The organism is Cryptosporangium aurantiacum, from assembly GCF_900143005.1.
GTDB lineage: Bacteria > Actinomycetota > Actinomycetes > Mycobacteriales > Cryptosporangiaceae > Cryptosporangium > Cryptosporangium aurantiacum.
Window position 1 is genome coordinate 288358 of record NZ_FRCS01000001.1, and the last position, 57220, is coordinate 345577.

54 protein-coding genes and 2 tRNA genes (2 of these 56 running past the window's edge) are annotated in these 57220 nt (G+C 72.0%); 39 read left to right on the top strand and 17 right to left on the bottom strand.

Annotated elements, in window-relative coordinates; translation table 11 throughout:
* The 8 genes from BUB75_RS01180 to BUB75_RS01215 all read left to right on the top strand — a co-directional run.
* Positions 1 to 43, top strand: partial view of a carbohydrate ABC transporter permease gene (locus tag BUB75_RS01180; RefSeq protein ID WP_073250578.1) — the 3' portion only. It extends 833 nt beyond the left edge of the window; only the last 43 of its 876 coding nucleotides appear in the window; its start codon lies off the left edge, out of view; it ends in the stop codon at positions 41 to 43.
* Positions 40 to 924 (top strand): carbohydrate ABC transporter permease, encoded by an 885-nt coding sequence (locus BUB75_RS01185; protein ID WP_084740112.1) that lies wholly within the window; start codon positions 40 to 42, stop codon positions 922 to 924. The genes BUB75_RS01180 and BUB75_RS01185 overlap by 4 nt, the downstream gene beginning before the upstream one ends.
* 17 nt (positions 925 to 941) lie before the next feature.
* Entirely contained in the window at positions 942 to 2561 is a 1620-nt protein-coding gene (locus tag BUB75_RS01190; protein ID WP_084740113.1) for a glycoside hydrolase family 43 protein, read from the top strand.
* A gap of 97 nt (positions 2562 to 2658) precedes the next feature.
* Complete coding sequence (locus BUB75_RS01195; RefSeq protein WP_073250581.1) at positions 2659 to 3450, top strand: fumarylacetoacetate hydrolase family protein; 792 nt, start codon at positions 2659 to 2661, stop codon at positions 3448 to 3450.
* Positions 3451 to 3461: 11 nt separating this feature from the next.
* Complete coding sequence (gene gltX / locus BUB75_RS01200; protein WP_073250583.1) at positions 3462 to 4949, top strand: glutamate--tRNA ligase; 1488 nt, start codon at positions 3462 to 3464, stop codon at positions 4947 to 4949.
* A 133-nt stretch (positions 4950 to 5082) separates the two neighbouring features.
* A tRNA-Gln gene (locus BUB75_RS01205) sits at positions 5083 to 5154 on the top strand.
* 39 nt (positions 5155 to 5193) lie between these two features.
* Positions 5194 to 5266 (top strand) — tRNA-Glu (locus tag BUB75_RS01210).
* A 274-nt stretch (positions 5267 to 5540) separates the two neighbouring features.
* Positions 5541 to 6173 carry an LPXTG cell wall anchor domain-containing protein gene (locus tag BUB75_RS01215; RefSeq protein WP_073250585.1) on the top strand — a complete coding sequence of 211 codons (633 nt, stop codon included), beginning with the start codon at positions 5541 to 5543 and terminating at the stop codon, positions 6171 to 6173.
* A 112-nt stretch (positions 6174 to 6285) separates the two neighbouring features.
* Here the strand turns inward: BUB75_RS01215 and BUB75_RS01220 are convergent, their stop codons facing one another.
* A complete protein-coding gene (locus BUB75_RS01220; RefSeq protein WP_073252559.1) occupies positions 6286 to 6972 on the bottom strand; it encodes an IclR family transcriptional regulator domain-containing protein in 687 nt (228 codons plus the stop codon).
* A 65-nt stretch (positions 6973 to 7037) separates the two neighbouring features.
* Between BUB75_RS01220 and leuC the strand changes: the two genes are divergently transcribed.
* From leuC to BUB75_RS01235, 3 genes are all read left to right on the top strand, one after another.
* On the top strand, positions 7038 to 8450 hold the full coding sequence (gene leuC, locus BUB75_RS01225) for a 3-isopropylmalate dehydratase large subunit (protein ID WP_073250587.1): 1413 nt from the start codon (positions 7038 to 7040) through the stop codon (positions 8448 to 8450).
* 5 nt (positions 8451 to 8455) lie between these two features.
* Positions 8456 to 9055 carry a 3-isopropylmalate dehydratase small subunit gene (gene leuD / locus BUB75_RS01230; RefSeq protein ID WP_073250589.1) on the top strand — a complete coding sequence of 200 codons (600 nt, stop codon included), beginning with the start codon at positions 8456 to 8458 and terminating at the stop codon, positions 9053 to 9055.
* 244 nt (positions 9056 to 9299) lie between these two features.
* Entirely contained in the window at positions 9300 to 10364 is a 1065-nt protein-coding gene (locus tag BUB75_RS01235) for an HU family DNA-binding protein (protein ID WP_084740114.1), read from the top strand.
* A 91-nt stretch (positions 10365 to 10455) separates the two neighbouring features.
* Here BUB75_RS01235 and BUB75_RS01240 read toward each other — a convergent pair whose 3' ends face one another.
* The 5 genes from BUB75_RS01240 to cofC form a co-directional block, all read right to left on the bottom strand.
* On the bottom strand, positions 10456 to 11424 hold the full coding sequence (locus BUB75_RS01240; protein ID WP_073250592.1) for an NUDIX hydrolase: 969 nt from the start codon (positions 11422 to 11424) through the stop codon (positions 10456 to 10458).
* Positions 11421 to 12962, bottom strand: coding sequence for a CYTH and CHAD domain-containing protein (locus BUB75_RS01245; RefSeq protein WP_073250594.1), 1542 nt, complete (start codon positions 12960 to 12962; stop codon positions 11421 to 11423). The genes BUB75_RS01240 and BUB75_RS01245 overlap by 4 nt, the downstream gene beginning before the upstream one ends.
* A gap of 56 nt (positions 12963 to 13018) precedes the next feature.
* Positions 13019 to 15364 carry an RNA degradosome polyphosphate kinase gene (locus BUB75_RS01250; RefSeq protein WP_073252561.1) on the bottom strand — a complete coding sequence of 782 codons (2346 nt, stop codon included), beginning with the start codon at positions 15362 to 15364 and terminating at the stop codon, positions 13019 to 13021.
* A 231-nt stretch (positions 15365 to 15595) separates the two neighbouring features.
* On the bottom strand, positions 15596 to 15808 hold the full coding sequence (locus tag BUB75_RS46940; RefSeq protein WP_073252563.1) for a hypothetical protein: 213 nt from the start codon (positions 15806 to 15808) through the stop codon (positions 15596 to 15598).
* A 74-nt stretch (positions 15809 to 15882) separates the two neighbouring features.
* Positions 15883 to 16638: a 2-phospho-L-lactate guanylyltransferase gene (gene cofC / locus BUB75_RS01260; RefSeq protein WP_073250596.1), complete on the bottom strand. Its 756-nt coding sequence runs from the start codon at positions 16636 to 16638 to the stop codon at positions 15883 to 15885.
* A gap of 152 nt (positions 16639 to 16790) precedes the next feature.
* On the opposite strand from cofC, the gene BUB75_RS01265 reads away from it, so the two are divergent.
* The 4 genes from BUB75_RS01265 (at position 16791) to BUB75_RS01280 (ending at position 20834) form a co-directional block, all read left to right on the top strand.
* Positions 16791 to 17507 (top strand): lysophospholipid acyltransferase family protein, encoded by a 717-nt coding sequence (locus BUB75_RS01265; protein ID WP_073250598.1) that lies wholly within the window; start codon positions 16791 to 16793, stop codon positions 17505 to 17507.
* Entirely contained in the window at positions 17504 to 18523 is a 1020-nt protein-coding gene (locus tag BUB75_RS01270) for an NAD(P)H-dependent glycerol-3-phosphate dehydrogenase (protein ID WP_073250600.1), read from the top strand. The genes BUB75_RS01265 and BUB75_RS01270 overlap by 4 nt, the downstream gene beginning before the upstream one ends.
* Positions 18520 to 19659, top strand: coding sequence for a cystathionine gamma-lyase (locus tag BUB75_RS01275; protein WP_073250602.1), 1140 nt, complete (start codon positions 18520 to 18522; stop codon positions 19657 to 19659). The genes BUB75_RS01270 and BUB75_RS01275 overlap by 4 nt, the downstream gene beginning before the upstream one ends.
* 62 nt (positions 19660 to 19721) lie before the next feature.
* Entirely contained in the window at positions 19722 to 20834 is a 1113-nt protein-coding gene (locus tag BUB75_RS01280) for a D-alanine--D-alanine ligase family protein (RefSeq protein WP_073250604.1), read from the top strand.
* A 49-nt stretch (positions 20835 to 20883) separates the two neighbouring features.
* Here BUB75_RS01280 and BUB75_RS01285 read toward each other — a convergent pair whose 3' ends face one another.
* Entirely contained in the window at positions 20884 to 21435 is a 552-nt protein-coding gene (locus BUB75_RS01285) for a DUF3515 family protein (RefSeq protein WP_073250606.1), read from the bottom strand.
* A 2-nt stretch (positions 21436 to 21437) separates the two neighbouring features.
* On the bottom strand, positions 21438 to 21671 hold the full coding sequence (locus BUB75_RS01290; protein WP_035868703.1) for an Lrp/AsnC family transcriptional regulator: 234 nt from the start codon (positions 21669 to 21671) through the stop codon (positions 21438 to 21440).
* 165 nt (positions 21672 to 21836) lie between these two features.
* Here BUB75_RS01290 and BUB75_RS01295 point away from each other — a divergent pair, with 165 nt between their 5' ends.
* The 3 genes from BUB75_RS01295 to BUB75_RS01305 all read left to right on the top strand — a co-directional run bounded on the left by BUB75_RS01295 (position 21837) and on the right by BUB75_RS01305 (position 24687).
* The gene (locus tag BUB75_RS01295) at positions 21837 to 22775 is read left to right on the top strand and encodes a thiamine-phosphate kinase (protein WP_218617220.1); all 939 of its coding nucleotides are present in this window, start codon (positions 21837 to 21839) and stop codon (positions 22773 to 22775) included.
* A gap of 210 nt (positions 22776 to 22985) precedes the next feature.
* Positions 22986 to 24182 carry a serine/threonine-protein kinase gene (locus tag BUB75_RS01300; protein WP_073250609.1) on the top strand — a complete coding sequence of 399 codons (1197 nt, stop codon included), beginning with the start codon at positions 22986 to 22988 and terminating at the stop codon, positions 24180 to 24182.
* A 19-nt stretch (positions 24183 to 24201) separates the two neighbouring features.
* Positions 24202 to 24687 carry a GNAT family N-acetyltransferase gene (locus BUB75_RS01305; protein WP_218617221.1) on the top strand — a complete coding sequence of 162 codons (486 nt, stop codon included), beginning with the start codon at positions 24202 to 24204 and terminating at the stop codon, positions 24685 to 24687.
* A 55-nt stretch (positions 24688 to 24742) separates the two neighbouring features.
* Here BUB75_RS01305 and rpmB read toward each other — a convergent pair whose 3' ends face one another.
* Positions 24743 to 24934, bottom strand: coding sequence for a 50S ribosomal protein L28 (gene rpmB / locus BUB75_RS01310; RefSeq protein ID WP_035857150.1), 192 nt, complete (start codon positions 24932 to 24934; stop codon positions 24743 to 24745).
* 236 nt (positions 24935 to 25170) lie between these two features.
* On the opposite strand from rpmB, the gene BUB75_RS01315 reads away from it, so the two are divergent.
* The 11 genes from BUB75_RS01315 to BUB75_RS01365 all read left to right on the top strand — a co-directional run bounded on the left by BUB75_RS01315 (position 25171) and on the right by BUB75_RS01365 (position 35137).
* A complete protein-coding gene (locus BUB75_RS01315; protein WP_073250610.1) occupies positions 25171 to 26799 on the top strand; it encodes a DAK2 domain-containing protein in 1629 nt (542 codons plus the stop codon).
* Positions 26800 to 26883: 84 nt separating this feature from the next.
* Positions 26884 to 29130: an ATP-dependent DNA helicase RecG gene (recG, locus tag BUB75_RS01320; RefSeq protein WP_073250611.1), complete on the top strand. Its 2247-nt coding sequence runs from the start codon at positions 26884 to 26886 to the stop codon at positions 29128 to 29130.
* 49 nt (positions 29131 to 29179) lie between these two features.
* Positions 29180 to 29737 (top strand): 16S rRNA (guanine(966)-N(2))-methyltransferase RsmD, encoded by a 558-nt coding sequence (gene rsmD, locus BUB75_RS01325; RefSeq protein WP_073250612.1) that lies wholly within the window; start codon positions 29180 to 29182, stop codon positions 29735 to 29737.
* A complete protein-coding gene (coaD, locus tag BUB75_RS01330; RefSeq protein WP_073250613.1) occupies positions 29734 to 30216 on the top strand; it encodes a pantetheine-phosphate adenylyltransferase in 483 nt (160 codons plus the stop codon). Before rsmD ends, coaD begins: the two co-directional genes overlap by 4 nt.
* Positions 30217 to 30360: 144 nt before the next feature.
* A complete protein-coding gene (locus BUB75_RS01335; RefSeq protein WP_073250614.1) occupies positions 30361 to 30855 on the top strand; it encodes a hypothetical protein in 495 nt (164 codons plus the stop codon).
* 126 nt (positions 30856 to 30981) lie between these two features.
* Positions 30982 to 31596 (top strand): YceD family protein, encoded by a 615-nt coding sequence (locus BUB75_RS01340; RefSeq protein WP_084740117.1) that lies wholly within the window; start codon positions 30982 to 30984, stop codon positions 31594 to 31596.
* A 55-nt stretch (positions 31597 to 31651) separates the two neighbouring features.
* Positions 31652 to 31825: a 50S ribosomal protein L32 gene (rpmF, locus tag BUB75_RS01345; RefSeq protein ID WP_073250615.1), complete on the top strand. Its 174-nt coding sequence runs from the start codon at positions 31652 to 31654 to the stop codon at positions 31823 to 31825.
* 68 nt (positions 31826 to 31893) lie between these two features.
* Entirely contained in the window at positions 31894 to 32979 is a 1086-nt protein-coding gene (locus tag BUB75_RS01350; protein WP_073250616.1) for a hypothetical protein, read from the top strand.
* Positions 32980 to 32993: 14 nt separating this feature from the next.
* The gene (gene rnc / locus BUB75_RS01355; protein WP_073250617.1) at positions 32994 to 33818 is read left to right on the top strand and encodes a ribonuclease III; all 825 of its coding nucleotides are present in this window, start codon (positions 32994 to 32996) and stop codon (positions 33816 to 33818) included.
* A gap of 4 nt (positions 33819 to 33822) precedes the next feature.
* Positions 33823 to 34695 (top strand): bifunctional DNA-formamidopyrimidine glycosylase/DNA-(apurinic or apyrimidinic site) lyase, encoded by an 873-nt coding sequence (gene mutM / locus BUB75_RS01360; RefSeq protein WP_073250618.1) that lies wholly within the window; start codon positions 33823 to 33825, stop codon positions 34693 to 34695.
* Between the two features lie 67 nt (positions 34696 to 34762).
* A complete protein-coding gene (locus BUB75_RS01365) occupies positions 34763 to 35137 on the top strand; it encodes a response regulator transcription factor (protein WP_073250619.1) in 375 nt (124 codons plus the stop codon).
* A 26-nt stretch (positions 35138 to 35163) separates the two neighbouring features.
* On the opposite strand, the gene BUB75_RS01370 is transcribed toward BUB75_RS01365, so the two are convergent.
* Entirely contained in the window at positions 35164 to 36006 is an 843-nt protein-coding gene (locus BUB75_RS01370; protein WP_143174979.1) for a CAP domain-containing protein, read from the bottom strand.
* Between the two features lie 190 nt (positions 36007 to 36196).
* Between BUB75_RS01370 and BUB75_RS48380 the strand changes: the two genes are divergently transcribed.
* The 3 genes from BUB75_RS48380 to smc all read left to right on the top strand — a co-directional run bounded on the left by BUB75_RS48380 (position 36197) and on the right by smc (position 40710).
* Positions 36197 to 36457: an acylphosphatase gene (locus BUB75_RS48380; RefSeq protein WP_073252569.1), complete on the top strand. Its 261-nt coding sequence runs from the start codon at positions 36197 to 36199 to the stop codon at positions 36455 to 36457.
* 221 nt (positions 36458 to 36678) lie between these two features.
* Positions 36679 to 36882 carry a hypothetical protein gene (locus tag BUB75_RS01380; protein WP_073250621.1) on the top strand — a complete coding sequence of 68 codons (204 nt, stop codon included), beginning with the start codon at positions 36679 to 36681 and terminating at the stop codon, positions 36880 to 36882.
* 258 nt (positions 36883 to 37140) lie between these two features.
* On the top strand, positions 37141 to 40710 hold the full coding sequence (gene smc / locus BUB75_RS01385) for a chromosome segregation protein SMC (RefSeq protein ID WP_073250622.1): 3570 nt from the start codon (positions 37141 to 37143) through the stop codon (positions 40708 to 40710).
* A 213-nt stretch (positions 40711 to 40923) separates the two neighbouring features.
* Here smc and BUB75_RS01390 read toward each other — a convergent pair whose 3' ends face one another.
* On the bottom strand, positions 40924 to 42624 hold the full coding sequence (locus tag BUB75_RS01390; protein ID WP_073250623.1) for an alkaline phosphatase D family protein: 1701 nt from the start codon (positions 42622 to 42624) through the stop codon (positions 40924 to 40926).
* 176 nt (positions 42625 to 42800) lie between these two features.
* Here BUB75_RS01390 and ftsY point away from each other — a divergent pair, with 176 nt between their 5' ends.
* From ftsY to BUB75_RS01405, 3 genes are read left to right on the top strand one after another with little or no spacing between them, the layout of a single operon-like run.
* Complete coding sequence (gene ftsY, locus BUB75_RS01395) at positions 42801 to 43982, top strand: signal recognition particle-docking protein FtsY (RefSeq protein ID WP_073250624.1); 1182 nt, start codon at positions 42801 to 42803, stop codon at positions 43980 to 43982.
* On the top strand, positions 43979 to 44767 hold the full coding sequence (locus BUB75_RS01400; RefSeq protein ID WP_035857132.1) for a phosphotransferase: 789 nt from the start codon (positions 43979 to 43981) through the stop codon (positions 44765 to 44767). Before ftsY ends, BUB75_RS01400 begins: the two co-directional genes overlap by 4 nt.
* Positions 44768 to 44822: 55 nt before the next feature.
* Positions 44823 to 45839 (top strand): hypothetical protein, encoded by a 1017-nt coding sequence (locus tag BUB75_RS01405; protein WP_143174980.1) that lies wholly within the window; start codon positions 44823 to 44825, stop codon positions 45837 to 45839.
* Positions 45840 to 45846: 7 nt separating this feature from the next.
* Here BUB75_RS01405 and BUB75_RS01410 read toward each other — a convergent pair whose 3' ends face one another.
* From BUB75_RS01410 to BUB75_RS01430, 5 genes are all read right to left on the bottom strand, one after another.
* Entirely contained in the window at positions 45847 to 46389 is a 543-nt protein-coding gene (locus tag BUB75_RS01410) for an SCO6045 C-terminal-like domain-containing protein (RefSeq protein WP_073250626.1), read from the bottom strand.
* Complete coding sequence (locus tag BUB75_RS01415; RefSeq protein WP_073252571.1) at positions 46386 to 47222, bottom strand: MbnB/TglH/ChrH family RiPP precursor modification enzyme; 837 nt, start codon at positions 47220 to 47222, stop codon at positions 46386 to 46388. The genes BUB75_RS01410 and BUB75_RS01415 overlap by 4 nt, the downstream gene beginning before the upstream one ends.
* Entirely contained in the window at positions 47219 to 48163 is a 945-nt protein-coding gene (locus tag BUB75_RS01420) for a TIGR04222 domain-containing membrane protein (RefSeq protein WP_073250627.1), read from the bottom strand. The genes BUB75_RS01415 and BUB75_RS01420 overlap by 4 nt, the downstream gene beginning before the upstream one ends.
* A gap of 121 nt (positions 48164 to 48284) precedes the next feature.
* Positions 48285 to 49259 carry a TIGR04222 domain-containing membrane protein gene (locus BUB75_RS01425; RefSeq protein ID WP_073250628.1) on the bottom strand — a complete coding sequence of 325 codons (975 nt, stop codon included), beginning with the start codon at positions 49257 to 49259 and terminating at the stop codon, positions 48285 to 48287.
* Complete coding sequence (locus tag BUB75_RS01430; protein ID WP_084740119.1) at positions 49234 to 51279, bottom strand: NAD-binding protein; 2046 nt, start codon at positions 51277 to 51279, stop codon at positions 49234 to 49236. The genes BUB75_RS01425 and BUB75_RS01430 overlap by 26 nt, the downstream gene beginning before the upstream one ends.
* A 255-nt stretch (positions 51280 to 51534) precedes the next feature.
* Here BUB75_RS01430 and BUB75_RS01435 point away from each other — a divergent pair, with 255 nt between their 5' ends.
* The 3 genes from BUB75_RS01435 to BUB75_RS01445 are packed head-to-tail and all read left to right on the top strand — an operon-like array spanning position 51535 to position 55528.
* Entirely contained in the window at positions 51535 to 52872 is a 1338-nt protein-coding gene (locus tag BUB75_RS01435) for an ammonium transporter (protein WP_178379731.1), read from the top strand.
* A 6-nt stretch (positions 52873 to 52878) separates the two neighbouring features.
* On the top strand, positions 52879 to 53220 hold the full coding sequence (locus BUB75_RS01440) for a P-II family nitrogen regulator (RefSeq protein WP_073250630.1): 342 nt from the start codon (positions 52879 to 52881) through the stop codon (positions 53218 to 53220).
* Complete coding sequence (locus tag BUB75_RS01445; RefSeq protein WP_073250631.1) at positions 53210 to 55528, top strand: [protein-PII] uridylyltransferase; 2319 nt, start codon at positions 53210 to 53212, stop codon at positions 55526 to 55528. Before BUB75_RS01440 ends, BUB75_RS01445 begins: the two co-directional genes overlap by 11 nt.
* Before the next feature lie 4 nt (positions 55529 to 55532).
* On the opposite strand, the gene BUB75_RS01450 is transcribed toward BUB75_RS01445, so the two are convergent.
* Positions 55533 to 56513 (bottom strand): GlxA family transcriptional regulator, encoded by a 981-nt coding sequence (locus BUB75_RS01450; RefSeq protein WP_073250632.1) that lies wholly within the window; start codon positions 56511 to 56513, stop codon positions 55533 to 55535.
* A gap of 92 nt (positions 56514 to 56605) precedes the next feature.
* On the opposite strand from BUB75_RS01450, the gene BUB75_RS01455 reads away from it, so the two are divergent.
* A protein-coding gene (locus BUB75_RS01455) for an MFS transporter (protein WP_073252576.1) crosses the window boundary here: on the top strand, positions 56606 to 57220 show its 5' end (the start). Its footprint extends 681 nt past the window's final position; 615 of the gene's 1296 nt are visible here — the first part of the coding sequence; the start codon lies at positions 56606 to 56608; its stop codon lies beyond the right edge, outside the window.

Here is a 57220-nt window from a genome sequence, read left to right on the forward strand (position 1 = left end):
GACCGGCTACCACCGGATGGCCAGCGATCGGGAGGGCCTATGAGCACCCAGGTCATGACCCGGCCGGAGACCAGGGCCGACCGGCATCCGGTGAAGCCCCGGCGCCGCCGCCGGCGCAGCAACATTCCGGCCGGCCTCGCGGCCGGCGTCTGGTTCCTGATCGTCGCGATCCCGATCTACTTCATCGTGGTGACGAGCATCCGCACCCAGGACGCGTACGTTGCCGACGGCCCGCTGGATCCGCCCACTTCGGTGACGTTCGACAACTACACGAACGTCCTCGAGCTGGGCTTCGCCACGTTCCTGCGCAACAGCGTGATCGCCGCGCTCGCGACCGTCGTGCTCGTGCTGGCGCTCGCGCTCCCGGCCGCGTACGCGATCGTGCGGGGACGCAGCCGGGCGGTGCGGATGGGCTTCACGCTGTTCCTGATCGGGCTGGCGATCCCCGCGCAGGCGGTGATCATCCCGATCTACCTGATCATCACGCGCCTGCACCTCTACGACAGCCTCACCGCGATCGTGCTGCCGACGGCCGCGTTCTCGCTGCCGATGGCCGTCGTCGTCCTCACCAGCGCGCTGCGGGACGTACCGAACGAGCTGTACGAGGCGATGACCGTCGACGGCGCCGGTCCCGGGACGCTGTTCCGACGTCTCGTCGTGCCGCTGTCCCGTCCCGCGCTGGCCAGCGTCGGGATCTTCGCCGGCCTCAACGCCTGGAACGGCTTCCTGTTCCCGCTGGTCCTGACGCAGAGCTCGGATCAGCGGGTGCTTCCGCTCGGGCTCTGGAACTTCCAGAGCCAGTACGGCACCGACGTACCGGGGCTGCTCGCCGCGGTGGTGCTCTCCGCGCTCCCGGTTCTCGCCCTTTATCTCTTCGGACGACGTCATCTGCTCAGCGGCCTCGCCGCGGGATTCAGCAAATAGAGGGAGAGAAGAATTCAATGGCTATCGAGGTCGAAGCACCACCCATCGTGATCCGGAACCCGGTGCTCACCGGGTTCCGCCCCGACCCGTCGATCCTCCGGGTGGGATCGGACTACTACGTCGCCACCTCCACGTTCGAGTGGTTCCCGGGCGTCGGGCTGCACCACTCCCGGGACCTCGTGCACTGGCGGCCGCTCGGCGGGGCGCTGACCAGCGAGGAGGCGCTCCCGTTGCGCGGCGTCCGGGACTCGGGCGGGGTCTGGGCGCCCTGCCTCTCCTATGCCGACGGGCTGTTCCACCTCGTGTACTCGAACGTCGGCACCTACGGCGGCGGGTTCTGGGACACCCCGAACTTCCTGGTCACCGCCCCGGACATCACCGGACCGTGGTCGGAACCGGTGCGGCTGCACTCGCTCGGTTTCGACGCCTCGATGTTCCACGACGACGACGGTCGCAGCTGGATGCTCAGCATGGCCGCCGACTACCGGCCGGGACGCGAGACGTTCGCCGGGATCACGCTGCAGGAGTACGACCGGACGGCGCGGCGCCTGGTCGGCGAGGTGTCGACGATCTTCACCGGTACGCAGGCCGGGCTGGTCGAGGGCCCGCACCTGTACCGGCGGGACGGGTGGTACTACCTGGTGACCGCCGAGGGCGGCACGCAGTGGGAGCACCAGGTGACGGTGGCGCGATCGCGGACGATCACCGGGCCCTACGAGGTCGATCCGGCGGGGCCGACGCTGACGTCCTGGCCCGACCCGGCGCTGACCCTGCAGAAGGCCGGGCACGGCTCGCTGGTCGCCACCCCGGACGGCGAGTGGTACCTGGCGCACCTCACCGGGCGGCCGCTCACCGAGCGTGGGCGCTGCGTGCTGGGCCGGGAGACCGCGCTGCAGCGGGTGGAGTGGAGCGCGGACGGCTGGCCACGGGTGCCGGGCGCGCGCCCGCACGACGAGGTGATCGCTCCGCGTCTGGAGCCGCACCCGTGGCCGGAGGAGCCGGAGCGCGACGAGTTCGACGCGCCTGCTCTCGGCACGCAGTGGAGCACGCTGCGGCGGCCGCCGTCCTCGGAGTGGCTCAGCCTCGCCGAACGGCCCGGGTACCTGCGGCTCTACGGCGGGGAGTCGCCGGTGTCGCTGCGCGACTCCAGCCTCGTCGGACGCCGGGTCGAGCACCGGTCGTGCGCGTTCGAGGCCCAAGTCGCCTTCGCGCCGACGACGTTCCGTCAGATGGCCGGGGTCGCGGCCTACTACAACACGCTGAACTGGGCGTACGCGCGGCTCTCGTGGCACGAGCTGCACGGGCCGTGCGTGGACGTGCTGGTGTCCGACCGGGGCCGGCTGGTGAACGCGAGCGCGCCGGTACCGGTGGCCGATCCGGCCGCCGGGGTGACGTTCCGCGCCGAGATCGACGGCTCGTCGCTGCGGTTCGGGTACGCGTTGCCCGGCGGCGAGCTGCAGTGGTGGCCGGAGACGCACGACGCCAGCAGGCTCTCCGACGAGTACGCGCTGGAGATCTTCGACGCGACCGAGAAGATCTCCGGCTTCACCGGGGCGTTCTTCGGTCTCTGGGCGCACGACCTGACCGGCGGCCAGTTGCCCGCGGACTTCGCCTACGCGACGTACGAGCCGCGCTGACAGACGCCCGGCCCCGACCTCGGCGGTGGTCGGGGCCGGTGCTACCCGGGGTTAGGGTTGCGGCACACACGAACCCACTCGACCCAGGAGTTCAACCGTGCGCATCGCGCTCTTCGCTCACCCCGGCGGCCGAGCCTTCGGCGTAGTGGAAGGGCCCGCCGGGACCGACGACCCGGAGGCGCTGACGATCGCGGAGATCGAAGGCGTCCCGTTCAGCGGGATCCGGTTCACCGGCGAGCGCTGGACGCTGGCCGACGTCCAGCTGCTGCCGCCGATCATTCCCAGCAAGGTGGTCGGCGTCGGACGGAACTACGCCGCGCACGCCAGTGAGCTCGGCAACGAGGTGCCCAGCGCGCCGCTGCTGTTCCTGAAGCCCCCGACGTCGGTCATCGGCCCCGGCGCGCCGATCCGGCTGCCCATCGACTCGAAGCAGGTCGAGCACGAGGCGGAGCTCGCCGTCATCATCGGCGGCAAGGGCGCCCGCGCGGTGAGCCGCGAGAAGGCGATGGAGTCCGTCTTCGGCTACACCTGCGCCAACGACGTCACGGCCCGCGACCAGCAGCGGTCGGACGTCCAGTTCACCCGGGCCAAGGGCTACGACTCGTTCTGCCCCATCGGGCCGTGGATCGAGACCGACCTGAACCACGCCGACGTCGGCGTCCAGGCCCTGGTCAACAACGAGGTCAAGCAGGACGGCCGGACCAAGGACATGATCTTCGACGTCCCGACGCTGGTCTCCTACGTCTCGCACGTGATGACGCTGCTGCCCGGCGACGTGATCCTCACCGGCACCCCGTCCGGCGTCGGGCCGATCGTGGCCGGCGACAGCGTCAGCGTCCGCATCGAGGGCCTGGGCACCCTCACCAACCCCGTCGCCAACCGCGCGTGAAAGGAACACTCGTGTCCCGCGACCCCTCGGTTCGGGTGCGGTTCTGTCCGTCGCCCACCGGCAACCCGCACGTCGGGCTCGTCCGGACCTGCCTGTTCAACTGGGCGTTCGCCCGCCACCACGGCGGCACGTTCGTGTTCCGGATCGAGGACACCGACGCCGCCCGTGACTCGGAGGAGTCGTACCAGCAGCTGCTGGAGTCGCTGCGGTGGCTCGGCCTCGACTGGGACGAGGGGCCCGAGGTCGGTGGCCCCTACGGTCCGTACCGCCAGTCGGAGCGCCGGGACCTCTACCTCGACGTCGTCGCGAAGCTCACCGACGCCGGGTACCTCTACGAGTCGTTCTCCACGGCCGAGGAGATCGAGGCGCGTCACCGGGCCGCGGGCCGTGACCCGAAGCTCGGCTACGACAACCACGACCGGAACCTCACCGACGCGGAGAAGGACGCGTTCCGGGCCGAGGGCCGTGCGCCGGTGCTGCGGTTCCGGATGCCCGCGGACTCGATCGGCTGGACCGACCTGGTCCGCGGCGACGTCACGTTCGCGCCGGGCACGGTGCCGGACTACGTCGTCGTGCGCGGTAACGGCGACCCGCTGTACCCGCTGGTCAACCCGGTCGACGACGCGCTGATGCGGATCACCCACGTCCTCCGCGGTGAGGACCTGTTGCCGAGCACGCCGCGGCAGATCGCGCTGTACCGCGCGCTGGTCGACGTCGGGGTGGCCGAGCGGGTTCCGGAGTTCGGGCACCTGCCGTACGTCATGGGGGAGGGCAACAAGAAGCTCTCCAAGCGCGACCCGCAGGCCAACCTGCTGCACTACCGGGAGCGCGGTTACCTGCCCGAAGGGCTGCTGAACTACCTCGCGCTGCTCGGCTGGTCGATCGCCGAGGACCGCGACATCTTCACGCTGCGGGAGATGACCGAGGCGTTCGACGTCCGCCGGGTGAGCCCCAACCCGGCGCGCTTCGACGGCAAGAAGTGCGAGGCGATCAACGCGGCGCACCTGCGGCTGCTGGCGCCGGACGACTTCGCCGGACGGTTGGTGCCGTACCTCGCCGACGCCGGCCTGGTCGCGGCCGAGCCCACGCCGGCCGAGCGGGAGCTGATCACCGCGGCTGCGCCGCTGATCCAGGAGCGGATGCCGGTTCTCGGGGACGCTCCCGGCATGCTCGGGTTCCTGTTCGTGAAAGACATCACTCCGGACGCCGACGTGCGGGCGAAGGTCCTCGGTGCCGACGCCACGCCGGTTCTGGACGCCACGATCACGGCGCTCTCCGGGGTGCCCGAGTGGACCGCACCGGAGATCGAGACCGCGCTGAAGTCGGCGCTCGTCGACGGGCTCGGGCTCAAGCCGCGGAAGGCGTTTGCGCCGGTCCGGGCCGCGATCACCGGCCGGACCGTGTCACCGCCGCTGTACGAGTCGATGGAACTGCTCGGGGCAGAGCGGTCGCTCACCCGGCTGCGAACCGCCCGAGAGCTCACCACCGCCGAAGGGTGACAGAACGGCGGGCCGGACCCGATTTGGGACCGGCCCGCACTCTCGGCTAGAGTTACCGACGTTGCGAGCGGATGACCGCCAAGCAGACGCCCGCAGCGAGGATCCTGGTAAGACACGCAGTGAGCAGCAGTAATGGGGTATGGGGTAATTGGCAGCCCGACGGATTCTGGCTCCGTTAGTCTAGGTTCGAGTCCTGGTACCCCAGCTCCACAGCGTTCGACCCCTCAGTTGAACGTTGTCCTAGGGCCCCGTCGTCTAGCGGCCTAGGACGCCGCCCTCTCAAGGCGGTAGCGCCGGTTCGAATCCGGTCGGGGCTACAACCGCAAGGCCCGGTCGCACGAGTGCGACCGGGCCTTCGTCATTTCCGCTGGGCGGTCACCCGAGCACGTGGTGCGGTGAGCTCGGCGTGTCGTTTTGTGACACGCCGTACGTATAAGGGCTAGTTAGCCTCAGGCGACCTTTCCAATCCCTCGCGGCCCGCGAACATCACCTGTGTCCGATTCATCCTGTTAAATAACCCGTGACAGAGCTATGTGCAGGTTTGAGGAATCCAGACCAGCTCCGCCCGATTGTGGACAGGTAGGTGTTGATATGAAGCCCAGGTTCCGTCGCCTCGCGTATGCGGGCGCTGCGACCGTGGGAGCCGCGGTCACAGCGTTCGTCCTCGCGGGCGGACCGACCGCCACCGCGGATCAGTGCGAAGACGTGTCGAGGGCAGCGACGGCGCTCTCCGCCGAGTGCGTCCCGGCGGCGAGAGCCGTGGGCGTCGCGCTCGAAGGACGGCCCGGCGCCCGAGTGATCGGCGCGACGCCGAACGAGGCGAGCCCGCCCCCGGAGGAAGCGGAGAACCAGCCGGTCGTTCCGTCGGGCGGCCCGCAGGTGCCCGAGACGACCGCGCCGCCGGAGGAGGCTGAGAACCAGCCGGCGGTGCCGACCGGTGGTCCGCAGGTGCCGGAGACCACACCGCCGGCCGAGGAGACCAGCACACAGCCGGTGGTGCCCGGCGCGAGCCCGACGCCGAGCGGGACGCCCAGCGAGGGCGTCGGAACGCAGCCGGCGGTACCGGAGAGCACGCCGCCCGGCGTGCCGGAGACCGGTCAGAACCAGCCGCAGCTCCCGGTGACCGGCGGCGACGAGGGTCCGATGATCGCCGCTCTGGGCGGCCTGACCCTGGCCGCAGGCGCCGGCCTGGTTTTGGCGGCAAGGCGCCGCCGTCCCGACTGACCCAGCACGAACACGAGGGCCCCGGGCATAGCCCGGGGCCCTCGTCGTTCACACGAGAGTGTGAAAGCGCCGCCAGGCGCGCGTAGTTGTACTTGCTACGGCGGTGGGCCGCTCACAGGCCGGACAGCCGCTGGCCGGCTCGGATCACCTGGACGGCGTGGCGCTCGCCGGGGCGGCGGCCCAGGCGCTCGATCGGGCCGGAGATCGAGATCGCCGCGATCACCCGCCCCTGCCGATCACGCACCGGCGCCGACACCGACGCCACGCCGGGCTCGCGCTCGGCCACGCTCGACGCCCACCCGCGCCGCCGCACCTCGGCGAGCGTCCGCCCACTGAACCGGCACCGCGGCAACAGCGGCAGCACGGACTCCGGCGGCTCCCAGGCGAGCAGCACCTGTGCGCCCGAACCCGCGGTGATCGGCAGCGCGGTACCGACCGGCACGGTGTCGCGCAGACCGCTCGACCGCTCCGCGGCGGCAACGCAGATCCGCTCGTCGGCTCGGCGAAGATAGAGCTGGGTGCTCTCCCCGGTCCCGTCCCGCAACTGGGCCAGGACCGGCGCCGCGGCGGTCAGCAGCGCGTCCGGAGCGGCGTTTGCCAGCTCGGCGAGGCGCGGCCCCGGACGCCAGCGCCCGGCCTCGTCGCGGACCAGCAGCCGGTGCGCCTCGAGTGCCTGCGCGAGGCGGTGCGCGGTTGCCCTGGGCAGGCCGGACCGTTCGACGAGCTCCGCCAGGCTGGCACCGTCGACCGTGGCCTCGAGGATTGCGACGGCCTTGTCGAGAACACCGACACCGCTGATAGTCTGTCCCACAAGACGAAACTATCATCCCACATCGCAGGAAGTCATGAGGTTGGGAGCCTGACATGGGCCGAACGCTCGCGGAGAAAGTCTGGGACGCGCACGTGGTGCGCTCGCAGCCGGGGGAACCCGACCTGCTCTACATCGATCTGCACCTCGTCCACGAGGTGACCAGCCCGCAGGCGTTCGAGGGGCTCCGCCTGGCCGGCCGTCCGGTCCGTCGTCCGGACCTCACGATCGCGACCGAGGACCACAACGTCCCGACCGTCGACATCGACAAGCCGATCGCCGACCTGGTCAGCCGGACGCAGGTCGACACCCTGCGGAAGAACTGCGCCGAGTTCGGCGTTCGGCTGCACCCGATGGGCGACGCCGGGCAGGGCATCGTGCACGTCATCGGTCCGCAGCTGGGCCTGACCCAGCCGGGCATGACCGTCGTGTGCGGCGACAGCCACACGTCCACCCACGGCGCGTTCGGCGCCCTGGCGTTCGGCATCGGCACCAGTGAGGTCGAGCACGTCCTGGCGACCCAGACGCTGCCGCTGCGCCCGTTCAAGACGATGGCGATCAACATCCACGGGACGCTCGGCGAGGGCGTCACGCCGAAGGACATCATCCTGGCGGTGATCGCCAAGATCGGTACCGGCGGCGGGCAGGGCCACGTCCTGGAGTACCGGGGCGAGGCGATCCGCGAGCTCTCCATGGAGGGCCGGATGACGATCTGCAACATGTCGATCGAGGCCGGCGCCCGCGCGGGCATGATCGCGCCGGACGAGACCACGTTCGAGTACCTGAAGGGCCGTCCGCACGCTGCGGAGGGCGCGGACTGGGACGCGGCCGTCGAGTACTGGAAGACGCTGCCCACCGACGACGACGCCACGTTCGACGTCGAGGTCGACATCGACGCCAGCACGCTGACGCCGTTCGTGACCTGGGGCACCAACCCGGGCCAGGGACTGCCGCTGGGCGAGTCGGTTCCGGACCCCGCCGCGTTCACCGACCCGGCAGCCCGCACCGCCGCCGAGCGCGCGCTGGAGTACATGGGCCTGACCGCCGGAACGCCGTTGCGCGAGATCACCGTCGACACGGTGTTCCTCGGTTCCTGCACCAACGGCCGGATCGAGGACCTCCGGGCCGCCGCAGCGGTGCTGCGCGGGCGGCACATCGCCGAGAACATCCGGATGCTCGTCGTCCCCGGCTCGGTGCAGGTGCGCCTGCAGGCGGAGGCGGAAGGCCTCGACAAGGTCTTCAGCGAGGCGGGCGCCGAGTGGCGGCAGGCCGGCTGCTCGATGTGCCTGGGCATGAACCCGGACACGCTCTCGCCCGGTGAGCGCTCGGCATCGACCTCCAACCGCAACTTCGAGGGTCGGCAGGGCAAGGGCGGCCGCACGCACCTGGTCTCCCCGCTGGTGGCTGCCGCGACCGCGGTCACCGGTCACCTGTCCGCGCCCGCCGACCTGCCGCCCGCTGGGAGCTGAGGACCATGGAGAAATTCACCACGCACACCGGCCGCGCGGTGCCGCTGCGCCGGTCCAACGTCGACACGGATCAGATCATCCCGGCCGTCTATCTGAAGCGGGTCACCCGCACCGGATTCGAGGACGGCTTGTTCTCGGCCTGGCGTGCCGACCCCGAGTTCGTGCTCAATCAACCCGAATACACGAACGGCACTGTGCTGGTCGCCGGGCCCGAGTTCGGCACCGGATCGTCGCGGGAGCACGCGGTCTGGGCGTTGATGGACTACGGCTTCAAGGTCGTCATCTCGCCTCGTTTCGCCGATATCTTCCGTGGTAACTCGCTCAAGGCGGGCCTGCTCACGGTTGTCCTGCCGGAAGACACGGTCGAGTGGATCTGGAAGGCGATCGAGGCGGATCCCACCACCGAGATCACCGTCGACCTGCAGGCCCGAGAGGTGCGGGTCGGTGACCGTGTCGAGGAATTCGAGTTCGACGACTACAGCCGCTGGCGGCTGTTGGAGGGGCTGGACGACATCGGCCTCACCCTGCGCCACGCGGACGCTGTCGACGCGTTCGAGAAGCAGCGTCCGAGCTGGTTGCCGCGCACGCTGACCTCGGTGCAGTAAGGCCTTCTGCGGCCGCGAGCGGCCGGAATTCGTTGCTGGCAACGGATTCCGGCCGCTTCGTTTTTCGCCGGAACAGAGCGCTTCTCACGCGTAAATCGGGCTCAGAACGGCCGAAACCGTTACGACACAACGAAATTCGTCCTCCCGTGGTCATTGTGCGTTCTCGAAAGCGGGCCTAACGTTCGCGCCGAGGCGTCCGGCCTGCGCGCATTCGTACTTGGATGCGCACTTTGAGGGGGAACTAGTGAACAAGACCGAACTGATCGAGACGCTCGTCCAGCGCCTCGGCGACCGTCGATCCGCGACCGCGGCGCTCGACGGCGTTCTCGAGGAGATCCAGCGGGCCGTTGCCCGGGGGGAGCGAGTGGCGATCACCGGCTTCGGCACTTTCGAGAAACGAGTGCGGAACGCGCGGACCGCGCGCAATCCCCGCACGGGTGAAGCCGTGAAGGTGAAGCGGACGTTCACCCCGGCCTTCAAGGCCGGGCAGGGATTCAAGGACATCGTGACCGGCACCAAGAAGCTGGCGAAGGCGCCGGTGGCGTCGATCGCGGCGCCGGTCTCCGCGTCCACGTCGGCACCGGTCACCGCTGCGTCCCGCAACGGTGCCACCCGCCCGACGCGGTCCACCGCAACGAAGTCGACCGCCGCCCGCGCGGTCAACGGCACGCCCACCCGGGCGACCAAGGCCACGGCCGCGACCAAGGCGGCTCCGGCCAGGACCTCGCGCGCGACCGCGACGAAGTCCACCGCGGCGGGCACGACCGCCACCAAGGCCACCGCGGCGAGGGCCACGGCGACCCGGTCGACGGCGACGAAGGCCGCACCGGCGAAGACGGCGGCCACCAGGTCGACGGCCACCAGGGCCACGACGAAGGCGACACCGGCCAAGACCGCGGTCAAGGCCACACCGGCGAAGACCGCGGCCACTCGGTCGACGGCGACGAAGGCCGCACCGGCGAAGACCGCGGCGACCAGGTCGACGGCCACCAAGGCCACCGCGAAGGCCACGCCCGCCAAGACCGCGGTCAAGGCGACCAAGGCAGCGCCCGCCAAGACCATGCCCGCCAAGACCATGCCCGCCAAGACCGCGGCCAAGGCCACCAAGGCGACGCCTGCCAAGACCAGCGCGGCGACGGCTCCGGCGAAGACCACGATGGCCAAGGCCACCGCGACCGCCACCAAGGCGGCGCCGGCAAAGGCGCGTACCGGTGCGGGCAGCAAGCCGGCCACCGCCGGTTCGGCGAACACCGGTCCGAAGGCGGCGGGCAAGAAGGCGAAGAGCGCCGGCGGTAAGAAGAAGAAGTGAATCGGGGCGCCGGCCGCGGGACTACGAGACGTCGCGGGGAAGCGACGTTCTCCCCGGTCCCGCGGTCCGGTCGGCCCGGCACTCCGACGTGTTACGGGTTGCTCTCCGGGCGGATGCTCGGGAGGTAATCCGCCTGCACCAGCCGCTCACCGGCGAAATGCAGGACCCAGACGCTGCCCTTGCGGCTACGGAGTCCGTCGTTGCGGTGCGCGACCGGGTTCGCGTCGACGCTCGCCTCGTCGGCCTCCGCCAGCTCGGCGATCACGCCCGGGATCAGACCGCCCTGACTGCAGACGGCCGACACACCGCCGTCCGCGGCCAGCTCCCGGACCCGGGCGACCACCGCCTCCGGGTCGTCGCTGAACGTCTCCTCGTCGAACCGCGCATCGTCGACGACGTCCACGCCGAGCGCCGCGGCCAGCGGTTCCGCGGTCTGCCTGCACCGCACCTTGACCGCCGACAGCACGCGCTCCGGCCGGAACCAGGGCAGCAGCTCGGCCAGCCACACCGCCTGCGCCTGACCACTGCCCTCCAGCGGACGCTCGTCGTCCGGACCGGGCCAGGTTTTTTTGTCGCCGGCCTTCGCGTGCCGGATCAGCAGGATCGTGGCGGTGATCTCGGGCAGCGCCGCGAACGCGCGCACCACGTCGCCGTCGTGCGCGTGGGTGACCCGGTCGACGGCCTCTTCCGGGGGCAGCCACGTCATGCCGTCCACTTCCGCGTTGCGGGTGAACTCACCGCCGGTGGCACGCATCGCCCAGTAGTCCACGACCTTCGGCACCAGGCCGGAACCCGCCGCACGATGCTGACCACCGCGCGGCGGGACCAGGTAGGACGTGGACGGGAGCCGGGGTCCGACCACCGGCTGCAGCCCGGTCTCCTCGATCACCTCGCGGCAGGCCGCGGCCAGCTCGTGCTCGTCCGGGTCGAGCTTGCCCTTCGGCAGCGACCAGTCGTCGTACCGCGGCCGGTGGATCAGCGCGATCTCCACGCCGTCGGCACCACGACGCCAGAGCACGCCTCCCGCGGCGCGGACCTCGGGGTGCCGGTCGGAGATCATCCGCGCAGCCAGCCGGTCAGCTTCGGTCGGTCGGTCCGCTCCCAGACCGGTGCGAATCGGGCCCGGGACTCACGGACCGCGGCCCGTTCGCGCTCGATGAGACGTCCGCAGGTGATCACCAGCTCGGTGTCGTCCGCGTGCGCGAGCGCGATGTCGCGCCACTCGTCGGCGGCGATCGCGGCGTCCTGGTGCTCGCCGAGGACCTCCTGAACCTCGGCGCACGCCTTGGCCAGCCGGGTCGCCGAAGCGCCGATGACCGGTGCCACGGCCTCCGACGCGTAGCGCGCACGCTTGGCGCGGATCCGGGACGCGTGCCAGGTGTCGTCCGGGTCGTCCAGCGTCAGCTTCCCGGCCTTGGTCGCCAGCTTGTCCCAGACGACCTCCACCATGGCCGGCAGCACCCAGACCGCGCGCTGGCGGGCCAGCTCCGCGGTCTCCGGCGTCCGGACGGTTTCGATCAGCAGGTCCAGCAGGGCCGGGTAACGATCCGAGGTCAAAGCGGCGTCCAGGTTCGTCAGCGCGCGGCGCTGCCGATCACCGAGGATCGCGTCGATCCGCCCGATGACCGCCGCGTCCAGTGGCGCGAGTGGGTCGGTCTCAGCGGTCGACCGTAGCCGGGCGCGGAGCACCTCGGCGTCCCGGGGGCCACCGAGAGCCGCAGCGAGCCACCGCAACTCGGCGTCGAGCGGCGCGGCCCACTCCGCGTCGATTAGCGGACCGAACGTCCGCAGATCGCTGCGCAGCCGGCGGCAGCAGACCCGTGCCTGGTGCACCGCGTCCTTCTCGTCGCGGCGGACCCGGACGTCGTAGTCGAGCAGCCGGCGCGCGGACCGGCGCAGCACGAACGCGATCGCGTCCGCGGCCGACGACCGGTCGGTGAGCTCACCGACCACCGGCAGATCGGGCGGGGCGGTGGCCCGCGGCCCGAGCGCACGGACGAGCTTGGGGGTGGTCGCGCCGCCGACCGCACCCGCCTGCGTGAGTACTGCCGCGGCGGCCGCCAGGGCCGCGTCGGCCTTCTTGCCGTCGGACTTCCGCTCCACCTCCAGCTCGCGGAAGCTGGTGCGAACACCGGATCCGTCGGCGAGCAGACCGCGGCCCTCGGAGACCTCCACGGTGTCGTCGACCAGCTCGGCCAGCGGACGCTTGCCGTCGACGATCAGATACCGGTCGCGGTCGGTGCGCAGCGTCGCCACCGCTACCAGGGGCGCGGTCCGCACCCAGGCGGTGACCAGGTCGGTCAGTTCGGACGGCGGGGTGTCGGCCGGGCCGTCGACCGCGATCTCCTCGCGGACCGTCGCTCCGGCTGCGGTGGCGCCCTTCGGGAGCTTCAGGTGCCAGGGCGGGCCGTCCTCGCCGGTGCGGTGGCGGAGCGTGATGCCGAGCCGTGCCAGCCGCAGGTCGGCAGTGTCGTAGTAGACCGCGGTCAGCACCTGCCGACCCTGCGCCTCGACCCGGCGGCCGTCGCCGAGCGCGACCGTCAGGTCCGGCAGAGCGAACCGTCCGTGGACACCGAACTTCAGTTCTTCCTCGCGCATCCTCGTCCGTTCGCCGTCAGCGCGGGTGTTCGCCCGCGCGGGGAGGGGTAGATCGGTCAGCCGATGATGCGGCTGAGCAGAGTTTCCTGGACGTCGCGGAGCGGGCGGTCGGCCGTGCCCTCCCGGCGCGTCCACGCACCGTCCGGGCCGAGCTCGAACCCGGCGGCCGACGCGGCCAGCGAGGTGTCGAGCGTCGCCCGGAGCATCCGGCGCGCCTGGTCGTCGGTGACCCGCACCATCGCCTCGACACGCCGGTCGAGGTTGCGGTGCATCATGTCGGCCGAGCCGATCCAGAACTCCTCGGCCTCCGTGCCCGGAGCCCCGTTGCCGTACCGGATCACCCGGGAGTGCTCGAGGAACCGCCCGAGGATCGACCGGACCCGGATGTTCTCGGAGAGCCCGGGGACGCCCGGCCGCAGCGCGCAGATGCCGCGGATCAGCAGGTCCACCTTGACCCCGGCCCGGGAGGCCCGGTAGAGCGCGTCGATGATGCCCTCGTCGACGATCGAGTTCGCCTTGAGCTGCACCAGGCCGGGCCGGCCCGCCTTCACGTGCTCGATCTCGCGCTCGACGCGCTCGACGATGCCGCGCCGGACGCCGTACGGCGCGACCATCAGCGTCCGGTAGTCGGTTTGCCGCGAGTAGCCGGTGAGGACGTTGAACAGGTCGGTCAGGTCGCGGCCGACGTCCGGGTCCGCGGTGAACAGCCCGAGGTCCTCGTAGAGGCGCGCGGTCTTCGGGTTGTAGTTGCCGGTACCGATGTGCGCGTACCGGCGGATCCGCCCGTTCTCGTTCCGCACCACCAGCGAGGTCTTGCAGTGCGTCTTCAGGCCCACCAGGCCGTAGACGACGTGGCAGCCCGCCTTCTCCAGCGCCTTCGCCCAGGAGATGTTCGCCTGCTCGTCGAAGCGGGCCTTGATCTCGACCAGGACGACGACCTGCTTGCCCGCGCTGGCGGCGTCGATCAGCGCGTCGACGATCGGGGAGTCGCCGGACGTCCGGTAGAGCGTCTGCTTGATCGCCAGCACGTTCGGGTCGGCGGCGGCCTGCTCGATGAAGCGCTGCACGCTGGTCGCGAACGAGTGGTACGGGTGGTGCACCAGGACGTCGCCCTCGCGCAGCGTCGCGAACACGCTGCGCGGCGTCTCGCCCTCGGCGAACCGCGGGTGGGTGGCCGGGACGAACGGCTCGTACTTCAGCTCCGGCCGGTCGACGCCGGCCAGCGCGAACAGCCCGGACAGGTCGAGCAGGCCGGGCACCCGCAGGACGTCCTGCTCGGCCACGTCCAGCTCGCGGACGAGCAGCTCCAGCACGTGCTCGCTGACGTTCGAGGCCACCTCGAGCCGGACCACCGGCCCGAACCGCCGCCGGGCCAGCTCGCGCTCGAGCGCCTGCAGCAGGTCCTCGTCCCGGTCCTCCTCGACCTCCAGGTCGGCGTTGCGGGTGACCCGGAACAGGTGGTGCTCGACCACCTGCATGCCCGGGAACAGCTGCGACAGGTGGACCGCGATCAGGTCCTCGACCGGCAGGAACCCGCCCTCGACCGCGACGAAACGCGGGACGTTGTCCGGGACCTTGACCCGGGCGAACCGCTCGGAGCTCTGACCGCCCTCGGGGTCGCGGACCACCACGGCGAGGTTGAGCGAGAGGCCGCTGATGTACGGGAACGGGTGCGCCGGGTCGACCGCCAGCGGCGTGAGCACCGGGAAGATCAGCTCCCGGAAGAACCGGTGCAGGCGGTGCTGCTCGTCGTCGTTGAGCTCGGCCCAGTGCAGGATCTTGACGCCGGTGGCCTCCAGCGCGGGCTGGACGTCGTCGGAGAAGCACCGGGCGTGCCGCTCGACCAGCTCGGCCGCGCGCTGGGCGATCAGCGAGAGCTGGTCACCGGCGGAGAGGCCGTCGACCGACCGGACCGAGAGGCCGGTCGACTTGCGACGCTTCAGACCGGCGACCCGGACCATGTAGAACTCGTCGAGGTTCGACGCGAAGATCGCGAGGAACTTCGCGCGCTCCAGCAGCGGCACCTCGCGGTCCTCGGCGAGCGCGAGCACCCGGGCGTTGAAATCGAGCCAGGACAGCTCGCGGTTGAGGAACCGGCCATCGGGCAGCGGCTGGTCGACCAGCGGCACCGCGTCGTCCTCGTCCTCGGCGATCAGCTCGACCTCGGCGGCCAGCTCGGCCGCGGGCGGCACGGTGTCTGCCGGGGGCGCGGCCACGGTCTCCGGTTCGGCGGTGGCCCCGGGGGCGTCGCTGTCGGCGGGAGTCTCGACGCCCGCCGTCGTCGGGCCGCCCGCCACGGCCGCCGCGTCGGCGGCGTCGGCCGCGGTGACGGTGTCCGGAGCCGGACGGCCGGACGGGGCTCGGACCGGGGCCAGCGCGTCGGCCGGGGGCGGGGCGGACAGGGCGCCGTTGAGCGCCGCATCCGGGGCGGGTGCGGCGTCGGAGGAACGCGCGATGAACCGGCCGTTGGCATCCCGGGCCCGCCGGGGCCTCGTGGTCCGCTCGTCCGCGGCGGTGGCCGTGGTCGCACTGGTGGTCGCGGTGCTCTCGGTCGTGGCGCTCACGGTTCCATCCTTCCCGCCGTCGGGTGCGTGTTAGCTCAAAATGCCGATCCGACGTTTCGCCGGGCTTGCTCAGCCGACGCCGGGGAACGTGACGATCGTCACCAGCGTGACCTCGCCGGCCGCATCCCGTTCCAGCCTCACCCGCTGGCCGGGCCGCAGCAGGAGGAGACCACCCGCGTCGAACGCCGCGGCGCTGAACGGGACGTCGCTGCCGTCGTCGAGCAGCACGCTGCCGTCCCGGCTCTCCCGGGCGAACTGCCGCACGGTGCCTTGGACGCTCATCACGCAGATCACTCTAGTGCCGCAATTCGGCTGCCGCGAACGGGGAACCTGCCGAAGGCGCAGGTGACAACCCATCAGCACGCCGCGCGACCGGCCGGGAACGCGGAGCCGATCGGAGCGAGCAGTGCGGCGGTCCGGGGTCCGAGCCCGAGCGCCCGGGCGGCGGCGAGGTCGGCCGCGGTGTCGACGTCCCGGCGGATCGACGGGCCGACCCCGGAGCCGTCCGCGACCGCGGTGAGGTCGATCGCACCCGCGCTTGCGTGGGCGAGCGCCGACCCGGGCCCGTACGCCGGGTCCAGCGGGGTGCGCCCCGGTGCGGCGAGCAGCGTGGTGCCGGTGCCCGCGGCGTCCGGGACGAACGCGCGGACCCCTAGCCGCTCGACGGCGCGCAGGGCGGCGTCCAGATCTGCCGTTCGAAGCGCGGGAAGGTCGGCACCGAGCGCGGCCGTACCGCGGGAACCGCGGCCGTCGGACCCGCCCAGCAGGGCGGCCACCGACGCACCGTGGCGCAGCGCCGGGTTGAGCCCGCCGCCGGGCGCATCGGGAACACAGACCGCGCCGAGCGCGCTGAGCGCGGCCGCCGCGACCGGGTCGTCGGTCACGACGACGACCCGGTCGACGCGCGGCGCCGCGAGCATCGCGGCCACCGTGTCCGACGCCATCGCGAGCGCGACCTCGGCGTGCCAGTCGCCGGGCTCGTCCGGTGCCTCCAGCGCGCCGAGCGGGTCCGGACCGCTGAGGAACGCGACCGAGGCAGGCAGCGTCGCGCGCAGCCGGCTCTTCGCCTGTCCCAGCGGTTTGACCGGCGTCACGATCGCCCATCCCGTCACGCCCCCATCCTCCACTCCTTCGCCCGAGGTCGTCTTCGCAGCCTGGCTCCGACCCGCTGGTGTACGGCGTAGGGTGATGTTTTCCTGCAAGTGAATGGCTCGAAGGTCGGCGGCGTTCGGCCGGGCGCGGACGGCGAGGAGGCGGCACTGCGGTGCGCCGGGGATTCTGGCTTCGGTTCGCGGAGTTCATCCTGCGTCCGCTCCTCGCTGTTTTCACCCGGCGAACCTGGTTGGGGCACGAGAACGTCCCGGCGAGCGGGCCGGCGATCTTCGTGGCGAACCACACGTCCTGGGCCGACCCACTCGTCATCGCTCATTTCCTCTACGACCGGCCCCGCGAGATGCGGGTGCTGGTCAAGTCGGGGCTGTTCACGGTGCCGCTCGTCCGCACCGTGCTGCGGTCGTCCGGCCAGATCCCGGTCCACCGGTCGACCCGCGACGCTGGGGAAGCCCTGCGGACGGCGGCGGCCCGGATCCGGGCAGGCGAAGCACCGTTGATCTATCCGGAGGGCACCATCACCCGCGATCCCGACCTCTGGCCCATGCAGGGCAAGACCGGCGCCGCCCGCTTGTTCCTCGACACCGGTGCGCCGGTGATCCCGATCGTGCAGTGGGGCGCGCACCGCATCCACGACTACCGCACCGGGAAGATCCGGCTCCGTCCCCGGACGCCGGTGACGGTCTCGGCGGGCGCTCCCGTCGATCTCTCCGCCTACGTCGGCGCGCCGCCGACCGGCCCCGTGCTCAAGGAGATCACCGACGTGATCATGCGGCGGATGCGGGACGACCTGGCCGAGGTACGCGGCGAACCGGCGCCCACCGGTCCGCTGTACGTGCTCGCGGAGTCGCCGCGAGGGCTGGCCCAGTGAGCGGCGCCGACACCGTGCGCGCCGCGGTCCTGGGCGCCGGTTCCTGGGGAACCGCGTACGGCAAGGTGCTGGCCGACGCCGGCTGCGAGGTGATGATCTGGGCCCGCCGTCCGGAGCTGGCCGCGGCGCTGAACGAGCAGCGGGAGAACAGCGACTACCTGCCCGGCGTCCGGCTGCCGGACCGGCTCCGGGCGACCGCCGACCACAAGGAGGCGCTGTCCGGCGCCGACCTGGTCGTGCTCGCGGTGCCGTCGCAGACGATGCGGACGAACCTCGAGCAGTGGGTCGACGCGCTCGGCGACGACACCACGCTGGTCAGCCTCGCCAAGGGCGTCGAGCTGGGCACGCACAAGCGGATGACCGAGGTGATCGTCGAGGTCACCGGCGTGCCGGACAGCCGGGTGGCGGTGGTCTCCGGCCCGAACCTGGCCAAGGAGATCGCGTCCGAGCAACCGGCCGCCACGGTGGTCGCGTCGATCGATCCGGCCAGGGCGGAGCTGCTCCAGCGGGCGTCCACGACCTGGTACCTGCGTCCGTACACCAACCACGACGTGGTCGGCTGTGAGCTCGGTGGTGCGGTGAAGAACGTCATCGCGCTGGCCTGTGGGATGGCCGAGGGGATGGGGTTCGGCGACAACACGAAGGCGTCGCTGATCACCCGCGGGCTGGCGGAGACCGCGCGGCTGGGCGTCGCGCTGGGTGCCGAGCCCATGACGTTCGCCGGGCTGGCCGGCCTGGGGGACCTGGTGGCGACCTGCACGTCGCCGCTGTCCCGTAACCGGACGTTCGGCGAGCGGCTCGGTCGCGGGGAGACGATGGAGCAGGCCTACGCGCACAGCAGGCAGACCGCCGAGGGCGTGAAGTCGTGCCTGTCGATCCTCGAACTCGCCGCCGGGGTGGGGGTGGAGATGCCGATCACCGAGCAGGTGGTGCAGGTGTGCCACGAGGGCATCGCGCCCTCCGTCGCGATGAAGTACCTGATGCGCCGGGAGCCGAAGCCGGAGCGTCGGTCGTGAGCACGAGATCCACGTCGGCCGCGCACGGGGACGGGACGGTCGCGTCGCACGCGGGGGAGCGGGACGCAGTGCTCGGCGAGCCCGCTCGCCCGGGGCCGGTGCTCTCGTCGGTCTTCCACCTGCCGCCAGCCCCGGGCGGCCCCGCGCTCGACGGCTACGGCCGACCGGACAACCCGACCTACCGCGACCTGGAGCGGGCGTTCTCCGAGCTGGAGGGCGGCACGAAGGTCACGGCGTTCGCGTCAGGCATGGCTGCGATCTCCGCTGTCCTGTTCGGATTGCTGAAGGCCGGCGACACGGTCGTGATCCCGTCCGACGGCTACTACGCGACCCGTCCGCTGGCCGCCGACCGGCTCGCGGCGTTCGGCGTCACGGTCCGCACGGCGCCGACGCTCGGTCCGTACCCGGTCGAGGGCGCGACGCTGCTCCTGCTGGAGACGCCGAGCAACCCCGGGATGGACGTCTGCGACCTCCCGGCGGTGTGCGCCGCGGCCCGTGCGGCCGGTGCGCTGGTCGCGGTCGACAACACCACGGCGACGCCGCTCGGCCAGCGTCCGCTCGACCTGGGCGCCGACCTGGTCGTCGCCAGCGACACGAAGGCGCTCGCCGGCCACGGTGACCTGCTGCTCGGGCACGTGAGCACCAGGGACGACGAGCTCGCGGCGAAGGTCCGGCAGTGGCGGACCTGGACCGGTTCGATCCCCGGCCCGTTCGAGGCCTGGCTGGCGCTGCGCTCGCTGGCGACGCTCGACGTCCGGCTGGCCCGGCAGGCGGCGAACGCGCTCGCGGTGGCGGAGCTGCTGAGCGCCCGCCCCGAAGTGACCGCCGTCCGCTACCCCGGCCTGCCCGGCGATCCGGCGCACGAGGTCGCGGTGCGGCAGATGCGCCGGTTCGGCGGGGTGCTCTCGGCGGAACTGCCGGACGCGGCGTTCGTCGAGCGGATGCTGGCGGCGTCCCGGCTGGCGTCCGCGGTGACGAGCTTCGGCGACGTCCGCACCGGTATCGACCGGCGGGCGCAGTGGGGCGGCGACGACGTTCCGGACGGGTTCGTCCGGATCTCTTGTGGAATCGAAGACACCGAGGATCTGCTCGCCGACCTGAAAGCAGCACTCGACGCCGCAGTAACCGCGGGGTAGCTCCTGGTGCGGGGAGGATCGGGGGCGCAACCGAGTGGGCGGCGGCAGGTAGGGTCTGCCGGGTGACGAGCGATCCCTCCCCCGGGTCGAGAAGACTCCGCGTCGCCGTAATTTTCGGCGGACGCAGCACCGAGCACGCGATCTCCTGCGTCAGCGGCGGTGCAGTGCTGTCCGGCCTCGACCGGGACGCGTTCGACGTGATCCCGGTCGGCATCACCCCCGAGGGGCGCTGGGTGCTCGCACCCGACGACCCGGCCGCGCTGAAGGCCGTCGGCCGCGAGTTGCCGAGCATCAAGGACGGCACCGACGTGGTCCTGCCCGGCGACCCGACCCGCGGTGGTCTGGTGGTGGCCGAGCCGACCGACGGCGTCGGCGCGCTGGCGGGCGTCGACGTGGTGTTCCCGGTGCTGCACGGCCCGTACGGCGAGGACGGCACGATCCAGGGTCTGCTGGAGATGGCCGGGCTGCCCTACGTCGGTTCCGGCGTGTTCGCGTCCGCCGCCGCGATGGACAAGGAGTACACGAAGAAGCTGCTCGCGGCCGAGGGCCTGGCGGTCGGCGACTACGTGGTGCTGCGCGACGGCGGGACGCTCACCGAGGCACAGCGCGGCCGGCTCGGGCTGCCCGCGTTCGTGAAGCCGGCCCGCGCCGGGTCGAGCATCGGCATCACCCGGATCACCGACTGGTCGCAGCTCGACGAGGCGGTGGCCGCGGCGCGTCTGGTCGACCCGAAGGTGCTGGTCGAGGCCGCGGTGGTGGGCCGCGAGGTGGAGTGCGGCGTGCTGGAGGGGGAGCACGGCGGTCCGCCGGAGGCCAGCGTCCCGGCCGAGATCCGACTGATCAGCCCGGATCACGACTGGTACGACTTCGAGGCCAAGTACCTCGACGACGCCTGCGAGTTCGACGTCCCGGCGAAGCTGTCCGGCGAGATCACCGCGAACCTGCGCGAGGCGGCCTGCCGGGCGTTCGAGGCGCTCGGGTGCGCCGGCCTGGCGCGGGTCGACTTCTTCGTGACGCCGGACGGCGGTCTGATCGTCAACGAGGTCAACACGATGCCGGGCTTCACCCCGATCTCGATGTTCCCGCGGATGTGGGCGGAGACCGGGCTGCCGTTCAACGAACTGGTCGGGCGCCTGGTGCGGACCGCGGTCGCGCGTGGCTCCGGCCTGCGCTGAAACCCCGGGCGCCCGGGCCGCGTCGCGGGTCCCGGGCGCACCGACGTCGTCAGCGGGCGGGCGGCACCGACTTGAGGATCGGACCGGCGAGCGGGCGCAGCAGCGTCCCAGGGCGTCCGACGTTGTACGGAGCAGGAAGCCGCAGGTCGACCGCGACGCTCAACCCCACCGCGCGCAGGAACGACTGCTCTTTGCCCTCGGTCACCAGCCAGGTGACGCCGTCGATCTGCACGGTCTGGTCGGCGCTTCCGGCCGTGGTGGCCGGTGGACCGATGCCGCACCGGAGCACGATCGCCGGGTCGCCCCAGGCCGCGGTCCGCTCGGACGCCGTCGCCGGCGACACCGGGCGGCTGGCGTGTTCGGCCAGCGTGGTGGGCAGGTTGGCGAGCAGCGCGCGGCAGATCGTCTCGGTGTTCGGCTGGGCCTTCGAGACGTCGACCGTCACCGCGCTCGAGGCGGCGGGCTTCGGCTCGGCGTCCTCGGCGAACCCGCCGGACCACCAGAACACGCCGAGGCCCGCCACCACCGCGAGCGGTATCGCGACGAGCGTCGCGGTGACCGCCGCGCGGTAGCGGTCGGACTTCGTAACCTCTCCAGCCACGGTCAGAGGTGGACGACCGAGCAGGTCAGCGTGCGGGTGATACCGGTGACGCTCTGCACCTTGCTGACGACCAGCGAGCCGAGCTCGTCCACGGTCTCGGCCTGGGTCAGCACGATGACGTCGTACGGACCGGTGACCGCATCCACCTGGACGACGCCGGGCAGGTCGCTGACCGTAGCGGCAACATCCCGGGCCTTGCCGACCTCGGTCTGGATGAGGATGTATGCCTGTACCACGGACACGCTCCCTGTAACGCCATTCGACACCGTCCGTACCGGAACGACGGATGGTAGGACGGGTGCACGCTACCGCACCACCTGGTTGGGATATTCGGCCCAGGTCACGCCGGTGTGGTGTAGGTCGCGGCAGCTCAGAATGTGGGCAGGGGAGGAGTGGGCGGCGTGACCGTCTCGGACATCGGGGAAGCCGGTCTGCTGGAGCGGGTTTTCCCGCGGCTGCCGCAGAGCCGCGCGACTCTGCTCGGCCCCGGCGACGACGCCGCTCTGGTGGCGGTGCGCGGTGGCCGGGTGGTCGCCACTACCGACCTGCTGGTCGAGGGCAGGCACTTCCGGCTGGACTGGTCGAGCCCGCGCGACGTCGGGCGGAAGGCGGCCGCGCAGAACCTGGCCGACGTGGCGGCGATGGGCGGCGTCGGCACCGCGCTGCTGATCGGCCTGGCGCTGCCCGGTGACACCGAGGTGAGCTGGGCGGAAGCGTTCTACGACGGCCTGCGCGAGGAATGTGACCTGGTCGGGGCGGGCATCGTCGGCGGCGACGTGGTGCGCTCGGAGCACGGGATCACGATCGCGGTGACCGCGCTGGGCTCGATGCGTGGCCGCGAGCCGGTGACCCGGTCCGGCGCGAAACCGGGTGACGTCGTTGCGATCGCCGGCCGGGTGGGCTGGTCGGCGGCCGGCCTCGCGGTCCTGTCGCGTGGTTTCCGGACGCCGCGCGCGCTGGTGGACGCTCATCGGTTCCCGCAGGTGCCGTACGCGGCCGGTCCGGTCGCCGCCGATCTCGGTGCCACCGCGATGTGTGACGTGTCCGACGGGCTGGTCGCGGACCTGCGGTCGATCGCGGTCGCCAGCGGCGTCTCGATCGAGATCACGACCGACGTCCTGGAAGTCACCGCGCAGATGCGGGACGCCGCGCTCGCGCTCGGGGTCGACCCGGTCCGCTGGCTCCTGGACGGGGGCGAGGACCATGCGTTGATCGCCACGTTTCCGCCGCGCGTCGATCTTCCGGAGAAATGGCTGACGATCGGCCGCGTGGTGCGGGGCCGCGGCGTGTACGTCGACGGGCAACCCAGCGCTGACCAGGGCTTCGACCACTTCCGCTGACCCGCGTCCGACCCCTGCGTGGGCTTCGTCTCAGCCTTGGACTATGGTCGCCGATGGGTGATTTGTGCCAAATAGGCATCCTGGGAGAGGCGTGCTGATAGACGGCGTGCGTCGGATTCGGCGTTTCGTCCTTCCGGTCGGAGGCTAATCCGCCTCCAGTGAGCTGATACCTCCAGCGGGCCGACGTGTGAACGAGGGGCAGGGTGGACTGTGAAGGCGAACGAGACCGACACCGGTTCCTCCGCTAGTCCACCGCTCCTTCTCGACGGCAGGTACCAGATCGAAGACCGCCTCGGCGGTGGCGGCGCCTCGGACGTGTACCGGGCCCGTGACCTGCGGCTCGGTCGTCCGGTCGCGGTCAAGATGTTCCGTGTTCGGGCCGGAGCGCACTCCGACCGGCGGTGCGGCGACGAAGCCCGCCTGCTGGCCGCGCTCAACCACCCGGGCCTCGTGGCGGTCTACGACGCCGGTTGGCACGACGACCGTGAGTACCTGGTTTTGCAGCTGATCGAGGGACGGACGCTCGGTCGCCGGATCGCGGCAGGCGCGCTCTCGCCGAGGGACGTCGTCCGGATCGGGGCCGTGCTCGCCGACGTGCTGCACCACGTGCACGCCCGCGGCATCGTCCACCGCGACGTGAAGCCGTCGAACGTCCTCTGCGGGTCCGACGGAGCCGTGTTCCTGGCGGACTTCGGCATCTCTCATCCGGCCGGCGCCGAGGAGACCAACGGGTCCGGCGTGGTGGTCGGAACCGCTCCCTATCTGGCGCCGGAGCAGGTCCAGGGCGGTCCGGTCGGGCCGCCCTGCGACGTGTACGCGCTCGGTCTGGTGCTGCTGGAGTGCCTGACCGGCAAGCGTGAGTACCCGGGCGGGCAGCTGGAGGCCGCGATGGCCCGGTTGCACCGCGAGCCCGTCGTCCCCGACCACACGCCGGCGCCGCTCGGACGACTGATCCGCGCGATGACCGCGTTGGACCCGGCGTCCCGGCCGACCGCGCTGCAGTGCCGCAAGCTGCTGGCGGTCCACGACCCGAACCTCTCGCGTCCGACGTTCCCGGTCAGCCCGCCGGTGGAGCTGCCGGCTGCCGACGGCAACCGGTGGGACAGCTCCGATCTGCCCACGGCCGAGGTCCTGGTGGCTGCTGCTCTCGAGGACGAACAGGCTGCGGACGTCGTCCCGGAACCGGTCGGGGACGCGGACGTGGGGCTCGACGTCCTGCTCTCCGAGGCCGGTGCGGAGGAGCCCTCCGAGGAGGTCGCCGTGGAACCTTCGCCGCAGGCGGAGACCGGCCATGCTCGGCGGCGCCGGACGACCGGAGCGCACCGCCGACGCCGGGGTGCGGGCCTGGGTTCGACGTTCTGGTTGTCGCGTGGCCGGGAGAGCACACCCGAGGCCCGCGCCAGCTGAGCTGTGGCACGGTGGAAGCGTGTCAACCGCTGCCACCGAGATCGAACTTCGGCCGACGCCCTTCGACGCACCGGAAGCCGTGGCGCTGATCGCGGCTCTCCAGCAGGAGTATCAGGTCCGCTACGGCGGCCACGACGAGACGCCGGTCGACCCGGCGGAGTTCGCGCCCCCGGACGGGTGGTTCGTCGTCGCCTGGATCGGTGACACCCCGGTCGGCTGCGGCGGCTGGCGCGCGCACGCGTTACCCGGCGAGCCGGCGCCGGTGGCCGAGATCAAGCGGATGTTCGTCGCGGCGGCGGCGCGTCGCCGTGGCGTGGCCCGCTCGCTCCTGACCGAGCTGGAGCGCACCGCCGCAGCAGCCGGGTTCTCGCGGCTGATCCTGGAGGCCGGTGACCAGCAGCCCGAGGCCATCGCCCTCTACACCGGGGCGGGATTCCGCGCGGCGGAGCCGTTCGGGCTCTACGTCGACGAGGACGGATCGGTGTACTTCACGAAGGATCTGTAGACACGCCGAAAACGCGTAGCCCGCTGGGGGCTACGCGTTTTCGAAGCTGCGGGTCTCAGCCCCGGACGACCTTGCCGGCCTTGATGCAGGAGGTGCAGACCTGCTTGCGCACGGTCGTGCCGCCACCCGCCGGGACCCGGACGGTCTGGATGTTCGGGTTCCACCGGCGGTGGGTGCGCCGGTGGGAGTGCGAGACCGACATGCCGAAGCCCGGCCCCTTGCCACAGACGTCGCACACGCTCGCCACGGAAACACTCCTGCACTAGTGGGTCAAAAGCTTGGGTGGTTCAAAAGCTCGGGTGGTTCAAAAGCTTGCCCACGTTCTGAACACGTGGACGCACCCGCCCGGAGCGGGTGCACCGCAACAGCCTACCTACTGGTCCGACCGGCGCCAAACCGACGGGGTCCGCAGGGTGGCGAACGACCACGTGGCGTGATGGGCCACCATACGTGCCAGACGGGGACCGGACCGAGAGGAGTCGCGTGCTCGAGCACCTCGACGCCGGTGCGGTGCAGCGATGGTGCGCGGGCACGCTGGCCGAGCTCCGGCGGTGGCAGCGGGAGATCGACGCGCTCAACGTCTTCCCGGTCGCCGACTCCGACACCGGCACGAACCTCGTCCTCACCATGGAGGCGGCGGTCGACGCGCTGGGGTCGCAGCACGCCGGCACTGCCCGGGACGCCTGGACGCGGATGGCGCGCGGCGCGCTCCTGGGCGCTCGGGGCAACTCCGGGATGATCGTCTCCCAGCTGCTCGCCGGTGCGGCCGCCGCGCTGCCCGCCGACCGCCCGGTGCGCGGGCGCGCGCTGGCGGAGTCGCTGCGGGCGGCGGTCACGGCCGGGTACGAGGCGGTCGTGCAGCCGGTGGAGGGCACCGTGCTCTCGGTGGCAGACGCCGCGGCGCGCGGAGCGGTCGAGGCCCGCTCCGACGACCTGGCGGTGGTCAGCGCCGCCGCGCTGCGCGGCGCGCGGCTGGCGCTGGAGGCCACGCCGGCCCAGCTCGCCGCGATGGGCCTGCCCGAGGTCGTGGACGCCGGTGGGCGGGGCCTAGTCGTCGTGCTGGACGTGCTGGACGCGGTGGTGCGCGGCGCAGCGCCTGCCGAGCCGCTGACGTCAGCCGGGCCGGTCGAGGCCGCATCCGTGGTCAACGGCGTCCAGGAGGGCTGGGAGATCCAGTACCTGCTCGACGTCCCCGCCGACGCCGACCGGCGGATCGCCGCACTGCGGACGCGGCTGTCCGAGGTCGGCGACTCGGTGGTCGTCGCGTGTGCCGACGCGGGCGTCGGGCTGTGGACGATCCACGTGCACGCGCACGACATCGGGGCCGCGCTCGAAGCGGGCCTGGACGCCGGGCGCCCGCACCAGGTCGCGGTGGAGCCGTTGATCACCACCGGAGGGTTGAACGGAAACCCCCATTCCGGTCATATCTCCGGTGCATTGTCGGACGCCGCTCGGGAGCGTGCGGTGGTCGCGGTCGTGCCCGGCGCCGGGTTGGCGCAAGTCTTCGCCGCTGCGGGCGCGGAGACGGTGGAGGTCGCCCCCGGCACGTCGCCGACCGTCGACGCGCTGCTCGCGGCCGTCGAGCGGAGCGGGGCCACCGAGATCGTCCTGCTGCCGAACGACAGCGCACACGCCGCGGTGGCCGAGGCGGCGTCGGCGGCGGCCGGTGCCGACCGCACGATCTCGGTGCTGCACACCCGGTCACCTGTGCAGGGCATCGCCGCGCTCGCGGTCGCCGACCGCGAGCGCCCGTTCCGTGACGCGGTCGTCTCGATGGCCGAGGCTGCGGCGGCGACCCGGTGGGCCGAGGTGGCGGTCGCCGAGGAAGCGGCGTTCACCGTCGTCGGCCCCTGCCGCGCCGGTGACGTGCTGGGCCTGGTCGACGGCGACGTGGTGGCGATCGGCACCGACACGCTCGCGGTGACCAGGGACCTGGTGGACCGGCTGCTCAACGCCGGGGGCGAGCTGGTGACGCTGGTCCTCGGCGCGGACGCGGCCCCGGCGCTCGGCGACGCGCTCGCCGGCCACCTGCGGGCCCGCTGGCCGTTCTGCGAGACCCACGTGTTCGACGGGGGGCAGCCCCGCGCGGTGGTTCTGCTCGGCGTCGAGTGAGGGCGTGCGGCCCGGGGCGGGCTGGACTTGTCGCAGGCGCCTGGTAGGAGTTGAGCCGCCAGGGTCGATTCAGGAGCCGGAGAGGTGACATCGGTGCAGCGCCCCACCCTCGCTTCGCCGCTGCGGGACGCGGTCGGAGCCAAGACCGCGAACGCGCTGATCGAGAAGCTCGGCTTGGAGACGGTCGGCGACCTGCTGCACCACTACCCGCGCCGGTACGCCGAACGCGGTGAGGTGTCCGACCTCGGCGCGCTCGAGATCGGCGAGCACGTCACGGTGGCGGCGAAGATCGAGAAGATCACCGTGCGCCCGATGCGGCAGAAGCCGCGCAGCAAGATGCTCGAGGTCACGGTCACCGACGGCAGGCGCAACCTCCAGCTGACGTTCTTCAACCAGGCGTGGCGTGAGAAACAGCTGACGATCGGCCGCTGGGGTCTGTTCTCCGGCAAGGTCGGCCAGTTCCGCGACAAGCTGCAGCTCAACCAGCCCGACTACCAGCTGCTCGCCGAACCCGGTGAGCTGGCCGACAGCGACGGCAGCAACGCGCTCGCCGAGTTCGCGAACGCGCTGATCCCGGTCTATCCGGCCGCGGCGAACGTGCCGACCTGGGTGATCGCGCGGGCGGTCCGGGCGACGCTCGACATCGTCGCCGACGTCGATGACCCGATGCCGGAGGGCATCCGGCGGCGGCGCCACCTGATCGACCTGGCCACCGCACTGCGGGCAATCCACCAGCCCACCTCCAAGAGCGAGCTCTACCAGGCCAAACACCGGCTGAAGTGGGACGAGGCGTTCGGGCTGCAGGCGACGCTGGCCAAGCGGCGGCAGGCCGCCTCCGCGCGTCCGGCCAAGGCGCGCCCGTCCCGCCCCGGCGGGCTGCGGGAGGCGTTCGACGCGGCGCTGCCGTTCGCGCTGACCGCGGGCCAGGCCGACGTCGGGGACGAGATCGCGGCCGACCTCGCGGCCGAACACCCGATGCACCGGCTGCTCCAGGGTGAGGTCGGTTCCGGGAAGACGGTCGTCGCCGTGCGGGCGATGCTGCAGGTCGTCGACGCCGGCGGGCAGGCCGCGCTGCTCGCGCCCACCGAGGTGCTCGCCGCCCAGCACGCCCGGTCGATCCGCGCGATGCTCGGCCCGATGGCCAGGGCCGGTGAGCTCGACGCCGCGGAGACGTCCACCCGGGTCGCGCTGCTCACCGGTTCGCTGCCCGCCGCGGCTCGCCGGGCGGCGCTGGCCGAAGCCGCCGACGGAGCCGCGGGCATCGTCGTCGGCACCCATGCGCTGCTGTCCGAGGGTGTCGAGTTCGCCGACCTCGGGCTCGTCGTGATCGACGAGCAGCACCGGTTCGGTGTCGAACAACGCGACGCGCTGCGGTCGAAGGCCGGCCGGACGCCACCGCACGTGCTGGTGATGACCGCCACCCCGATCCCGCGCACGGTCGCGATGACCGTGTTCGGTGACCTCGAGACGTCCGCGCTCACCCAGCTGCCCAGCGGCCGCTCGCCGATCGCCACGTCGGTGGTCCCGGTCGCGGAGAAGCCCGCCTGGCTGGCGCGGGCCTGGCAGCGGGTCACCGAGGAGGTGGCCGCCGGTCACCAGGCCTACGTCGTCTGCCCGCGGATCGGGGAGTCGCTGGCCGGTGACGAGGAGGAGGAACCGGACGGCGCCGACGACCCGAACCTCGAGCCGCCGCCCGAGGACGACGCGGCGGCGAAGCGTCCGCCGCTGGCGGTACTCGACGTGGCGCCCAAGCTCGCCGAGGGGCCGCTGTCCGAGCTCCGGATCGGCGTGTTGCACGGCAAGCTGCCTCCGGACGAGAAGGACGCGGTGATGGCCGACTTCGCCGGTCGCCGCCTCGACGTCCTGGTGGCGACCACCGTGATCGAGGTCGGCGTCGACGTGCCGAACTCCACCGCGATGGTGATCATGGACGCCGACCGGTTCGGCGTCAGCCAGCTCCACCAGCTCCGCGGCCGGGTCGGCCGGGGGAGCGCGGCCGGGTTGTGCCTGCTGGTCACCGACGCACCCGCCGGGACGAAGGCCCGCGAGCGCCTGGACGCGGTCGCGAGCACCACCGACGGCTTCGAGCTGGCCCAGCTCGACCTCGAACAGCGTCGGGAGGGTGACGTGCTCGGCGTGGCGCAGTCCGGCAGGCGCTCCCGGCTGAAGCTGCTCTCGCTGCTGCACGACGAAGAGCTGATCCGTGATGCCCGCACCGAGGCGAGCACACTGGTGGCCGAGGACCCCGAGCTGAACGCGTACCCGGGGCTCGCCGCGGCCGTGAACGCGCTGGTCGACGACGACGCCGCCGACTACCTGGAGAAGACGTGACGCGAATCATCGCGGGCGCCGCCGCCGTGCTGACGGTTGCGGGCGCCGTATGACGCGGATCGTCGCCGGTGTGGCCGGCGGCAGGCGGATCGACGTGCCGCCGGGCCGCGGCACCCGCCCGACGTCCGACCGGGCGCGCGAGGCGATGTTCAGCGCGGTCCAGGCGGTGCTCGACCTCGAGGGCGCCTCAGTGCTCGACCTGTACGCGGGCTCCGGGGCGGTCGGGTTCGAAGCGCTGTCCCGCGGCGCCGCGCACGCCCTGCTCGCCGAGTCCGACCCGAAGGCGGTGCGGACGCTCCGCGCGAACGCCGCGGCGCTGAAGCTGCCCGGTGCGGAGATCTGGTCCGGGCCGGTCGAGCGCCTCGCCGCCTCGCCCGCTTCCCGCCCGTACGACCTGGTTTTCGCCGATCCGCCCTACGCGCTGACCGCGGACGCGCTGGCGACGGTGCTCGTCGACCTCGATTCCTCTGGTTGGCTCGGTTCAGAGGCCCTCGTCGTGGTCGAGCGAGCGACCAGGGACGAGCCGTGGATGTGGCCGAAGCCACTGGTCGCGGTACGTGAGCGCCGTTACGGCGAAGGGACCCTTTGGTACGGTCGCCGTTCGTGAGACGCGCTGTGTGTCCCGGATCTTTTGACCCCGTGACGAACGGTCACCTCGACATCATCGGGCGGGCGAGCCGCCTGTATGACGAGGTGGTGGCGGCGGTCCTGATCAATCCCCGCAAAGCCGGTCTGTTTACCGTGGAAGAGCGCATCGAGTTGCTGACCGAGGTGACCGCCTCGTACGGCAACGTCCGCGTCGACACGTTCACCGGGCTGCTCGTCGACTACTGCAAGGCCAACGACATCCCGGTCGTCGTGAAGGGCCTCCGCGCGGTCAGCGACTTCGACTACGAGCTCCAGCAGGCCCAGATGAACCACGGCCTGGCCGGTGTCGAGACGCTGTTCATGGCGACGAACCCGCTGTTCTCGTTCCTCTCGTCCAGCCTGATCAAAGAGGTCGCCAAGTACGGTGGCGACGTGTCCGCGCACGTGCCGGAGGCAGTGCGACGTCGTCTGGTCGAGCGGCTGTCTACTCAGTCGTAAGTCCTGCAATCACCTCCGAGGTCGCCCGAGGTGGCCGGAGAAGGCAGGATGACGCCGCGGGCAGATGTCGATGCCTGGTCTCCCGCGTACGTCCGTGCCGGGCAGCAGACCTGACCGTCGGAGCTATCAGACCGGAGCAGTGCCGTGGATCCTCTCGACCGAATCGACGAGATCAGCGCGTTCGTGGAGTCGGCGCGCTCGATGCCGATGTCGTCGAACGCGATCGTGAACCGTAACGAGCTGCTCGCGATGCTCGACGAGTTGCGGGCCGACCTGCCCACCGAGATCCGCCGTGCGCAGGCGCTGCTCGACGAGCGGGACAAGGTGATCGCGGCCGGCCAGCGGGAGGCCGACCGGATCATCGGCGAGGGTGAGGTCGAGCACTCCCGGCTGGTGTCGGTGGCGGAGGTCACGGTCTCGGCCGAACACGAGGCCGCGCGGATCGTCGGAGAGGCGCGGGCCGAGGCTCAGCGCCTGCGTGACGAGGTGGAGGAGTACGTCGACACGACGCTCGCCAACTTCGAGCAGATGCTGAACCGGACGCTGGCCACGGTCGAGCGAGGCCGCGACAAGATGCGCGCGCTCTCCGAGATCGGCGGCTTCGACGCCGCCCCCGAAGAACGCCCGTTGCCGTTCTGAGGGCGGGCTCCACGTCAGAACGAAGGCAGTACGCTTGTACTTCGGTCCGGGTCCGGGCCGAATCGACTATGGCCGTCGTGCTCAGGTAGAGTTTCCCGACGGCCTCACCAGCGCCGAGAGATCATCATGCCCGAGAACAGGAAGACGCAGGAGCGCCTCGACCCCCGGAACCCCCTCGTGTTCGATGCACGCGAGGTCGGTCGCCGTCCAGGGTCGATGAAGCGCCTACGCCGCCCCGTCCCCGTGCCGGAGGACCTCGCGCTGGAACTGGTCCGGGTCCCGGCAGGGGCCACGCTCGACCTCGACGTCCGGCTCGAGTCGGTGCTGGAAGGCGTTCTCGTCTCCACCACCGTCACGGTGCCGGTCGAGGGTGAGTGCGGTCGCTGCCTCGAACCGTTCCAGGACAGCGTCGCCGTGGACATCCAGGAGCTGTACGCCTACCCGGACAGCCAGACGGACGACACGACCGACGCGTACGAGGTCGGCCGGTTGCAGGGAGATTTTCTCGACCTGGAGCCGGCGCTGCGGGACGCGGTGGTGCTCGCACTGCCGACCAACCCGCTGTGCCGCGACGACTGTCCCGGGATGTGCCCCGACTGCGGGGTGCACTGGGACGATCTGCCGCCCGAGCACTCGCACGACGTAGCCGACCCCCGGTGGGCCGCACTGCAGTCGCTGCGAGAGCCGACGGCGGAGTCGACGGACGCCAACGGCGCCCACCGCGGCAGCCAGCCGAACTGAACGACCGTCGGCCCCGTTCGGGGCTGCACGACCATAGAAATCAGGAGCTAGAGCCGTGGCCGTACCGAAGCGGAAGATGTCGCGCAGCAACACCCGCTCGCGCCGCGCCCAGTGGAAGACCACCGTGGTGAACACGCAGCCGTGTGACCGTTGCCGGTCGCCGAAGCTGCCGCACACGGCGTGCTCGAACTGCGGCACCTACAACGGCCGTCAGGTCGTCGCGGTCTGAGCCCGAGGAGACCTCGGCCCGGTGATCCGGCGCGCGACCACGCCACGGCGTCCAGCAACGCCACGGTGATGGTCGCGCGTTCGGTTCGGGTCGCGTTGGACCTGCTCGGTGGCGACCGCGCGCCGGACGTGGTCGTCGACGGGGCGCTCGCCGCCCTCGCTGAGGACCCGCACCTGCACCTGGTCCTCGCCGGCCCGTCCGACCTGCGACCACGCTGGGACGCGGTCGCCGACCGGATCACGCTGCTCCCCACCGACGAGGGCGTCGGGATGGCGGACGCGCCGGTCCGGGCGGTCCGTGGCCGCCGGACCTCGGTGCGGCTGGCCGTCGAAGCGGTCCGAAACGGCGCCGCGGATGCCGTCGTCAGCGTCGGTCCGACCGGCGCCGCCGTTGCCGCCGCGGTCACCGAACTGGGCAAGCTCCCCGGCTACCGCCGTCCGGTACTCGCGGCGCTGCTGCCCGCCGCCGCGCACCCGGTGGTGCTGGTGGACGTCGGTGCGCACGCCGGGGCCTCCGACGCCGATCTGGTCCGGCACGGACGCCTGGGCTCGGCGTACGCGCGAGCCGTCCTCGGCCTCGACCTGCCCCGCGTGGGTCTGCTGTCGGTCGGCACCGAACCGGGCAAGGGCGACCCGCTCCGCAAGAAGGCCGATCGTGGGCTGGCCGGGAGCGGACTGCACTACATCGGTCTCGTCGAGGGGTACGACGTCCCGCTCGGCGGTCGCGCCGACGTGGTGGTCACCGACGGGTTCACCGGCAACGTGGTGCTGAAGACGCTGGAGGGCTCGTTGGCGCTCGCGGCGTCCAACGGCACGGCGTCCAACGGCACGGCGTCCAACGGCACGGCGTCCAACGGCACGGCGGAGGCCACCGGGCCGGGCTCGCGCCGGGCTGCCACGCTGCTCGGCGTCGCCGGAACCGTCGTCATCGGCCACGGCGCTGCCGGACCCGCGGACGTGGCCGACTGCGTCGCGCTGGCAGCATCAGCGGTCCGCGACAACTACCTGCTCCACCTCCGTGCGGCCCTGGACAACCCCCAACCACCGTCCGAGACCGCACCACCGCACGCCGGTCCGGACGAGCAGCACCGGTCGGCAGTCCGACCGCAGACCCGCCCGCAGGCACGGATGACCGCCGCACCGGCGGCGACCTGAGAGAAGGCACGGCGATGAGGGAGCGACCCCCCGCAGCGCTGCTGGAGGAAGCGATCGGCGTCGATCTGGGCGCGGATCTGCTCGAACGCGCGCTGACGCACCGGTCGTACGCGTACGAGAACGGCGGGCTGCCGACGAACGAGCGGCTGGAGTTCCTCGGGGACGCCGTCCTCGGCCTGGTCATCACGTCGTCGCTGTACCTGAGTTACCCCGATCTGCCCGAGGGCCAGCTGGCCAAGCTCCGCGCGTCGGTGGTGAACATGCGCGCGCTGGCCGGTGTGGCGCGCGACCTCGGCCCCGGCGGTCTCGGTGCCCACCTGCTGCTCGGTAAGGGCGAGGAGGCGACCGGAGGCCGCAACAAGGCCAGCATCCTCGCCGACACGCTCGAGGCGCTGCTCGGTTCGGTCTACCTGGAGCACGGTCTGGAGACCGCGTCCAAGGTCATCCACCGGCTGTTCGACGATCTGATGGCGGACGTCGCCCAGCGCGGCGCCGGTCTGGACTGGAAGACCAGCCTCCAGGAGCTGACCGCGAGCAACGCGTTCGGTGTGCCCGAGTACCGGGTCACCGAGGCCGGCCCCGACCACGCCAAGACGTTCACGGCCACCGCGGTCGTCGGTGGCGAGGAGCTGGGCAGCGGCGAGGGCCGCAGCAAGAAGGAAGCCGAGCAGAAGGCGGCCGAGCTCGCCTGGCGCACGCTGCGGAACCGCATCGACTCGCGCGCCGGTACGACGCCGGGCGTCGCGCCTGCGGAGAGCGCGGTCACGCCGTCAGTGGCCGACGGCGAGCCGGACCCCGGCGACGGCCCCACCGCTCCCGACACCGACACCGCCGGCTGACCGGATGCCCGAACTTCCCGAGGTCGAGGTCGTCCGCCGTGGCCTCGACCGCTGGATCCTCGGTCGCCCGATCGAAGCCGTCGAGGTCTACAACCCGCGGGCGATCCGCAGGCACACGGCCGGTCCGCTGCACTTCGCCGAGGTCCTGATCGGTCGGACGCTGCTCGCCGCCCACCGGCGCGGCAAGTACCTCTGGCTGCCGACCGACGGTGGTGACGCCCTGGTGGGCCATCTCGGGATGAGCGGCCAGCTGCTGGTGCAGCCGCCGGACGCGCCGGACGAGACCCATCTGCGGGTCCGGATCCGGTTCGCGTCGGACGAGAGCGAGCTGCGCTTCGTCGACCAGCGGACGTTCGGCGGGCTGTCGGTGGAGCCGTTGCCCGCGCCGGGCGCCGATCGGGAGAACGTCCCGCCGAGCATCGGGCACATCGCGAGGGACCCGCTCGACCCGAACTTCGACCCGGACGCGTTCGCGACCGCCCTGCGGCGTAAGCGCACCGGCGTCAAACGGGCGTTGTTGGACCAGACGTTGATCTCCGGCGTCGGGAACATCTACGCGGACGAGGCGCTCTGGCGTGCGCAGCTGCACTACGCCCGGCCCACCGAGGCGCTGACCGGGCCGCAGATCCGCCGCCTGCTCGACGGTGTCCGCGCCGTGATGGAGGAGGCACTGGAGCAGGGCGGAACGTCGTTCGACGCGCTCTACGTCAACGTGAACGGGGAGAGCGGGTACTTCGAGCGGGCCCTGGCCGCCTACGGGCGCGCCGACCAGGCGTGTCCCCGCTGCGGGACGCCGATCCGTCGCGACGCGTTCATGAATCGGTCGTCGTACAGCTGCCCGAAATGCCAGCCGAGGCCTCGCCGGGCGCGCTGGTAACGCGGGGTTAATGCCCCGTTTTGTGGTTACATCACATCCTGATGCCAACTCGCACGGGGGGCGCGGGATGAGCACGATCCTGGTCGCGGACGACGACCGCGACATCCTCGATCTGGTGGCGTTCAAGCTCAGCGCCGCCGGACACGAGCTGATCACCGCCACCGACGGGGCGTCGGCGCTCACCGAGGCGCGTCGCGCGGTGCCGGACATCGTCGTGCTGGACGTCGCGATGCCGGGCATGTCGGGACTGGACGTCTGCCGCGAGCTGCGGGCCGACGCGATCACCACCGCGATCCCGGTCATCCTGCTGACCGCCCGCGGGCAGGAATCCGACGTCGAGGCCGGCTTCAACGTCGGCGCCGACGACTACATCGTCAAACCGTTCAGCCCCCGAGAACTCCAAAGCCGCGTAACCGCCCTACTAAGCCGGGCGCGAACCTGACCGTGGTCCCCGCAGGGGGCCGCCCACTACTCGGCGCCGAACATTTGGGTCCAGTAGGGGGTTCCGGCGGGGTTGGTCGCTACGCCGACGCCGATCGCCTTCGACCCGCAGTTGAGGATGTTCACGCGGTGGCCCTCGCTGTTCATCCACGCGTCCATCACCGCGTCGGCGTCCCGCTGGCCCAGCGCGATGTTCTCGCCGGTCGGCACCTCGTAGCCGGCTTCCTTGGCCCGGTCCCACGGCGAGACGCCGTCCGGCGTCATGTGCGAGAAGTAGTCGCGGGCAACCATGTCCTCGCTGTGCTCCAGCGCGGCCGCCGCCAGGCGGGCGTCGGCGTGCACCGGCTCGCACCCGGCCTGGGCGCGGGCGACGTTGACCAGCTCGATCACCCGGTCGCTCTCGCTCGCTGGGCCGGCCAGCGCGGTGGAGGGCTCGTCCGGGCTCGCCTCGGACGCGGGCGCCGACGATCCGGCGCTGCTCGGCGACGCCGCAGCAGTCGCCGACGGCGTGGGGGAGCCGGACGTCTTCGGAGCCGCCGCCTCCGGGCGGCGTGCCCGGCTCGCGGTGTCGTCCTCGGAGGTCGACGGGTCAGTGCTGGCCGCGTCGACGGGCTCGCTCGCCGGTGCGTCCACCGAGACCGGGGCGCCACTGGCGGTTTCCAACGTGTCAGCACCGGCGCGCCCGAGGTACCACGGGATCCACGCGCCGACGACGATCGCGGCCAGCACGACGAGCGCCAGGACGCTGCGGGTGCTGAAGCCGGCGCGGTCGCGCGCTGCGCCGCGTCCCCCGGCGGAACGCCAGGGGGTGGGGCCGACCTTGTCGGCCCGCCGGTGGCGGGGTCGGTAACTGCTCCGTTGGTGCTCCATCGGCGGCGAGCCTAGGAACGGCTGCTGGCGACGCACCAGGCCCACGTCGCAACCACAAGGTCGGTTTAATGCGCGGTTAGAGTTGGCCTCCGTGAGCACTCCCGCAGACCCGGGTCGAACCACCGATGGTGGTGTACCGGGTCAAGCGCCTCGTCACCCCGGAGACGAGCCGGACGGGCAGCCGGTTCGACTGACCGCGTGGGTTCGTGGCCGGGTGCAGGGAGTCGGCTTCCGATGGTGGACGCGGAGCCGCGCGCTGGAGCTCGGACTCGTCGGTTGGGCCCGAAACGCGGCCGACGGACGGGTCGAAGTTGTCGCCGAGGGGCCCCGAACCGACTGCGAGGCGCTCCTGGAACTCCTTCGCGGCGGCGCAACGCCGGGTCGCGTGGATCTTGTTGTCGAGCGATTCACTCCACCTAAGGGTGGACTGTCGGGTTTTTTCGAGCGCTGACACGGGTATGGCCGAATGTGGCGGAGGCCATCCCCACGCCTGGCGTGACCTAGGACGCGCGACCCCGTAAGCTGTTTGCGGACCATTTCAGTGGACTGCGTGATCAGGGGTTGACCGCCGCCCTACACGTACCGGCCCGGGATCGCCCACAGGGTCGGTGCCTCTGCGCGTCCACGGGTCACCATAAACACGGCGTTCGAACGCCCATACGAGGAGACACCATGGCGAAGGCCCTCTTCGGCCATATCGGCAATGTTGCCGACGGCCGACTGCGCGACGAGGTAGTGCGGCTGCGCGGGACGGTACGGACGTTGGAGTTCGAGGTGGCTCGACTCCGCGCCGAGAACGACCGGCTCGCTGCCGAGCTTTCCGACCGCGATTCGGAGCTGAGCCGGGTGGCTGAGCTGGAGCACCAGCCCGTCTGACCCCGACCGATCCGGGTGGCGTACGGCGACCGACCGCCCGGAGAAACGGTCAGCGAGGGCTGCGCTGGTCTTCAGCCCGACCGATCCGGCACAGGTAGTTGGGCACCGCGTAGGGCCGCCGCACCGGCCCGCCCCGACACGAACCCGTCTGCGCAGATTGCCGCTGGTGGGGAAGGTATGGTCAGCAAAAGCCTTCCCCCACCCGCGCCTCAACGCTGAGCACCGGCCGCGCGGAGAACCCCACCCAGCCGGAGAGTCGTGCACCTCAAAAGCCTCACGCTGAGGGGCTTCAAGTCCTTCGCCTCCTCGACGTCCCTGCGTTTCGAGCCGGGTATCACGTGTGTCGTGGGGCCGAACGGCTCGGGCAAGTCGAACGTCGTCGACGCGATCGCCTGGGTACTCGGTGAGCAGGGCGCGAAGGCCCTGCGTGGCGGCAAGATGGAAGACGTCATCTTCGCCGGCACCTCCGGTCGCGCGCCGCTCGGGCGCGCCGAGGTCACGCTGACGATCGACAACCACGATGGTGCGTTGCCGATCGAGTACGCCGAGGTGTCGATCACCCGGCGCCTGTTCCGTACCGGGGATTCCGAGTACGAGATCAACGGTGACTCCTGCCGTCTGCTCGACATTCAGGAGCTTCTCTCCGATTCCGGCATCGGCCGCGAGATGCACGTCATCGTCGGCCAGGGCCAGCTCGACAGCGTCCTGCAGTCGCGCCCGGAAGACCGTCGTGGGTTCATCGAGGAGGCCGCAGGCGTCCTCAAGCACCGCAAACGCAAGGAAAAGGCGCTGCGGAAGCTGGACGCGATGCAGGCGAACCTCACTCGCCTGACCGACCTCACCGCCGAACTGCGCCGCCAGCTCAAGCCACTCGGCCGGCAGGCCGAGGTGGCCCGCCGGGCCGCCGGTGTCCAGTCCGCACTGCGGGACGCGCGGCTCCGGCTGCTCGCCGACGACCTGGTGACGCTGCGGACCTCGCTGGAGCAGGACGTCGCCGACGAGGCCGCGGTGCGGGCACGGCGCGGGCAGGTCGACGCGGACCTGGAGGCCGACCGCGCTCGCGAGTCCGAGCTGGACGCCGCGATGGCAGCCGACGCCCCGGTGCTCGCCCGCGCGCAGGACACCTGGTACCGGCTGTCGGCGTTGCAGGAGCGTTTCCGCGGGCTGGCGCAGCTCGCCGACGAGCGTCTCCGGTACCTGTCGGCAGAGCCGGAGGACAGCCGCCCCACCCGGGACCCGGAGGCGCTCGAGCGCGAGGCCGCCGTCGTCCGCGGCCAGCACGAGGCGCTCACCGAGGCGCTCGAAGCCGACCAGGACCGCCTGGCCGAGGCGACCGAGGCGAGGGCCGAGTACGAGCGGCGCGCCTACGACGCCGAACGGGCCCACGTCGCCGCGATGAAGGCGGTCGCCGATCGCCGGGAGGGCCTGGCGCGGCTGACCGGTCAGGTCAACGCGCTGCGGACGCGCGCGACCGCCGCCGAGGACGAGATCGCCCGGCTGTCGGCCTCGCTGAGCGAGGCGCACACCCGCGCCGACGAGGCACAGACCGAGTTGGACATGGCGCAGGAAGCCGCCGACGGCCTGGACGAGGGCGACATCGACCTGTTCGCCCGCCACGCCGCCGCCCGCGAGGAGCTCGAGGTCGCCGAGGCCCGGGTCCGCGAGCTCGTCCAGAGCGAGCGAGTTGCCGAGCGCGAGGCCTCGGAGTGGAAGGCCCGGCAGGAAGCGCTGGCACTCGGACTGTCCCGAAAGGATGGTGCGGGCGCTCTGCTGACCGCCGGTGACCAGGTTCCCGGCCTGCTCGGCGGCGTGTCCGGGCTGCTGAGCGTCGAAGCCGGGTACGAGGCCGCGCTCGCGGCGGCGCTCGGCGGGCTCGCCGACGCGGTCGCAGTGGCGTCCGTGGACAGTGCGGTCGACGCGATCGAGTGGTTGCGGTCGGCCGATGCCGGCCGGGCCACGCTGCTGGTGGCGGAGAACGCCCCCGGGGCCGACGGCCCCTGGCCCGTCCTGCCCGACGGCGCCCGGTGGGCGGTCGACCTGGTCAAGGTCGACGACGACCTGCGTCCCGCGGTCCGGCGCGCGCTGCACCAGGTCGCGTTCGTGCCTTCGGTGGACGCCGCCCGCACGCTGGTGTCCCGCGAACCGAGCATCCGTGCGATCACGCCGGAGGGCGACGTCGTCGGTGCGGTCGAGGCGGCTGGCGGCGCCGCCAAGGCGCAGAGCACGCTGGAGATCCAGGCCGCAGTCGACGACGCCCGCGACCACCGGGCCGAGGCCGAGCGGCGCGGCGAACGGTTGCGCGCCCAGCTGGACGCCGCCCGCGCGGAAGTGGACACCCGCAAGGAGACCGTGCGGGTGGTCGCCGCGGCGCAGAAGGAAGCCGAGGGAGCCCGCCACCAGGCGGCGAGGCGGATCGCCGAGCTGTCGGCCGCCGCCCGCTCGGTGCGCGGCGAGGCCGAGCGGCTGGCGCAGGGCAGGCAGCGCGCCGAGGAAGCGCGGGACAAGGACCTCGAGGGCCTGGCCGCCCTGGAGGAACGGCTGGTGGCGGCCGAAGAGACCCCGTTGGACGACGAGCCGTCGACCGACGAGCGGGACGAGTTCCAGGCGCTGGCGAGCCAGGCGCGGCAGAACGAGATGGAGGTGCGGCTGGCCGTCCGCACCGCCGAGGAACGGGTCCGGTCGCTGGCCGGCCGGGCGGAGTCGCTGGAACGGGCCGCGGCGTCGGAACGGGCTGCCAGGGCTCGCGCCGAGGCCGCCCGCGCCGCGCGGGCGCGGGGTGCTGCGGTGGCGCGGGCCGTCTCGTCCGGTGCCCGGACGGCGCTGGATCGCATTGAGATCTCCCTCGCCGCGGCGGCCGAGGAGCGCGACGCGGTGGCCGAGGCGCGGGTCGCCCGCGAGGCCGAGCTGACCGGTGTCCGGGCCCGGGTGCGCGAATTGGCCGCCGAGCTCGACCGGCTCACCGACGCGATGCACCGCGACGAGGTGGCCAGGGCCGAGCAGCGGATGCGGATCGAGCAGCTGGAAGCCAAGGCCGCCGACGACTTCGCGATCGACGTCGAGACGCTGGCGAACGAGTACGGGCCGCAGATGCCGGTGCCGCCGACCCAGGCCGAGATCGCCGAGGCGGAGAAGAACGGCGAACCACCGCCGCCCGCGCTGCCGTACCACCGGGCGACGCAGGAGAAGCGGGCCGCGAAGGCCGAACGTGACCTGCAGCTGCTCGGCAAGGTCAACCCGCTGGCGCTGGAGGAGTTCGCGGCGCTGGAGGAGCGGTTCAAGTTCCTCAGCACGCAGCTCGAAGACCTCAAGGACACCCGTCGGGATCTGTTGACCGTGGTGAAAGAGGTCGACGACCGGATCCACGACGTGTTCAAGAGCGCGTTCGAGGACACCGCGCGAGAGTTCGAGGTGGTGTTCCGGACGCTGTTCCCCGGCGGCGAGGGGCGCATCTTCCTCACCGACCCGGACGATCTGCTGACCACCGGCGTCGAGGTGGAGGCGCGGCCGCCGGGCAAGAAGGTCAAGCGGCTGTCGCTGCTGTCCGGCGGCGAGCGGTCGCTGACCGCGGTCGCGCTGCTGGTCGCGATCTTCCGGGCGCGCCCGTCGCCGTTCTACGTGATGGACGAGGTCGAGGCGGCGCTCGACGACACGAACCTGGGGCGGTTGATCACGCTGCTGGAGCAGTTGCAGGAGTCCAGTCAGCTGATCATCATCACCCACCAGAAGCGGACGATGGAGATCGCCGATGCGCTGTACGGCGTCAGCATGCGCGGTGACGGGATCACGCAGGTGATCAGCCAGCGCCTGAAGGACGCGGCGAGCGCTTAGCGGTCGTCGCGCGGACGCGCGGTGGCCCGGTAGTAGTAGCCGTTCTCGTAGCAGAAGTAGTCGGTGCCGGCCGAGCCGGACTCCTCGTAGGTTTCGGTCCCGTAGCTCATCGTCCCGCTCCTTCCGCTCGTTGTGTTGGTAGGACCAGGATGGCCCCGCCGGCGTGCGCGGACGTTCGCCCGGCGCACGCCCCGAACGTTCGGTTGCCGACGTTCAGTTGAGCTCGGCGCGCGCCGGGAACGGTGCGACCGGGTCGGCAGTCGCCCGGTCGCGCCAGGACAGGGGTGTCTGGTTCACCGTCGACAGCCGCGGTGCGCTGCCCGGCGTCCGGAGCGCACGCTCCAGGCTGAACCGGGCCACCCGGCCGTCGATCACCAGCGTGCCCAGCTCGTTGCCGTAGAACGGCCCGGACAGCCGGGTCCAGCGCACGGCCGACTTCGGCACCTTCGCCCAGCGCGCCATCGGCCGCGCCACCGCCGCCGCCAACCGGCTCCAGCCCACGGTGAAGCCCAGCTTGATCGCGCTCGGCACGGTCTGGTGCACCGGCGACACGACGAGCTGGTAGACCGGCGTTTCCCCCGGCGGGTCGAACGACGCCTTCGCCACGTACGCGTGGTGGACGTCCCCGGAGAGCACCGCGATGCTCGCCGGACGCGGGCCACGCTCGCCGCGGGACACCTCCGCCAGCAGCCGTCCCAGCCGCTCGAACGACTCCGCGAACGCCGACCAATGCTCCAGGTCGGCGGCTCGCCGGACGACCTCGCCGATCTTGGCCAGCCGCGGCCCGCGGCTACCCGCGCACAGCGCCTCGTTCCAGTTCTCCACGTGGTGGATCGCCCACGGCAACAGCCACGGCAGCGAGGACGCGACGAGCAGGTGGTCGTAGTCGCCGTCGAACTGTTCGGCGAGCCACTCGAACTCGGCGTCGCTCATCATCGCCCGGTCGGTCTCGGTCAGGACCCGGCCGCACCGGGTGTCCACGACGACGACCCGGGTCCGCCCGTAGTCGATCGTGTAGCTCCAGCGCACGCCGGCGTCCGGCTCGCCGTCCACCTCCGCATCGGAGGTCGCGGCCAGCTTCTCCAGCAGCGGCGCGGCGTCCACCCCGGCGTCGCCTGCCGCGCGGACCGCGAGCCACATCGGGTCGAGCGCTAGGTCGGACGGGGAGAGATTCCCTAAATGCTGGTAGATCCAGTAGCTCGTCAGACCGCCGATGATCCGGGACCGCCACCACGACGTGTTCTCCACGTCGCGCCGCCATGCGTACGAGGTGTTCCAGTCGTCGCGGACGTCGTGGTCGTCGAAGATCATCGCGCTCGGGACGTTGGCCAGCAGCCAGCGGATGTCCGGGTCGCTCCAGGACTCCTGGTAGAGCGCCGTGTACTCCTCGAAGTTCGCGACCTCGAGGAACGGCGGCTCGTCGACCGGGCGGCGGCTGCGGATGAACTCCTGCGTCTTCGGTGAGGTGTGGTCGGCGTACACCTGGTCGCCGAGCAGCAGGACGGCGTCCGGCCACCGGCCGGGCTCCTCGGTCGCCATCCGCTGGGCGAACGTGTCCAGCGCGTCCGGCTCGTAGCCCATCTGTTCGAGCGCGTTGGGGGTGGCGTGCCTGCAGGAGCCGAAGATCAGCCGTTGGGTGTGCTCCGGTGCCGGTGTGCGCAGCACCGAGGGCGGATAGGGCGAGTCCGGTTCCGGCCACACGACGGTGTCGTCGAGCGTGACCTCGTACTGCTGCTGGGTGCCGGGCTGCAGGCCGTCGACGACGACCAGCGCGTAGTGGTGGCCGTGGACGCAGAACGTCCTTGCCGTGCGGCCGAGCACGTCGACCTCGCAGGGAGCGTCGGTCTCGACCCATACCGTGACGCTGGTGTCGGTGACGTGCCGGAGCAACGGACCGAGTACGAGCGCAGCCATGTTCGCCCAATCTGCTGTCAACGTGACCAGCTCAGGTGTTCCCCCGAAGTCCATCATCCCGAACGTCCTCCCGCGCGCCCCACCGCACTCCGGCAACCGCCCCATGAACGATCACGTAAGCGCTCCCTGTGGAGGCACGACGCCGAACGAAGCACGGGTCTGACAGGATTCGTGTCATGGAGTACCTGATCCTCGGTGCAGTCCTGCTCGTCGTGCTGATCGGCGCGGGCGTCGGACTGCTCGTTCCCCGCCGCCGTGGCCGGATCGACCTTCCGCCGGTGACCCCGGGCAAGGTCGCCGACGAGGTCTCGGGCGGCACCGACACGCTGGTCCGGCCGCCGGTCGAGGAGGCGCCGGTCGTCGAGCCGGAGGCTCCGGCGGTACCGGAAGCGCCGGTGGTGCCGGAGAAGCCGGCGATCGAGGTCCCGGAGCCGACCGCGGGCCGTCTGGTCCGGTTGCGGTCCCGCCTCTCCCGCTCGCAGAACGCGCTCGGCCGCGGCCTGCTGGCCCTGCTCTCCCGCGACCACCTCGACGAGGACGACTGGGAAGAGGTCGAGGACGCGCTGCTCACCGCCGACGTCGGGGTGGCCGCCACCACCGAGATCGTCGAGCGGCTGCGCGAGCGGACCCGGGTACTCGGCACCCGTACCCCCGACGAGCTGCGGAAACTGCTCGCCGACGAGCTGGTCGCCGCGATCGGCGCCGACGTCGACCGGGCACTGCGCACCGCACCGCACGCCGACCGTCCCGCGGTCGTGCTCATGGTCGGCGTCAACGGCGTCGGCAAGACCACGACCTGCGGAAAGGTCGCGCGCGTCCTGGTCGCCGACGGCCGTACCGTGCTGCTGGGCGCCGCCGACACGTTCCGCGCCGCCGCCGCCGACCAGTTGCAAACCTGGGGCGAACGGGTAGGTGCGGAGACAGTCCGCGGTCCGGAGGGCGCCGACCCCGCTTCGGTGGCGTTCGACGCCGTTCGGCAGGGAATTGCGGCGAAGGTGGATACCGTGCTGGTAGACACCGCTGGCCGGTTGCAGAACAAGGTGGGTCTCATGGATGAGCTCGGCAAGGTCAAGCGGGTGATCGAGAAGCACGGGCCGGTCGACGAGACCCTGCTCGTCCTCGACGCCACCACGGGCCAGAACGGCCTGGCGCAGGCCCGGGTGTTCACCCAGGTCGTCGACGTCACCGGGGTGGTGCTGACGAAGCTGGACGGCACCGCCAAGGGCGGCATCGTGATCGCCGTCCAGCGTGAGCTGGGCATCCCGGTCAAGCTGATCGGGCTCGGCGAAGGCCCGGACGACCTGGCTCCGTTCGAACCGGCGGCCTTCGTCGACGCGCTCCTCGGCGAGGCGGCGTGACGCAACAGGAGATTCCGCTCGAGGGCGGCAGCGTCAGCACTGTCGTCCGGGTCGGTGACACCGTCAGACGGACAGCCGGCCCGTGGACGCCTGCCGTGCACGCGCTGCTTCGCCACCTCGAAGCGGTCGGCTTCACCGGCGCGCCGCGCGCGTTCGGGATCGACGAGAAGGGCCGCGAGGTTCTCTCGTACCTCGACGGCGAGACCGGGGAGTACCCGCTCAAACCGCACTGGACGACCGACGAAGCGCTGGTCACCGTCGCGACGATGCTGCGGCTGTTCCACGACGCCCAGGCCGGGTTCGTGCCACCGCCGGGCACGCGCTGGCGCTCGTTCGGGCCGCCTCCGCCCGACACCGAGGTGATCTGCCACCACGACGCGGCGCCGCACAACGTCGTCTGGCGGCCGGACGGGACGCTGGCGATGATCGACTTCGATCTCTCGTCGCCCGGTGCCCGGATCTACGACGTCGCGTACTCGGCGTGGACCTGGGTACCGCTCTTCTCCGACCGGGACTCCCGGACGCTCGGCTGGCGCCATCCGGATCGGCCGCGGCGGCTACGGCTGTTCGCGGACGCGTACGGGCTGACGCCGCGCGACCGGGCTCGGTTGGTGCGCACGATCCGCACCCGGATCGTCGATCACATCGAGGGCATCCGGCGGATGGCAGAAGCGGGCGAGCCGGCGTTCGTCCGGATCGTGCAGAAGGGCCACCTCAAACGCCCCGTGCGCGACCTCCGTCTCATAGACCACGAGCGCCATCTTCTGGAGCACGCGCTGCGTTAGGAGTCATCCGGAAACCCGGCACTTCTCCGCGTGAGCGCTGACTACCATTTCGAGGATGCGCGACGCGGATCTGGGTGCCGTGGCAACCATGTATTCGCAATTGGCCGGAGTGCTGGCCGGCTTCGCATTCGCGGGCGTCGTCGTCATCGTTTCGGGATCATTAGGGGGATCGGCGTCCGATGGACGCCAGGCGTTCGTGCTGCGCGAGGCGCTGGCGACGATGGTCTGTTCGTTCTTCGGACTCGCGCTGGCGGCGCTGACCTACGCGGCGATGGGCGCGGATGCGAACCGGCCCGGCTCGTTGGCCGCCGAGCACCTGTTCGCCGGGGTGCAGTTCCTGATCGCCGGACAGTTCTCCGTCTTCTCCGTGCTGGCCCTGATTCAGGCGTCGATCGGCGGAGACGTCTTCTACTACGCGAATCGGTTACTGAGCCAGTTCTCGGCAATTCCGATGTTCGCGCTGCTCTGCCTCGGGGTCGACCTGTACTGCGATATTCGTTACCCGCAGGGCGGGCCCGACTGGATCAGCGTCTGCATCGTCCTGCTGATCGCGCTGCTGACCGTGTGGGGCGCATTCGGTTATCTCTCGTACGGGTGGGTGGCGACCCGCCGCCTCCACGTCGCCAGCTGGACCGCGATCAGTCGGCTCTACGTCGAACGGCGCAAGTCGTTGTTGGCGATCGCGGCTTCCGGGTTGTTCATCATGACGTCCTGCACGCTGGCGGTCTGCTTCCTGGTCGCCCATGACGCCTCCGCCCGCTGGACGCCGCCGCTCGCCGTAGCGGTGGTGATGCTCCTGGTCGGGTTCCTCGGTGCGGCCACGTTGCCGATCTACCTGTATCTCACCCGGATCCAGCCGCAACCGTTCGCACGCGGCGACCGGGTCGCGTTGGCGGCCGACAAGCACTACCTGACCGGCAACATCGAGGAAGGGGCGCCGGGCACCGTCACCGCCATCCACGGCTCGGCCGCCTACCACGTGCGGTACACGGTGCAGTTCGACCACCGGGACGCGAAGACCACCAGGCTGTACGCACACGATCTGGTCCGGCTTCCGGACGACCCGGCCTAGCGATCTGTCACGTACCTCGTCGCCAGAACCGGCGGCGGGGCTTCGCCGGACGGGGCGCGCGCTGGGCGAGTTCTTCGGCGGCCAGCGGGGGGAGTTCGCCGGCGTCGCGGAGGGAGTGAGCGAACGCGAGGCCGTCGGCGAACGAACCCGACGGCGGGCGCCCGGCCGCCCACTGCACGAAGCGCGGAGTGAACGCCGCACCCAGCGACGCGGCCAGCAGCGGCCAGGCCCGCGCGACCTCGCCTGCCCGCTTCCGCAGCAGCGCCCGGCGAGCAGCGCCCACCCGGTCGGCGTCAAAGCCCGGCGGTAGCTCGCCGCCACCGACGAGCGCGGCCACCAGCGCAGCCTGCGCCGCCGCCAGCTCCGCGGCGCCGCCTGCGCGGGCCGCCGCGCCCGCGCTCGCGGCGCCCGCGCTCGCGGCGCCCGCGCTCGCGGCGCCCGCGCTCGCGGCGCCCGCGCTCGCGGCGCCCGCGCTCGCGGCGCCCGCGCGCCGGCCTGGCGCGCCCGCGCCTGCGTTCCCGCCTTCGGCGCCCGCGGCGGGCTCGTTCATCGGGCGCCTGCGACGACGCCCGCCTCGACCGCCGTGGTGATCGCGGCGAGTTCGGCGCGGAGCACCTCGGCCGGCGGGTAGTCGCCGTCGCGTTCGAGCAGCCACCCGGCCGGCGTCGCACGCTCGGCCAGCGCGGTCACCAAGTCCAGTACCGGCTGCGGCACCGGATCGGTGTGCGTGTCGTGGTACAGCCCCTCGTGCTCCCGCCCACCGGCCACGTGGACGTACGCGACCCGATCGAGCGGTAAGCGGTCGAGCAGCGCGACCGGATCCTGGCCGCGGTTCTGCGCGTTCGCGTACACGTTCGCGACGTCCAGCAGCAGGAGCGCGCCGGTTCGGTCGAGGACCGCGTTCAGGAAGTCGGCCTCGTCGTACTCGTCGTCCGGCCAGTCGAACAGCGCCGCGATCGGCTCCAGCGCCAGCGGTACACCACCCAGCCCGTCGACGGTGCGGGCGTAGTTCGCGGCCAGCGCGTCCACCGCGGCTCGGGTCCGGGGCACCGGCAGCAGGTGCCCCGCCTCCAGGTCACCGGCCCGAACGAACGCGATGTGTTCGCTGACCAGCGGTGCGTCCAGCAGCGCCGCGCACTCGGCCAGGTGCGCCACCCGCGACGGCTCGACCGGCTCGGCGCCGCCCAGCGACAGCCGGACGCCGTGCGGCACGCACGTCACCCCGCGTTCCCGCAGCGTCGCCAGCGGGCCGGACAGCGGCAGGTGCGTGTGGATGCCCTCCGCGACGACCTCGCAGAACCGCAGGTCCGGCAGCTCCGCGACGATCCCCGCGATCTCCGGGCGCCAACCGACCCCGACGCCCAGCTCCGGCAGCGAGCTCATCCGCCGCACCCTCCTCCTCCGCCGCAACCACCGCCGCCACCGCAGCTCGACCCGCTCGAACACGATGACGAGCTGCTGCACGACGAACCGCTGTCCCCGCTGCCGCTGCTCGACGAGCTCGACGTACCGGCCGCCGCCGCTCGCCGGATCTCCGACTCGGCAGCGAACGCGGGGTCGGCAGCGTACAGCGCCGCGGTGCCGAACAGCGCGACGCCCATCGCCGCACCGACCGCACCGTACGCACCCCACGCCGGGTTGAGCTCGGGCTTGAGGTGATCGTGGCGGCGGATCTCGTCCCGGAGCGCGGTTTCACCGGCCTTGGTCTTCTCCGGCGCGCCACCGAGCAGGAAGAAGATCTGGATCACGGTGAGCACGATCAGCAGCGCGGTCAGGTACCCGACCGGCTTGCCCGCGGCCGCTCCGTCCCAGAACCGGACGGCGCCGAGCATCAGCACCGGCGCCGGCAGCAGCCCGAGGAACCGGTAGGTCACCCGCTGCGGGCCGGTGAGCACCAGCCCGGCCTGTTCCAGGTCCTTACGAACGATGTCGACCGCCTGCCGGACCCGCTGGTCGGCCAGCAGCATCCAGACGTGCTTGCGGCCGCCGGTGATCGCCCGGTGGACGGCGTTCTCCAGCGGGTGCAGGCCGTTGATCGGCGGACGGGACGCCGCGACGCCACCGCCGGAAGCAGCGGTGACCAGGTGGCGTGCCCGTAGCCCGGCGATCGCGGACTGGACGGCCTGCAGCGGCCCACCGGCCAGCAGCGCGAGCGCGAACGGATCGGACACCGGCAGCAGGGTCTCCGGTCCGGCGCCCCGCGCGATGCCGCGGCGCAGCACGACCGCCAACCAGATCGAGACCCCGGCCAGGACCGCGTATCCGATCAGGAACGTCGTCCCGGGGATCCCCCAGGTGTCACCAGGAGCCGCGAGGATTCTCATCGGGCGCCTCCTTCCGCTTGTCCGCTCCCGTGCCCGTCCGTCCGGGACAGGCCCTTCTGAGCTGAGAGTGGCAGGTCGACCCGGTGCGCGGCTCGGGCGTGTCGCAGTATTGACAGCCTGGTCAGCCGCCGCAGCTCGACCCGCTCGACGAGGACGACGAACTGCACGACGACGAGGACGAACTGCACGAGGACGAGCTGCTGCACGACGAGGACGAACTGCCCGACGAGGAACTGCTGCACGACGACGACCCGGATCCGCTGTCAACCGTCGAACCGCTCGCGCCCACGTCCGAGTTCGGGATCCCGGCCTCCGTGGCGAACGCCGGGTCGGCGACGTACAGCGACGCGGCGCCGAACAGCGCGACGCCCATCGCCGCACCGGTCGCTCCGTAGGCGTCGAAGGCCGGCCGGTACGACGGCCGGAGGTGTTCGTAGCGGCGAACTTCCTGCCGCACCGCCGTTCGACCGGCGTGCGTGGTGTCCGGGACGCTACCCAGCAGGAACACCAGCTCGACGAGGACCAGAACGAACACCAGCAACGTGAGGACGCCGACCGGCTCGCCACGCGCAACCCCGGCGAACCACCGCACGACCCCGAGTACCAGCACCGGCACCAGAAGCAGCCCGGAGAGCCGGTAATACGCGCGCTGCGCCGCGGTGGTGGCGAGCCCGTCCTGCTCCAACCGGGCCCGCGCGGCGCCGATCGCGGCCGCCACGTGCCCGTCGGCCAGGATCGTCCACAGCCGGGTGCGCCCGGAGGCGATCGCCCACAGGGTGGCCGCCTCCACCGAGCCCAGCCCGTCGGCGGTCGACCTGCTCGCCACGATGCCGCCGCCGGCAGCCGCGGTGACCAGGTGGCGGGCGCGCAACGTGGCGATCGCGGTCGGGACGGCGAGCCACGGTCCGCCGCTCAGCAACGCGACCAGCAGGGGATCGGTGATCGGGCGGAGCGTCTGCGGCGCCGGGCCGCGAGTGAGCGCGTGCCGGATCACCACCGTGGCCCCGATCGCCACCCCGGCGAGGACGACGTAGATCAGGAGGAACGCGGGACCGGAGATGCCCCAGGTGTCACCGGGAGCCGCGAAGGTTCTCATCGGGGGCCTCCCTGCCGTCGGCCGCGGGGTCCCCTCGCGGAACGTTCTGGTCTGCTCGGCGGTCGAGGATCGCACGCAGCGACGACCAGGGGCTCCACGGTGTCGTCACCGCGACAGGCCCGGACCGCCACCGGCCCGCCAACCGCGCCGACACCGGGCGGAACCGACGTCCGGCCGGCGCTCCGTACGGCGGACCGGCGTCCTCCGGAACACCGCCCGCGTCCGGAACGTCGCTCGTCGCCCCCGTGCGCAACAGCACGTCGGTCAGCCCGGCTCGGGTCGCCACCAGTAACACGGTGTCTCCGGCGGCGACCGTGGCGTCCGGGCGGGGATGCCAGGTCAGGGTCCGCGTCCGTCCGGCGCCTGCGCGGCCACCGTTGCGCGGTGCCGCCACCTCCCGGACGTGGCCGAAGACCCGCACGCGGCCGGACTGCTCCAGGTCGCTCAACGGCTGCTGGTCGGCGGGGCTGCCGGGCCCGACCGGTACCTCGGCGACCAGCAGCACGCCCCGGCCGTGCCCGATCGCGGCCTTGACCTCGCGGCCGAGCATCGCGGCGAGGAAGACCGGCGCGGCCGCGGCCGAGACCGACAGCGAGACGGCCTGCGGCAGCGCGCCGGTGATGCGGTCGGAGAGGTCCTGGTCGAACAGCCGGAGGACGATGCGGAGGTCCTGGTCCATCGCCCACACCGCGAGCCCGACCTCGACGTTCGCCACGTCGTCGTCGGTCGCCGCGACCACGCTGCGCGCCCGGTGCGCCCTGGCGGCGCGCAGCGTGTGCTCGTCGCTGGCGTCCCCGCGCACGACCGGGACGCCCAGCCGCCGCGACACGGCCGCGACCGAGGCGTCCGGATCAGTGTCGATCCCGACCACCGGAACCCCAGCGGCCCGGAGCTGTTCGACCATCCGGAGGCCCACCGTCCCCAGCCCGCAGACGACGACGTGCCCGGTGACCCGGCCGACCGAGGGCCCGAACGTGCCCGCCAACCGGCTGCCGAGCAGGTCGTCGACCGCGAACGCGGTGATCAACGCGATCAGGACGACGCCGGCCAGCATCGAACCGGCCACGAACAGCGTGACCGCGGCGCCCGCGCGCTCGACCCCGTCCGGCGCTCCGGTGGTGAGCGTGGAGACCATTCCGTAGAACGAGTTGAGCCAGCTCAGCCCCAGCCCGTCCTTGAGCACGAAGGAACCGACCGCCACCAGCGCGGACAGGCCGGCGAGCGTCCATCGCAGACGGCCGCTCGCCCACCGGGTGAACCCGCCGGGCCAGCGCATCCGGCGGCGGGTGACGTCGGCCACCCGCAGCGCCGGTTCGCCGAGCACGAGTTCGGCGTCCGTGCAGTCGCGGTCGGGCAGCAGCGCGGTGCCCTCCGGTGCGGCCGGATCGGTGCGGGCGAGGACGACGTACGGGCTGCCTGCGACGGTTTCGGGCGGTCCCGCGTTGAGTGTGCGGCCGCCGATCTCGATCAGCTGCTGTCCGTCGCCGAGCGCGGCGTCGACGAACGACGGTGCCGCGATCAGCGACGACGAGAGCACGGTGCAGTCGTGGCCGAACAGACCCTCGACGCGGCGCGCGAGCTTCTCGTCGAACATCCGGATCACCAGGCGGATCTCCGGGTTCAGCTCGCGGGCGGCCAGCGCGGCGTGCAGGTTCCCGACGTCGTCGTCGGCCAGTAGCACGAGCGCCGACGCGCTCGGAACCCCGGCGGCCTCCAGCACCGCTTTGTCCCGCCCGGAACCGGTGCGGACCGTCGCTCCGGACCGTCGGAGGTGGGGGACGAACGGCCCCTCCAGGTCCGGCACGACGACCGTGACCCATCCCGTCTCCGATGAGGACGCCGGGCGAGCGGCCGGCCGTGCGGACGGAAGCCGACGGAGCCGGGAACCGTTGGCCGGCATCGTGGTCGGCTTCCTACCGGTCGCGACGTCCTCCAGCTTGCCGAGCTCCTCGACCAGCCGAACGGCTAGCGCATCGGAGCCCACCAGAACGACCGGCGGGTGTGACCCCGTTAACTCCATACAGGCGACCTCGGAGTGAGAACAGTGGGCGTCATGCCCGGGATGGTACGGATTTCTGCAGGTCAGCGCGCCGCCACGTGAAATCCGTGTGGGGAAGAGTTAACTGGCAAGAAACACAGCGTCACGAACAAGAAACTCCTCTGAACGCCCGTCGAAACGTCCTCGCACCACGCTGGCGTCGACGCAGGCGAAGGGTTACCCGGCCCTAACCAGTCTGCGGTGACCCCCACATCTTTGTTCCTCGGAAGGAGGGGCATGGAAATCAACTCCGGCGATACCGCCTGGATCCTCGCCAGCAGCGCCCTCGTCCTACTCATGACGCCGGGTCTGGCGCTCTTCTACGGCGGGATGACCCGCGCGAAGAGCGTCCTCAACATGATGATGATGAGCTTCGGTGCGCTCGGGCTCGTCACGGTCCTCTGGATGCTCTACGGCTACTCGCTCGCGTTCGACGACGACGCCTTCGGTGGCCTCGTCGGCGGCCTGGGCAAGATCGGCCTGAAGGGCACGCTCACCGGGGTCTCCGGCACGCTGCCCGAGACCGTGTTCGCCTCCTTCCAGCTCATGTTCGCGGTGATCACCGTCGCACTGATCTCCGGTGCGATCGCGGACCGGGCCAAGTTCGGCGCGTGGATGATCTTCGCCGGCGTCTGGGCGACGCTGGTCTACTTCCCGGTCGCCCACTGGGTGTTCGCGTTCGACGGCGACACCACGCAGGGTGGCTGGATCGCCAACGACCTGCAGGCGCTGGACTTCGCCGGTGGGACCGCGGTCCACATCAACGCCGGTGCCGCCGGCCTGGCGCTCGCGCTGGTGCTCGGCAAGCGCAAGGGTTGGCCGCGGGAGAGCTTCAAGCCGCACAACCTGCCGCTGGTCCTGCTCGGTGCCGGTCTGCTGTGGTTCGGCTGGTTCGGCTTCAACGCCGGTTCGGCCGTCGCCGCCAACAACACCGCGGGCATCGCGTTCATCAACACGCAGGTCGCCACCGCTGCCGCGGTGCTGTCCTGGCTCGTGATCGAGAAGGTCCGCGACAAGCACGCCACCACCCTGGGTGCGGCGTCGGGTGCGGTCGCCGGTCTCGTCGCGATCACCCCCGCCTGTGGTTCGGTCAACCCGGTCGGTGCGCTGATCATCGGTCTGCTGGCCGGTGCGGTCTGCGCCCTGGCCGTCGGTCTCAAGTACCGCCTCGGGTTCGACGACTCGCTCGACGTCGTCGGCGTCCACCTGGTCGGCGGTCTGGCCGGCTCGCTGCTGATCGGTCTGCTCGCCACCGACACCGTCGTGGCCGACACCAACGGTCTGTTCTACGGCGGCGGCCTCGGTCTGCTGGGCAAGCAGGCAGTCGCCTCGTTCGCGGTCCTGGGCTACTCGTTCGTCGTCACCTACATCATCGGCTTCATCATCAAGAAGACGATCGGTTTCCGGGTGGACGAGGAAGCGGAGATCGAGGGCATCGACACCGCGGTCCACGCGGAGTCGGCCTACGACTTCGTGTCGGGCAGCAGCCTCCGCTCGGGCGTCGTCGGTGGTCCGGCCCCGGCTGGTATCAACGACCAGAGCGTCCGCGAAGCGGCTCCGGCCGGTAAGGAGTAGAGCCCGATGGCGAAGCTGGTCACCGCAGTCATCAAGCCGTTCAAGCTGGAGGACGTCAAGGGCGCCCTCTCGGCGCTGGGCATCGCCGGCCTCACGGTCTCCGAGGTCCAGGGCTACGGACGGCAGAAGGGCCACACCGAGGTCTACCGGGGCGCCGAGTACCAGGTCGACTTCGTACCGAAGGTGCGCATCGAGGTCGTGGTCGACGACATCGACGCCGCCAAGGTCGTCGACGCGCTGGTCGCCGCCGCCCGCACCGGGAAGATCGGCGACGGCAAGGTGTGGGTCACCTCGGTCGACGAGGTGATCCGGGTCCGTACCGGCGAGCGCGGACTCGATGCCCTCTGACAGGCAGAATGGCAGCCTGAACGGGCCGGCCGGGTCGAATGACCCGGCCGGCCGTGAGGCTCCGGACGTCCGAGCGCCCTTCGGAGTCGGCGGCCCACCGTCGCGGGCTCAGCTCTCCGACGCGCTCGACCGCTGGCTGGCGGGGCTGTTGCCGCCGGTCGCGGGCGTGGCCCTGGTCGCCGTCGGCAGCCTGGGTCGCCGCGAGGTCGTCGCCCACAGCGACGTCGACCTCGTTCTCCTCCACACCGGACATCCCCGGATCTCCGAGATCGCCGAGTCCGTCTGGTATCCGATCTGGGACTCGGCGGTCGGACTCGACCACGCCGTCCGCACCGTCGACGAGGCGGTGGCGGTGGCTCGCACCGACGTCAAAGCGGCCCTGGGGCTGCTGGACGCGCGATACGTGGCCGGTGACCGGGCGCTGGCCGACGAACTGGCCGCCGCCGTCCGCGCCGCCTGGCGGGCCAGCCCGGCCGGTTGGCTGGGCGAACTGCGCGAACTCACCGAGGCGCGCTGGCGGACCGCCGGTGAGCTGGCGTTCCTCCTCGAACCCGACCTGAAGGAAGCCCGCGGCGGAATCCGCGACGCGGTGACCCTGCGTGCGCTGGCCTACGCCCAGCTGGTGGACGCGCCCAGGGGCAGCGTGCGCGACGCCTACCGGCTGCTGCTCGACACCCGGGACGCACTGCACCGGACGAGCGATCGTGCGCTCGACCGGCTCCTGCTGGCCGAACAGGACGCCGTCGCCGAGGCCCTCAACTACGCGGACGCGGACGCGCTCCTGCACGCCGTGGCCGATGCGGCCCGCACCATCGCGTACGCGTCCGACACCGCGTGGCGGCAGGTCGACGGCCTGCTCAGCAAGCGTCGCCGGTGGCCGATCCGGCGCCGCTCGACGGTGAACCGGCGGCCGCTCGCCGAGGGTGTCGTGGAGCAGAACGGCGAGGTCGTGCTGGCGCGTGGCGTCGACCCGGCGCTCGACCCGGTGCTGCCGCTGCGGTTCGCCGCGGCCGCCGCGGTGGCGAACATTCCGCCGGGCCGGTCGGCGCTGGAGCGGCTGGCGACCGCCGCGCCGCCGCTGCCGGACGTCTGGCCGGAGACCGCGGTGCACTCGCTGGTCGCGCTGCTCGGGGCGGGTGAGGCCGCGATCGGCGTCTGGGAGGCCTGCGACCGGCACGGCATGGTGGAGAAGTGGCTGCCGGAGTGGGGCCGGGTCCGCTCGCTCCCGCAGCGCAACGCGCTGCACCGCTACACGGTCGACCGGCACCTGGTGGCGGCCGCCGTGGCGGCGGCGCCGCTGACGCGGCGGGTCGCCCGTCCGGATCTGCTGCTGATCGGCGCGCTGCTGCACGACATCGGCAAGGGACTACCGGGTGACCACTCGGAAGTCGGTGCCGAGATCGCGAGCCGGATCGCGGTCCGGCTCGGACTGGCGGGAGAGGACACCGACGCGCTGGTCCGGCTGGTCCGGTACCACCTGCTGCTCGCCGACACCGCCACCCGGCGTGACCTGGACGACCCGGCGACGCTGGAGGTCGTCGCCGAGGCGGTCCGGCATGACGGGGTGCTGCTCGACGTCCTGCACGCGCTCACCGAGGCCGACGCCGCGGCCACCGGCCCGGCGGCCTGGAGCGGCTGGAAGGCCGGCCTGGTCAGCGACCTGGTCCGGCGGGTGCACGTCCTGATCGGCCAGGGGACGCCGCCCACGCCGCGTCCGCGCCCGGCGGAGGTGTTCGCGGCCACCGACCCGCTACCGGCGCCGGGGGAGTGCACGGTCACCGTCCACGGCGACGAGGTCGCGGTGGTCGGCGGCGAGGGCGTGCAGCAGTTGCTGAGCCGGACCGCGGGCATCTGCGCGCTGCACCGGCTCGACGTCTACGCGGCCGACGCCGGGACGTTCGACGGCCGTCCGGTCGTGGTGGTGCGGGCCTCGCCGCGGTTCGGGCGGTTGCCCGATCCGACGCTGCTCACGGCCGACCTGCGCCGGGCGGTAGCGGGCAACTACGACGTGTCGTCCGCGCTGGCCCGCCGCGAGGCCGAGGCTCGGGAGAACACGACGGTGGCGCCGCCGCAGGTCAGCTGGGTGCCGGACGCCTCGAGCAACGCCACGGTCCTGGAGCTGCGTGCCGAGGACCGGCGCGGGCTGCTGCACGACGTCACGGCCGCGCTGGAGGAGGCGGGTGCGGTGGTGCGGGGTGCCCGGATCAGCACGTTCGGGTCCGCGGTCGTCGACGCGTTCTACCTGATCGGAAGCGACCTGGAGCAGGACGAGATCACCAAGGCGGTGCTGGCCGCCGCGCAGAACTAGGGCGTCACGCGGTCCCGTTCCCCGGCGCAGCACGGAAAGTGCGGCGGTACGCGCCGGGGGACGTACCGACCGACGCGGCGAAATGCTGCCGTAGCGACGCGGTCGTCCCGAAGCCGGCCCGGTGGGCGATCCGCTCCACGGACAGGTCGGTCTCCTCCAGCAGGTGGCGGGCCCGGTCCACCCGGTGCGCGGTCAGCCACGTCCCCGGTGCCTGCCCGGTCTCCTGCCGGAACCGCCGGGTGAACGTCCGGACGCTCATCCCGGCGTGCGCGGCCAGCGTCGCGAGGTCGAGTGATTCGTTCAGGTGCTCCAGCGCCCAGGCGCGGGTCGAGCCGGTGGACGCGTCGGACGTGGCCGGCATCGGACGCTCGACGTACTGCGCCTGGCCGCCCTCGCGCCACGGCGGCGCCACGCACCGCCGCGCCGCGTGGTTGGCCACCTCGCTGCCGTGGTCGCGCCGCACCAGGTGGAGGCACAGGTCGATACCCGCGGCGACCCCGGCCGAACTGGCGATCGGCCCGTCGTCGATGAACAGCACGTCGGGGTCGAGCGTCACCTGGGGGTAGCGGGCGCGGAATGCGTCCGCCCAGAGCCAGTGCGTGGTCGCGCGCCGTCCGTCCAGCAGGCCGGTCGCCGCGAGCACGAAAGCGCCGGTGCAGATCGACGCCGTCCGTGCGCCACGCGCGGCGGCCGCGCGCACCGCGTCCAGCGCCTCGGTCGGAAAGTCTCGCGTCCCGGCGGTCTTTCCGCGGATGCCGGGGATCAGCACGGTGTCGGCGGTCTCCAGCTCCTCCAGCCCGTACTTCGGCAGGATCGCGTAGCCGGCGGTGGTCTGCACTGGCGCGGCGCCCGGCGAGCACACGTGCACGCGGTAGAGCCCCTTGCCGCCCCGGTCGGCCGAGCCGAAGACTTGCCCGGGGATACCGGCGTCGAACGGGACCGCATCGTCGAGCAGGAGGACGGCAACGCGATGGCGAGCATCCATGGCCTGATTCTTTCACATGGTGTCTCGCGGGCCACTGGTCGGACGCAGAGCCGTCGGCGAAGCTGGTTGCCGTGGTCAACTCCGCTGCCGCTGTGAAGCCCAGGATCCACCGCGCCTGGCTGGTCGCCGCCGTCGCGTTCGTCGCGCTGGTCGGCGCCGCCGCGTTCCGCGCCGCGCCGAGCGTCCTGATCCTTCCGTTGCAGGAGGAGTTCGGCTGGTCGACGGCCGACATCTCGCTCGCGGTCACGGTCAATCTCGTGCTGTTCGGGCTCACCGCTCCGTTCGCCGCCGCGCTGATCCAGCGGCTCGGCCTGCGCTGGGTGACCACCGGCGCGTTGCTGCTGGTCTCGGCTGGTGCGGCGGCCACGGTCGGGATGACCGCGCGCTGGCAGCTCGTGCTCTGCTGGGGCGTCCTGGTCGGGCTCGGCACCGGGTCGATGGCGCTGGTGTTCGCCGCCTCGGTCGCCGACCGGTGGTTCGTCGCCCGGCGCGGCCTGGTGGTCGGCATCCTCACCGCGGGCAGCGCCACCGGCCAGCTGGTCTTCCTGCCGCCGGTGGCCGCGCTGGCCGAGTCCCAGGGCTGGCGGGTCGCGTCGCTGGCGGTCAGCGCGTGCGCCCTCGCGGTGGTGCCACTCGTCGTGTTGTTCCTCCGCGACCGGCCGGAGGATGTCGGGCTGACCCGGTACGGCACCGACGAGCCGAGCCCC

Coding starts and splice junctions, on each gene's coding strand:
- BUB75_RS01185 (WP_084740112.1), top strand. CDS start 40: ATGAGCACCCAGGTCATGACCCGGCCGGAGACCAGGGCCGACCGGCAT.
- BUB75_RS01190 (WP_084740113.1), top strand. CDS start 942: ATGGCTATCGAGGTCGAAGCACCACCCATCGTGATCCGGAACCCGGTG.
- BUB75_RS01215 (WP_073250585.1), top strand. CDS start 5,541: ATGAAGCCCAGGTTCCGTCGCCTCGCGTATGCGGGCGCTGCGACCGTG.
- leuC (WP_073250587.1), top strand. CDS start 7,038: ATGGGCCGAACGCTCGCGGAGAAAGTCTGGGACGCGCACGTGGTGCGC.
- leuD (WP_073250589.1), top strand. CDS start 8,456: ATGGAGAAATTCACCACGCACACCGGCCGCGCGGTGCCGCTGCGCCGG.
- BUB75_RS01240 (WP_073250592.1), bottom strand. CDS start 11,424: ATGATCTCCGACCGGCACCCCGAGGTCCGCGCCGCGGGAGGCGTGCTC.
- BUB75_RS01245 (WP_073250594.1), bottom strand. CDS start 12,962: ATGCGCGAGGAAGAACTGAAGTTCGGTGTCCACGGACGGTTCGCTCTG.
- BUB75_RS46940 (WP_073252563.1), bottom strand. CDS start 15,808: ATGAGCGTCCAAGGCACCGTGCGGCAGTTCGCCCGGGAGAGCCGGGAC.
- rsmD (WP_073250612.1), top strand. CDS start 29,180: ATGACGCGGATCGTCGCCGGTGTGGCCGGCGGCAGGCGGATCGACGTG.
- BUB75_RS01340 (WP_084740117.1), top strand. CDS start 30,982: ATGCCCGAGAACAGGAAGACGCAGGAGCGCCTCGACCCCCGGAACCCC.
- BUB75_RS01350 (WP_073250616.1), top strand. CDS start 31,894: ATGGTCGCGCGTTCGGTTCGGGTCGCGTTGGACCTGCTCGGTGGCGAC.
- rnc (WP_073250617.1), top strand. CDS start 32,994: ATGAGGGAGCGACCCCCCGCAGCGCTGCTGGAGGAAGCGATCGGCGTC.
- mutM (WP_073250618.1), top strand. CDS start 33,823: ATGCCCGAACTTCCCGAGGTCGAGGTCGTCCGCCGTGGCCTCGACCGC.
- BUB75_RS01365 (WP_073250619.1), top strand. CDS start 34,763: ATGAGCACGATCCTGGTCGCGGACGACGACCGCGACATCCTCGATCTG.
- BUB75_RS01370 (WP_143174979.1), bottom strand. CDS start 36,006: ATGGAGCACCAACGGAGCAGTTACCGACCCCGCCACCGGCGGGCCGAC.
- BUB75_RS01380 (WP_073250621.1), top strand. CDS start 36,679: ATGGCGAAGGCCCTCTTCGGCCATATCGGCAATGTTGCCGACGGCCGA.
- BUB75_RS01390 (WP_073250623.1), bottom strand. CDS start 42,624: ATGGCTGCGCTCGTACTCGGTCCGTTGCTCCGGCACGTCACCGACACC.
- ftsY (WP_073250624.1), top strand. CDS start 42,801: ATGGAGTACCTGATCCTCGGTGCAGTCCTGCTCGTCGTGCTGATCGGC.
- BUB75_RS01405 (WP_143174980.1), top strand. CDS start 44,823: ATGCGCGACGCGGATCTGGGTGCCGTGGCAACCATGTATTCGCAATTG.
- BUB75_RS01410 (WP_073250626.1), bottom strand. CDS start 46,389: ATGAACGAGCCCGCCGCGGGCGCCGAAGGCGGGAACGCAGGCGCGGGC.
- BUB75_RS01415 (WP_073252571.1), bottom strand. CDS start 47,222: ATGAGCTCGCTGCCGGAGCTGGGCGTCGGGGTCGGTTGGCGCCCGGAG.
- BUB75_RS01420 (WP_073250627.1), bottom strand. CDS start 48,163: ATGAGAATCCTCGCGGCTCCTGGTGACACCTGGGGGATCCCCGGGACG.
- BUB75_RS01425 (WP_073250628.1), bottom strand. CDS start 49,259: ATGAGAACCTTCGCGGCTCCCGGTGACACCTGGGGCATCTCCGGTCCC.
- BUB75_RS01430 (WP_084740119.1), bottom strand. CDS start 51,279: ATGGAGTTAACGGGGTCACACCCGCCGGTCGTTCTGGTGGGCTCCGAT.
- BUB75_RS01435 (WP_178379731.1), top strand. CDS start 51,535: ATGGAAATCAACTCCGGCGATACCGCCTGGATCCTCGCCAGCAGCGCC.
- BUB75_RS01440 (WP_073250630.1), top strand. CDS start 52,879: ATGGCGAAGCTGGTCACCGCAGTCATCAAGCCGTTCAAGCTGGAGGAC.
- BUB75_RS01445 (WP_073250631.1), top strand. CDS start 53,210: ATGCCCTCTGACAGGCAGAATGGCAGCCTGAACGGGCCGGCCGGGTCG.
- BUB75_RS01450 (WP_073250632.1), bottom strand. CDS start 56,513: ATGGATGCTCGCCATCGCGTTGCCGTCCTCCTGCTCGACGATGCGGTC.